Here is a 56,265-nt window from a genome sequence, read left to right on the forward strand (position 1 = left end):
GAACGTTCGCTGAAATCTGTTCGCTGAACTCTGTCACCTGTTCGCCGTCCGCCGTCCACCGCAACCCCTTCGCCGACGCCCTCCGCAGCCGTCGGCCCGCCGACCGGGCGTTCCCGGCCGGCGGTTACCGTGTCCGACATGGCCACCGATCTCCGCCGACGCCTGCTCGCCGCCCACGCCACCGCCCCGTCGTACGCCGAGGTGGGAGCCACCCGGGGCGGGCGCCTGCCGGCCGGGTACGCGCACCTGCGGCGCCGCGTGCACCTCGGGCACGGGGCGGAGGTGCTGCAGCGGGCCGGGCGCTACGTGCTCGACTGGGGCACCCAGTTGGGCACCGGCTTCGCGGTCCACCCCGGCGGCCCGGCCCGGCCCGGGGCGACGGTCCTGCTGCGGCTGAGTCTGCCCGGGCGCCGGTGGCCGCGGCTGGTGATCCCCTGCCGGGTGGTGTGGACGGTGGACGAGCCGGACCGCGTCGGGTTCGCGTACGGCACGCTCCCCGGGCACCCGGAGTGCGGCGAGGAGGCGTTCCTGGTGTCGATGGACGCCGACGGCGAGGTGTGGTTCGAGGTCACCGCGTTCTCCCGGCTCTCCGCCTGGTACGCACGCCTGGGCCGCCCGGTCGCGCTGCTCTGCCAGCACCTGGCGATCGAGCGCTACCTCACGGTCGTGGCCGCACACGTCAGCCGCTAGCCGGGAAGCCACCGGAAATCGACTCACCCGGCCACAGGCCCCAGGCCCGGCACGGCCCCGCACGGCCTCGCCTCGCCCCGGCCGGGCACGGGCCGGGACGGGCCGCCGTCAGCCCAGGAAGGACAGCCGGACGGTCCGGCGCGGATTGTCCCCGTTGGTGTCGATGAGCACCACCGACTGCCAGACGCCGAGCGCCAGTTGGCCGCCGAGCACCGGCAGGGTGGCGTGCGGGGCCACCAGTCCGGGCACCACGTGGTCCCGGCCATGCCCCGGGCTGCCGTGCCGGTGGCGCCAGCGGTCGTCGGCCGGGAGGAGCTCGCGCAGGGTGGCGAGGAAGTCGTCGTCGCTGCCGGAGCCGGTCTCCAGGACGGCGATGCCCGCGGTGGCGTGCGGCACGAAGACGTTGAGCAGGCCGTCGCGCCCGGCAGCCCGCTCGTCGAGGAACGCGGCGCAGCGGTCGGTGATGTCGAGGGCGACCTCGCGGCTGCCGGTGGTGATCTCGAAGGTGGTGGTCCGGAACCAGCCGGTCGGGGTGGAGTTGTTGTCGTGGTTGTCCGCCATGGCGCCATCCTGGCCCAGCTCAGGTGGCCGGGCGTACTGCCTCGCCGACTCGGCTTGCCAGGGAGGCAAACTCGCATAGGGTGAAAGGTTCAGACCACCTCGCGGCACGCCGGACCCCGCCACGGCCCAACGCCGAGGACCCACCACGCATCCGCCCACGCCCCTGCGCGGACCCGCCGGGACCCTGCCCCCGTGGCACACCCGTGCCCGCCACGCGCAATCCCCCCGGACATGCCGAAGACCCGATGGACCGGAGGTCCACCGGGCCTGTTCCCGCCCAGGACGGTACGACGACCGGCCGACGCCCGACGCGGCGACCGGCGACGGACCCCTAGCCGCGCCCGCCGAAGAGGCTGCGACGCAGCCGACGCAGCGGCGTCAGCAGCGAGATCCTGGTGTGGCGACGACGGGTCGTCGGGGCCTCGGCGCCGCGCGGCGTCAGCTCCCTTATCAGCCCGAGCGCCTCGGCGGTGTCCACCGCCGGGAGTGCGGGCGCGCCGAGCACGGCCAGGTGTCGCTCGATCCGGCGGCCGGTCGTGCCGACGCCGCACTGGATCGCCGGCACACGGGGCCGAGTCCGCACTTGCATGTGTTCCATCAGTTTTCCCACCCCTACGAGGCGCCAGGGCCGTGAGGCGAAGACTATCCGTGACGGACGGCCTTCGCGCAACCGTCCTTGGCGTTGTGCCACCGTATCGTGCGGCGTCAACTGACGATGCACCAGGGGCCACCTGGCCGGTCACGACTAGGCATCAATGATGGTGCACGACCCGCCGTTCGTCAGCAGGGCAAAGAGGTGCGGCCCCGCGCCCGTGTGCGCGGCACGCGCCCGGCGCACCGGGGCGCTTTGGTGACGTCCGACACAGCCGCGGTCGAGGCGCCCGCGCACACCCCCCGGGGGCCCGCAATGTGGACCCCCCATATAGGGGACAGCAGTCAGGTCGACAAAGTGATCTTCAGGACGCTGCCCGCCACCGAGCGTGACGCCCCGGCGCCACCCGCGATCACCGATCGCCACCCGTGGCGCTCCGCTGTCCACGACCTGCCGTACGCGTGATGTCATGAAGTGGCCGACTTCATGAAGTGAACACATTCGAGGGATTGACTCCCGCCGAACCTCCAAGCAATATCTGTTGCACACGTCGGTGCCCGCACCGCACCCAGGCGTGTGTTCGAGTGATGAAGAACTCCGGCTCCCGCGAGCCACTGCCCGGCCGCCTCGACGCTGCGGTGGCCAGGCTCGCGCGGTGCCCGGACCGGCGGCCGGCCGTAGAGGGTCGGCCGGGCCGCCACCTGACTGCCGGTGCCGCCCCGCGAGGGGCCCGGCACCGGCGGTCCCGGGTCCCACCCCACGGATCGTCGACAAATCCCCCGGACCCGCCCAGGCCCCAGCCCTGGCCCTCCCACCCCGCTGCCGCCGCCCTGCCGCCCCGCCGCCTGCCGCCGCCACCCCCACCAACGGGCCCGGCCCCCGGTGAGGCCGCCGGACCCCGGGGCGAGCCCCCGTACCGGACGTCCACGCAGGTCGCGCCCGGTGGATCGGTAGACTCGGCCAGCGTGTCCCTCCTCCTCAGCATCGTGCTCCCGGTCCACGGCGTGGAGCGGTACCTGCCGCGCTGCCTCGACTCGATCCTCGGCGACACCCCCGCCCTGGAATCCCGCTTCGAGGTCATCGCGGTCGACGACCTCTCCCCCGACGGCTCCGGCGCGATCCTGGACGCCTACGCGGCCCGCGACCACCGGCTGCGGGTGCTGCACCTCACCGAGAACCAGGGCCTCGGCGGTGCCCGCACCGCCGCCCTGCCGCAGGCCCGCGGCGAGTACGTCTGGTTCCTCGACAGCGACGACTGGGTGCCCGAGCGGACCGTCAGCGTGATCCTCGACGAGCTGGCGCAGGAGCGCCGCCGGGAGACCCCCGCCGACGTGCTGATCACCGACTTCACCCACGTCTACCCGGACGGCGGGACGGAGTCCAACCCCTGGCGCCACGTGCTGACCGGCTCCCCGCTGGTCGAGGGCTGCACCCTGGCCGAGCACCCGGCGCTGTTCCAGACCGTGATGTCGGTCTGGAACAAGGTGTTCCGCCGCGCGTTCCTGGACGGCCTCGGCGTCTCCTTCGGCCGCGGCTACTACGAGGACATCTCGGTCACCTACCCGGCGCTGCTCGCCGCCGAGCGGCTGCGCTACGTCGACCGCCCCTGCTACAACTACCGGCGCGGCCGGGACGGCGCGATCACCGCCACCGCCTCCCCCAAGCACGCCGACGTCTTCGCCCAGTACGACGCGATCTTCGCTTTCCTGGACCGCCCGGACCGCCCCGGCCGGCCCGTCCCGGAGTCGCTGCGCACCCTGGTCTTCGACCGCACCGTCCGCCAGGCGCTGAACGTCTACGACACCCCCGGGCTGGTCCCCGCCGGCCTGCGCAAGGAGTTCTTCCAGCGGATCGCCCGGCACTTCGACCGCCACCGCCCGGCCGGCTACCACTACCCCGGCGGGGTGCGCGGCGTGCAGTACCGGCTGGCCGCGCGCGGCGCCCGGATCGCCTACGCCGAGCTGCGCCGCACCGGCCGGCTGCCGCGCGAACTCAAGCGCGGGGCACGGGCGGTGGCGCCCGCGGTGAAGAAGGGGGTGCGCAGCGGCGCCCGGTTCACGGCGTACAACGCCTTCCGCCGGCTGCCGCTGGACGAGCACCTGGCGGTCTACGCCGCGTACTGGCACCGGGGTTACGCGTGCAGTCCGGCGGCGATCTACGAGAAGGCGAAGGAACTCGCACCGCGGATCCGGGGCGTGTGGGTGGTGGAGAACCGCCGGCAGGCCGCCACGCTGCCGCCCGGGGTGCCGTACGTGATCGTCAACACCCCCGCGTACCTCAAGACGATGGCGACCGCCAAGTACTTCGTCAACAACGTCAACTTCCCGCGCACGATGGTCAAGCGGCCGGGCTCGGTGCACGTGCAGACCCAGCACGGCACCCCGCTCAAGGCCATGGGCATGGACCTGCGCGACCGCCCGGCGGCGGCGGAGGGGATGGACTTCGACCTGCTCCAGGAGGCCGTCGACCGCTGGGACTTCCTGGTCTCCCCCAACCCGCACACCAGCGAGCACTTCGCCCGCGCCTTCCCCGGCCGGTACGAGATGCTGGACACCGGCTACCCGCGCAACGACCGGCTGGCCGGCGCCGCCCCGGACGAGGTGCGCGCGATGCGCGAGCGCCTGGGGCTGCGCCCGAGCACCCGGGCGGTGCTGTACGCGCCGACCCACCGCGGCGGCAAGGGCGGCTACGTGCCGCTGCTCGACGTGGCCGAGCTGGCCCGCCGACTGGGCCCGGACTTCACGCTGCTGGTGCGCACGCACTACTTCCACACCGGCGGGCCGGGCGACCTGACGGCCGACGGGCAGGCGGCGGAGATCGTGGACGTCTCGTCGCACCCGACCGTCGAGGACCTCTACCTCGCGGCGGACGTACTGGTGACGGACTACTCGTCGATGATGTTCGACTACGCGGTGCTGGACCGGCCGGTGGTGATCTTCGCCCCGGACTGGGCGGACTACCAGCGGGAGCGCGGCGTCTACTTCGACCTGTTCGCGGAGCCGCCGGGCGCGGTCACGGAGACCGCGGACGAGCTGGCGCGGGCGCTGCTGGCGGGCGATCCGGCGCCGGGGGCACGGGCGCGGTTCCGCGCGAAGTTCTGCGTCTGGGACGACGGCGGGGCGGCGGAGCGGGTGGTGCGCCGGGTGTTCCCGGTGAACGGCGGGCGGTAGCCGGGCGGTCGGCGGGCGGCGGGGCCCGCAGCGGGAGGCGGTGGAGCCGCGGAACGGGTCCGGGCCGACGAACGGGGCCGGGCGCCGCCGGTACGGCGCCCGGCCCCGTTCGGTGCGGGCTCAGCGCTGGCGGGCGGCCAGGAACTCCTCGAAGGTCAGGACGCCGTCGTGGTTGGTGTCCATGCTGTGGATCAGGGCCTCGGCCATCGAGAGGGTGACGTCGTGGTCGCCCATCTCGTTCGCGGCCAGCGCGTACTCGGCCGCCGTGATCTTGCCGTCGCCGTCCTTGTCGAAGCGGTCGAAAAAGGCCTTGATCGCCTCGGTGGTCTCCATCGTGCCCTCCTGGGTACTGCGGGGTGTTGCTCTGTTCGGACGGCCGTACCCTACCCGCCCGTGGTGCGCACCACGGGCGGCGGGAGTGGACGGGCGCGGGGGTGGGTGTCGTAGTCTGCGGATCTGATCGTGGCCCGGGCACCTCCCGGGCGGTAGTTCGTCCAGGGAGGGAATCGTGCTCGACCTCGTCACCAAGCTGGTGCTGAAACCGGCTTCGCGGGGAATCTGGCGGCCGGTCATCGAGGGGGTCGAGAACGTCCCGCGCAAGGGCGGGGTGATCCTGGCCAGCAACCACCTGTCGTTCATCGACAGCGTGGTGATCCCGCTGACCTCCCCGCGCCGGGTCCACTTCCTCGCCAAGGCCGAGTACTTCACCGGCGCCGGGCTCAAGGGCAGGCTCTCCAAGGGCTTCTTCGAGGCGATCGGCGCGGTGCCGGTCGAGCGCGGCACCTACCGTTCCGCTCAGGCCTCGCTGGAGTCGGCGCTGGAGATCCTGGAGGACGGCAAGGCCTTCGGCATCTACCCCGAGGGCACCCGCTCCCTGGACGGCCGCCTCTACCGGGGGAAGACGGGCGTCGCCTGGCTCGCGCTCACCGCGGGCGTCCCGGTGGTGCCGGTGGCGCTGGAGGGGCCGGAGCAGATCCTGCCGGTGGGCAAGCGGGTGCCGCGGCTGAAGAAGGTGACGGTCCGCTTCGGCGAGCCGCTGCACTTCGACGAGCTGCACGGGCAGGCCCGCTCGTTGAAGGCGCGTCGGCAGGTGACCGACGAGGTGATGGCGGCGATCCAGCGGCTCTCCGGCCAGGAGGTCGCGGAGAACTACAACGAGGTCCCGAAGGCGGCCTAGCCGACGGCGACTCGACGGGCGCCACTCCCGACGGACCGGTCCGGCCGGCGGGTTCAGGCCCGTGGGTTCAGGCCGGCGGGTTCAGCCCGACGGGATCAGGCCCGACGGAGGGCGGCCTCCGTGAGCAGCGCCTTGCCCGCCGGCGGCACCTCCCCCGACAGGACGTCCTCCACCGGACCGGACTCCACAAGACCGACCCCCTCCGGCCGGGCGGCCGCCTCCGGCGCTTCCCGGCGCAGCAGGGCCGCGTACCGGCCGTCCAGCTCCACCAGCTCCTCGTGGGTGCCGAGTTCCACCACCACCCCGTGGTCCAGGACGGCGATCTGGTCGGCGGCGCGGACGGTGGAGAGCCGGTGCGCGATGGTGATGGTGGTGCGGCCGGCCGCGAGGGTGTCCACGGCCTGCTGGACGGCGCGCTCCGTGCGGTTGTCGAGCGCGCTGGTGGCCTCGTCGAGGATGAGCACCGGCGGGTTGCGCAGGATCGTCCGGGCGAGTGCGAGGCGCTGCTTCTCGCCGCCGGAGAAGCGGTAGCCGCGCTCGCCGACCAGGGTGTCGTAGCCGTCCGGCAGGGCGGCGATGGTGTCGTGGACCTGTGCGGCCCGGGCGGCCTCGACCAGTTCGGCGTCGGTGGCGCCGGGCTTGGCGAAGCGCAGGTTGTCGGCGACCGAGGCGTGGAAGAGGTACGTCTCCTGGGAGACCACGCCGACCGCGCGGGCCAGGGTGTCGAAGGAGAGCTCGCGGACGTCGACGCCGTCCAGGGTGACCCGGCCGCCGGTGACGTCGTACAGCCGCGGGACGAGGTAGCTGAGGGTGGTCTTGCCCGAGCCGGTCTCGCCGACCACGGCCAGCGAGCTCCCGGCGGGGACCGTGAGGTCGAGGCCGGCGAGGGTCGGGCGCTCCTGCGCGGGGTCGTAGCGGAAGTCGACGCCCTCGAAGCGGACCTCGCCGCGGGGGGCGGCGAGCGTGACCGGGTCGGCCGGTTCGGCGATCTCCACCGGAAGGTCGAGGTACTCGAAGATGCGCTGGAAGAGCGCGAGCGAGGTCTGGACGTCCACGCCGGTGGACAGCAGGCTCACGGTGGGGCGGAAGAGGCCCTGCTGGAGGGTGACGAAGGCGACCAGGGTGCCGACGGAGACGATCGGCGCGCCGGCGGCGGAGGTCAGCCCGGCGGCCCAGTAGATCAGTGCGGGCATGGCGGCCATCACGATCTGGATGGTGTTCATCCGCCAGCGCCCGGCCATGCTGGCCCGGACCTCCAGGTCGGCGAGCTGGTCGGACTGCTGGGTGAACTCGCGGGCGAGCGAGTCGGAGCGGCCCATCGTGCGGCCGAGCAGGATGCCGCTGACCGAGAGCGACTCCTGGACGGCCGAGCTCATCGCGGCCAGCTGCTTCTGCCGCTCGGTGGTGATCTTCTTCCGCTCCTGGCCGACCCGGCGGCTGATCCAGACGAACAGCGGGAGCAGGAGGAGGGAGACGACGGTGAGCCGCCAGTCGAGGGCGACCATGGCCACGACGGAGGCGACCACCGCGGTGAGGTTGGAGACCAGGCTGGTCGCGGTGGACGTCACCGTGGACTGCATGCCGCCGATGTCGTTGGCGATCCGGGACTGCACCTCGCCCGTGCGGGTGCGGGTGAAGAAGGCCAGCGACTGCCGCTGCAGGTGCCCGTAGACGGCGGTGCGCAGGTCGTGCATGACGCGCTGGCCGACGGTGGTGGAGATCAGCGTCTGCAGGACGTTGAAGATGCTGTTCACCACGGCGGTGAGGATCATCCCGAGCGCGAGCAGGCTGAGCAGGCCGGTGCGGCCCTGCGGGATGGCGGTGTCCAGGACGGCCCGCAGCAGGAACGGCGAGACGACCGAGACCACCGCGGAGGCGGCGACCAGCAGCCCGACGGTGGCGAGACGGCCGCGGTAGGGGCGGAAGAGGGCGAGGATGCGCCGCCACGGGGCCGGCGGGCGGGAATCGCCCTCGGCGCGCGCGGGCGGGGTCCAGTCGATGGCGGCTTGCCTCAAGGGCGGGCCTCCCTGGGTCGGTCGGACCGGCGCCGGGACGAGCGCCCGGACGGGCGGTCGGACGCGCGGTGTGACGGGTGGACGGGATGGATATAGCGAGGATAGCTCATAGTTAGACAAGCTAATAGTGAGATTCGCTCTATTCCCGTCGGGCCCGCGCCGCACGCCGACCGACCGCCCGGGGCGCCGGCGTCAGTCGGTGCGGTACGTGCGCGCCGCCTTCGAGGAGAGGCCGCCCAGTCCGCCGGGCGGCAGCAACCGGGCGATCGCCACCGCGACCTTGTACCGCTTGCCCGGCACGGACAACGACCGGCCGCGGGCCAGGTCGCGCATCGCCTCGTCCACCACCCGCTCGGCAGAGAGCCAGGACCAGGACGGGATGTTGCCGGTGCCCATGCCCGCGCGCTCGTGGAACTCCGTCCGAGTGAAGCCCGGGCACAACGCCATCATCCGCACGCCCGTACCGCCCAGGTCACGCAGCACGCCCTGGGTGAAGCTGACCACCCACGCCTTGCTCGCCCCGTAGGTGCCGCGCGGCAGGAAGGCCGCCACCGAGGCGACGTTGACGATCGCACCGCGGCGGCGCTCGCGCATCCCGGGCAGTGCGGCCGTGGTCAGCCGCAGGATCGCCTCGATGTGCACCTTCACCATGTCCAGCTCGTCCTGCAGCGGGACGGCCCCGAAGGCGCCCTTGTTGCCGAAGCCGGCGTTGTTGACCAGGAGGTCCACCGGGCGGGCGGGGTCGGCGAGGCGGGCCTCGACGGCGCCGATGCCCTCGTCGGTCGCGAGGTCGGCGGTCAGCACCTCCGTCTCGACGCCGTACTTCCCGTGCAGGTCGGCGGCGGCGCGCTGCAGGCGCTCGGCGTCCCTCGCCACCAGGACGAGCTGGTAGCCGCTGCGGGCGAGCCGGCGGGCGAACGCGGCTCCGATGCCGGCGGTCGCGCCGGTGATCAAGGCTGTGGTCATGCCCCGACCGTACCGACTCGCCGCAGTCGAGCCCACACCGAGTGCAACGTCCCAGCTCACAGGACTGCGGATGCAGGTGCCCGATCGTGCACGTAGTGTCGGACAGGGGCACCGCCCGACCGGACGGTGAAAGCCAGACGAGGAGGCACATCTGATGCTTACTCAGTTCCGGACCGAAACCGCCTCGGCGTCACGCACCGCGACGTCGACCGAGGCCGACACCCTAGCCAGCCTGATGGTGGAGGACGAGGCCGTCGTGTCCGACGCGCCCACGTACCTGCCCGAGGCCGCTGGTGGCCTGCTGTTGCTCGGCCTGCTCCTGCTGTCCCCGAAGGGACCCAAGGAGAAGCCGACCCGGTAGCCACGCTCCGTCCGCAGGGCCCCGTCCCCACGGGGCCCCGCGCCCACGCCCGACCTCCTGAAGGAGGACCTCACCACCATGCCATTCGCCGAGACCCCTCTCCGTGACGAGTACGCCGCGGCGGTCGAGCGGGTGGCGGGCCGTACCCTCGACGCCCTCCGGGGCGGCGGGGGTACGGCCGCGCTCGCGGACCCGGACACCGTCGTCCCCCGCCCGCTGCTGGCCGCGGTCCGCGTGCTCGGCGCGGACCTCTTCGCCCCGCAGCTGCTCACCGGAGCCGAGCCCGACGGACCCACCGCCGCGCTGCTCGCCGAGGCCCGACGGGCCTTCCCAGCGCCGGTACCGGCCTCCCCCGAGGCCGCGCAGGCCATCGCGTGGCAGGACTGGGCCGCCGGCCGGGTGCTCGCCCGCACGCCGTACGCGGACACCGCGCCGGGTTCCGTGCCGGACTCCGCGTCGGATCACGTGCCGGATCGCGTGCCGGGTCATGCCCCGGGTTCCGCGTCGGATCGCGGGCCGGGTCCTGCTCCGGACCACGTGCCCGCCCCGCTGCCCGGACCGGCTGAGCTGGGCTGGCAGGCCTGGTCCGTCCGGATGGCACAACTGTCCGTGCTCGCCCTGCCCGGGCTGGACGGCCCGGTCCACGACGCCGCCCACACGGACCACCTGGCACTCGCCCGCGGCGCCGTCCGCGCCATGCTCCGGCGCGACTTCACCACCGCCGTCCGGCTCGCCCGCTGGCTCGCCTGGGCCGGCGCCGAGGACCGGCCACCGCACCTGGAGGTCGAGCCGATCCTGGACCGGATCCGCCTCGTCGGCATCGGCGCCGTCCGCACCCGGCTCGAACTCGCCATCGCCGAGCGCCTGTCGGAGGGGAACCCGCGATGACCACCGACACCGAGGTGCTCGCCACCGCCCAGCAGCTCGGCACCCGTGCGCTGTCCTGGCTGCACACCTGCTACCAGGGCGGCTGGGGCAGGCTCGCCGACAACACCATCATCGACCTCGCCGAACCGAACGACGTCTACAAGCCGCTCTGCGAGGCCGCGATGGCCTCCTCCCTGGTGCTGCGCGACGGCGTCGCCGGACCGCAGGACGCCCGCGCCGCGCGCGACATGCTCGACGGCGCCTGGGCGCAACTGCGCGAGGGCGACATGCTCTACGAGCGGCAGCTGCGGCACGTCACGGTCACCGACCCGCTGGAGACGTACGCCCACTTCGCCCGGGTCGGCTACCGGCACGCCGCACTGGAGGAGCTGCTCGAATCGATCAGCCGGCTGCGGGCCGTCCACGCGGTCGAGATCCAGGGCAGCCGACAGCTCGCGGTGGCGAACGCGCGGCGGGTCATCGGGCTCAGCCACCGGCCGGACTGGGCCGAACTCGCCGCCCGCACCTGGCTCGGCGCGCTCCCCGAACCGTGGACCATCGCCTGGTCGATCGCCTACCAGGTCACCCACACCGTCTTCCACCTCACCGACTGGGGCGCGCGGCCCGAGGACCTGCCCGAACCGATGCGCGACTACCTGCGCGCGTGGCTGCCGGTCTGGCTCGACATCTGGATGGAGATCGGCCAGTGGGACCTCGTCGGCGAGCTGCTGATCGTCGATGCGTGCATCGGCCGTCCCATGCTGGGGAGTTCCGGCTGGGAGGCCCTGGCCGCGGTGCAGCGGGCGGACGGCCTGGTCCCACGGGACACCGAACCGGTCGAAGAGGACCCCGAGTCGGCGATCCGGGCACACGAACACACCGCCGTGGTGGCGGTCGTCGCCGCGACGGTCCTGCTCTCCCGGGCGCTCGGCGGCGCCGGTGCGGCCGCCGGGTGAACGAGCTCGACACGGCCGTCCGGGCAGCGGTCCGGGCGGCCGCGCCGTACGCCACCGCCGTCACGGTGGCCGTGGCACGCGAGGATCAGGACCAGGTGCGCTGCCACGGGCACCTCGGGCACGAGCGGTCGGCCCCGTGCACGCCGGACACCGTCTTCGAACTCGGCTCGGTCAGCAAGACGTTCACCGCACTGCTGCTCGCCGAGCTGGCCGCCCACGGCGAACTCGCCCTGGACGACCCGGTGGAGCGCCTCCTGCCGCCCGACTGGCGCCCGGTGACGGTCCGTTCGCCCGAACCGATGCGGCTGCTGCACCTGGCCACCCACACCTCCGGGCTGCCCCGGCTGCCGCCCGGGCTGCTCGCGGGAGCCGTCCCGAACTGGTCCGGCAACCCGTACGCCGCGTTCGGCGAGGAGAAGTTGCGCGCCGCACTGCCGCGAACCACCGTACGGAGAAGGCCCGGTAGCCGGTACCGGTACTCCAACTACGGCGTCGGACTCCTCGGCCGGGTGCTCGCCGAGACGGGCGGACTGCCGTACGGGGACCTGCTCTCCGAACGCGTCTGCCGGCCCCTGGGCCTCACCGCCACCGGCTGCTCCCCGGACGCGCCGGACCGGGCCGTCGGATACCGGCGCGGCCGGGCGACACCGCCGTGGAGCATCCCCGGACTGCCCGGGGCCGGCGCCGTCCGGTCGAGCGGAGCCGACCTGCTGCGCTACCTCCGGGCACACCTCGACGGACCGCAACCCGGTGACGGGGGAAGCGCGTTGAAGGAGGCCCTGGGCGAGGTCCAGCGGGCCCGGCTGCGGCGGCCGCACTCCTCCGACGAGCTGTGCCTGGTGTGGAACCGCCGCCGCTCGGGCGGGCGCGAGCTGTACTTCCACACCGGCGCGACCCGGGGCTTCACGGCCTTCGTGGGCTTCTCCCGGGAGGCGGCGTGCGCGGTCGCGGTGCTGGCCAACACCGGGCCGACCCTGGACGGCCGGTTCGTGCAGGCCGCGTACGAGGTGCTGCGGACGGCGGCCGGCTGCCGGGCGGGGCGCTGACGGACCGCCGGACCTGGGCGGCGATCCGAGGACGTGGCTAGACCGCCACCGCCTTGGCGCGGTCGGCGGCGATGCGCACGGCGAGACCGGCCAGGACGGTGCCCATCACGTAGCGCTGGACCCGCAGCCAGGCCGGACGGCGGTTGAGGAAGGTGGCGATGCTGCCCGCGCTCATCGCGATCAGGCCGTTGACGGTGATCGCGATCGCGATCTGGGTCAGGCCCAGCAGCAGGCTCTGCAGGGCGACGTGACCCCGCTCCGGCGCCACGAACTGGGGCAGCAGCGAGATGTACATGATGGCGATCTTGGGATTGAGCAGGCAGGTCAGGAAGCCCATCGTGAAGAGGCGGCGCGGCGGGTCCGGCGGCAGCTGCTGCGGGGCGAAGACCGCCGTACCACCGGGCTTGACCGCCTTCCAGGCCAGCCAGAGCAGGTAGCCGGCGCCGGCCAGCTTGATCGCGGTGTAGAGGGCGGGCACCACCGAGAACACCGCGGCCACCCCCACCGTCACCGCGACGAGGTACACCAGGAAGCCGGTGCCGACCCCCAGCAGCGAGATCAGCCCGGCGCGACGGCCCTGGGCTATCGAGCGTGAGACCAGGTAGATCATGTTGGGCCCGGGCGACAGCACCATGCCCAGCGCCACTGCGGCGATCCCGAGCACGGCGTGGCCGTCCACGGCGGTAGTCAACGCGTCCATGGAGGGAGGCTAGGACGGGTGACCGGCTCGATGCAATGATGGCTTTGCGCTCGGTGCAATGTGCCCCGAGGACGGTGCGGCCCACGGGCACGGCTCACGCGTACGGCTCAGGGGCGCGGCCCGGGGGGCGCGGCGCTCGGGTGGGGCCCGGGGGCACGGCGCACCGGTACGGCACACGGAGGGCCCGCCACCGATGGACGACTACCGCCTGATCGCCGACCGGGTCGCCACCGACATCGCCGACGGGCGGCTGCGGCCGGGACAGCAGCTGCCCACCCAGCGTGCGTTCGCCCGCAGCCGGGGCATCGCCGCCTCGACGGCCGGGCGGGTCTACCGGGAACTGGCCCGGCGCGGGCTGACCGTCGGGGAGGTCGGGCGCGGGACCTTCGTCCGGGCCGGACGGGGGGCGGACGGCGCACGGATCGCTCTCGCCGAACCCGCCGCCGGGCCCCTGGACCTGGAACTCAACTACCCCGTCGTGCCCGGACAGGCCGAGCTGCTGGCGGGCGGACTGGCGCCACTGCTCCGCACGGACGCGCTCGGGGACGCCCTGCGGCCGATCGGCGCGGCCGGAACGGGCGCGGCCCGGCGGGCCCTCGCCGGCCTGCTCTCGACCGGCTCCTGGGAGGTCGACGCCGCGGACCTGCTGTTCGCGGGCAACGGGCGGCAGGCCATCGCGGGGGCGCTCTCCGCGCTGGTGCCGCCCGGGCAGCGACTGGGGGTGGAGGCGCTCACGTATCCGGTGGTCAAGGCGGTGGCCGAGCGGCTGGGCATCCGGCTGGTGCCGCTGGCCATGGACGAGGACGGGCTGGTGCCGGACGCCGTCGCAGCCGCCCACCGGGCCGCGCCGCTGCGCGCCGTGTACCTGCAGCCCCGGCTGCAGAACCCGCTCGGCACGAGCATGCCGCACGAGCGGGCGGCGGGGCTCGTGGAAGAGCTGCGGCGGCTCGGCCTGCCGGTGGTCGAGGACGCCGTCTGGTCGTTCCTGCGGCCCGACCTGACGCCGTTGGCCGCGCTGGCGCCGGAGCGCACCGTGCTGGTGGACAGCCTCTCCAAGCGGCTGGCCCCCGGGCTGACCAGCGGGTTCGCGGCCGTCCCGGCTGCGCTGCGCGAACGGGTGGCGGGCGCGCTGCGCTCGGGTGGGTGGACGCCGAGCGGGTTCGCACTGGAGGCGGCGGTGCGCTGGATCGGGGACGGCTCACTGGCCGCGGTCGAGGCGGCGAAGCGAGCCGACGCGGCGGCCCGGCAGCTGCTGGCGCGCGAGGCGCTGACGGGGCAGCGCCTGCGGGCCGACCCCTGCTCGTACTACCTGTGGTGGGAGTTGCCGGGGGCCTGGCGGGCGGAGGCCTTCGTTGCGGCGGCGGCACGCGCCGGGATCTCGGTCACGCCCGCGACGGCGTTCGCCGTGGATCCGCGGCGCTCGCCGTCCGCCGTCAGGGTCGCGCTCGCCTCGCCGCCGCTGCCGGTCCTGGCACGGGCACTGGAGACGCTGGCGCGGATCGCGACGGAGGGGGAGGGCGGACGGTGACGACGTGACGGGTTGACGGGCGACAGGCGACAGCGAACGACGAACAGCTGACAGATTTCATCATCTGTCAGCTGTCGCCTGTCATCTGTTACCCGCTACCCGTTATGAGCCGTCGGCTGCCGGCAGTCAGCTTCCCGAGCCGTTGTGGCTCCCCCGGGCCGCGGTGTCCGCCGCGCCCCCGGCGCCGACGGCGCGCAGGCGGCTGGCGGCGGTGGCGGCGAGCTGGGGGGCGAGCCGGGCGACGTCCCGGGAGCCCACCACCGCGATCAGGCTCGGCAGCAGCCAGCGGACCGGCTGCATCCCGCGGAGCCATGCCTGGGCGTAGACGTGGGCGGACCGGCGCGCGATCCCGGCGACGATCCGGTCCACCGCGGGCTCCAGCGGGTACGTCTTGTTCGCCGGCCACGGCAGCCGCGACCGCATCTGCTTCAGCACGGTGTCCTCGTCGGCCCCCCGCACCATGTCGGTGTCGGTCCAGCTCAGGTACCCGACGCCGACCTTCACCCCCTGGTAGGCGACCTCGCCGCGGAGCGAGTGGGCGAAGGCCTCCACCCCGGACTTGCTGGCGCAGTACGCGCTCATCAGCGGGGCGGGCGTCAGCGCGGCGAGCGAGGCGATCTGCAGCAGGTAGCCGTGGCTCTCGATGAGCGCCGGCAGGAACGCCCGCGCGGTGGCGACGCTGCCGAGCAGGTTCACCTCGATGACCCGGCTGAACGCCCGGTGGTCGCTGTCCGTCAGCGGTCCGCCGATGGCGATCCCGGCGTTGGCGACGACGGTGTCGATCCGCCCGTAGTGCTCCTTGATCCGGCGGGCGGTGTCGTCGAGCGCGTCGAGGTCGGTGACGTCCACGTCCCAGCTGGTCGCGTGCGGCCCGCACTGGGCGGCGACGGCCTTGAGCTCCTCCGGCTCCAGCCCCAGCAGGGCGACCTTGGCCCCGCGCCGGGCGAGCTTGCGGGCCAGCGACGCGCCGACCCCCCGGGCGGCCCCGGTCACGACGACGACCTGCGCGGACAACGGCGGGATGGCGTTCATGCGACGGCGGTCCTCTCGTCGGTGGGGTCAACAGCAGGATCAACGGTGGAGTCGGCAGTCGCGACTGCGGCGGCTGCGGCCGGAGCGGGCGCGGTGCCGGCGAGCGCCGCATCGGCCGACGCGGCGGCAGGCCCGGCGGCGGGCGCGGCGGCGGGCGCGCCGACCAGGTGCTCGGCGGCCATCCGATGGATCTCGCCGGCGATCTCTGCCGGGCGTTCCAGCGGCGACATGTGCCCGACTCCGGGCAGCAGCAACAGCCCCTGCGGGTCCTTGAGCCCGGCGATCATCCGGTGCGCGTGCACCGGCGGGGTCAGCCGGTCGTCGGTGCCGACCACCACCGCCGTGGGCGCGGTGAGCCGGGCGAGCCCGGCACGGACGTCCAGGCGGTCGAGCACGGCGGCCCAGTTGGCGCGGACCGCGGTCGGGCAGGCGTGCACGATCCGGGCGGTCGCCTCGACCTGCCCGGCGGGCGAACCCGAGCCCATGGTCGCGTACTTGAGCGCCACCCGGCTGACCGGCGAGACCGGTCCGAGCGGCATCCGGGAGCGCAGCAGCTGCCGGTGCAGGAAGCGGCGCAGGCCCGGGGAACGCACGCCCGGGGGAAGGACGGTGAGTTCGGCCACCAGCTCGCTCGGCCCGGTGGAGATCAGGACGGCGGCGGCGGTGCGCTCGGCGACCTCGGGGCGGCCGCCGGCGGCCATGATGGTCATGCCGCCCATGCTGTGCCCGGCCAGGACGGCCCGCTCCCCCGCCGGAACGGTCCGGGCCAGCACGGCGGACAGGTCCTCGGCGAGCGCCCGGGTCGAGTAGCGGGCCCGGCTCGGCGGGATCTCGCTGTGCCCGTGGCCGCGCTGGTCGTAGGCCACTACCCGGTAGCGGTCGGAGAGTTCGCGGATCACCGGGGCCCAGAAGGCGGTCGAGCAGGTCCAGCCGTGTGCCAGCACCACGGTGGGCGCGCCGGGTTGGCCGTGCACCTCGACGTGCAGCCGGATGCCGTCGGCCGAGCGGACGGTCAACTCCTCTGCAGGCCTCGGGTGTTCGTACTCGGCGGGCAGGACGGCGGCGCTCACGCGGAGACCTCCTGGACGGTGCGGGCGGCGGCCGGCGCCGCGCGCATGATCAGCTCGTACTCGCCGAGGTCCACCTTGCGGGTGGCGCGGCGGAAGGAGGCGGTGGAGCCGGGCCAGAGCACGGTGTTCCTGCCGCTCGGGTCGAGGTACCAGCTGCGGCAGCCGCCGGTGGTCCAGACGGTGCGGTCCATCCGGTGCTGCAGTTCGAGGTTCCACTGCCGCTGGGCGCGTACCGTCGGCTGCATGGCGGCGGCGCCGATCGAGCCGAGCGTCGTCAACGCGTCGATCATGTAGTTCAGTTGGGACTCGATCATGAGGATCATCGAGCTGTTGCCGAGGCCGGTGTTGGGCCCGATGACGAAGAAGAGGTTCGGGAAGCCCCGCACGGTCGAGCCGCGCAGCGCCTCCATGCCGTCCTTCCACTCCTCGGCCAGGCTGGTGCCGTCGACGCCGAACACCCGGGCCCCGATGGGCATGTCGGTGACGTGGAAGCCGGTGCCGAAGACGATGGCGTCCACCTCGTGCTCGCTGCCGTCGGCCGCGACCAGCGTGGAGCCGCGCACCTCGCGCAGGCCGGAGTCGACGACCTCGGTGTTGGCGGCGGCGAGTGCCGGGTAGTAGGTGTTGCTGAGCAGGATGCGCTTGCAGCCGATCCGGTAGTCCGGGGTGAGCTTGGCGCGCAGCGCCGGGTCCGGGACGCTCTGCGCGATGTGCCGCTCGGCGAGCTGCTGGACGATGCGCAGCAGCCCGGGGCGGCGGACGAAGGCGTCGACCTGGAGCTCACGGAGGGCGAACAGGGTGCCGCGGCGGATCTTCGCCGTGAGCGGCAGGCGGCCGTGCAGCCACTTCTCCAGCTGGGTGATCTCGCGGTCGCGGCGCGGCAGGACCCAGGCCGGGGTGCGCTGGAAGACGGTCAGCTTGCCGACCTCGGGCTGGATCGACGGGATGATCTGGGCGGCGGAGGCGCCGGTGCCGACCATGGCGACGCGCTTGCCGGCCAGGTCGAAGTCGTGGTCCCAGCGGGAGGAGTGGAACACCTTGCCGGTGAAGCCGCTCAGCCCGGGCAGGTCGGGGATCTGCGGGTCGGCGAGCGGTCCGGCGGCGGAGACGACGGCGTCGGCGGTCCACTGACCGGCCGAGGTGGTGATCCGCCAGCGGGCCCCGTCGCTCTCCCAACGCGCCTCCAGCACTTCGGCGTTGAACCTCAAGTGGGGTCGGAGCCCGAAGACGGTGGCGACCTTCTCCAGGTAGGCGCGGATGTCCGGCTGACCGGAGAAGCTGCGCGGCCAGTCGGGGTTGGGGGCGAAGGAGAAGGAGTAGAGGTGCGAGGGCACGTCGCAGGCGCAGCCGGGGTAGCTGTTGTCGCGCCAGGTGCCGCCGACGGAGTCCGCGCGCTCCAGCACCACGAAGTCGGTGATCCCGGCGCGGCGCAGCCGGACCGCGGCGCCGAGGCCGCCGAAGCCGGAGCCGATCACCGCCACCCGGACGTGCGGTACGGCCTCCTCCACCGCGTGGGCCCCGGCCTCGGACGACCCCTCGGCCGTACGGGGCGCGCCGGGCGTGCCGGGCGCGCCGTTGACGCCGGACGCACCGGACGTGCCGGAGCGGGGGCGCTTGCTGCTGGATGCCATGCGGCCTCCTCCTGAGGGTGGGGCGGTGATCGTCGCACTCTCCCGGGGCCTGCCCCGGAACCCTTCCAATCGCGCCAGTAATCACTGGCATGGTTGGCAGGGTAGCCCTTGCTGACACCGGATGGAAGAAGCGCGACGGCTCCGGTTCCGGGAGCCTTCCCCGCCGACGGACCTATGCTGATCGCCGTGGACAAGGTCAGAGCTGCTGCGGGCGACAGAAAACGCCAGTACCGGGTGGAGGAACTGGCCGAAGCCGCCGGCATCACCACCCGCACCCTGCGCTTCTACCGTGAGCGCAAACTGCTCCAGGCACCCCGCAAGGAGGGCCGGATCGCCTGGTACGGCGAGGAGCACCTGGCCCGGCTGCGGATGATCGGCGAACTGCTGGAACGCGGCCACACCCTGGGCGGCATCGCCGAACTGATCGGCGCCGGCGAGAGCGGCCGGGACGTCGCGGAGCTGATCGGCCTGGAGGCGGCGATCGTCGCGCCGTGGTCGGACGAGACCCCGGTGCGCCTCGACTGGGAGGAGCTCAAGGCCGCCTTCGGCGACCAGCTCACCGAGGAGAACACCGCCGAGTCCATCGAGCAGGGCTACATCACCGTCGAGGAGGACGGGATCACCCACGTCAGCCGTCGGCTGATGGACGCCACCACCGAGCTGGTGGCGGAGGGGGTGCCGCTCTCGGCGGTGCTGGACGCCAGCCGACGCACCCGGGAGCACGTGGACGCCATCGCCGAGATCTTCATCGAGGTGGTCACCGAGCACCTGCTCAGCGCACTGGCCGCCGACACCCCGCTGCCGCCCGGCGAGGCGGTCCGGCTCACCGAACGCATCCTGCGGGTACGACCGCTGGCCCGCACCGTGGCCGACGCCCAGTTCACCCTCGCGATGGACCGCCGGGTGCACGCCGAGTACGACGAACTCCTGCGCCAGCGACGGGAGAACGGCTCCGAGACGTGACGATCCGCTGCGACTCCGGGCCGTGACGGACCGCTGCGACTCGGGGCTGTGAGAGTCCACCGCGACCCGGGACCGTGAGGAGGCGCCGCGACTCGGGACCGTGGGGGTCCGGCGCCGCCCCGAGGCGCGCCGGCGGCGCTGCACCCCCGGGGCGTGACCGGTCCGTAGCGGTTCGAGGCGTAGGCGGGTGGCCGCGCGGGCAGGGATTCCCGCGCCCAGCCCGCCCGTTGGAGGTGCCGCAATGCCCAGACCCCTCAGCCGCCGCGCCGCGCTCGGCCTCGCCGCCGGGCTCGTCCCGGGCCTGGCGCTCACCGGCTGCGGACCGAACTCCTCGGCCCCGAAGGCCGGTTCGTCCGCCGGCGGCGGCACCCGGACCGTCCGGCACGCGCGCGGCGAGAGCACCGTCCCCGCACGGGCCGAGCGGGTGGTGGCACTGGACACGGACGCCCTGGACTCGGCGGTCACCCTCGGCCTCGCCCCGGTCGGCGCCACCACCGTGAGTGCGGGCGCGCCGTTCCCGAGCTACCTCCCCGGCGGTCGGCTGGCCGGGACGAAGGCCGTCGGCACGATCGGCCAGCCCAGCCTGGAGACGATCGCGGCACTGCGGCCGGACCTCATCCTCAGCAACCAGGTCCGCGACGACAAGCGGTACGACGAACTGTCCAAGATCGCGCCGACCGTCCTCTCCAAGACCACCGGCCCGACCTGGAAGGAGAACGTCCGCCTGCACGCGGAGGCGTTGGGCCGCCAGAGCGAGGCCGCGGCGGCGGACGCGGCCTACCAGGTGAAGCTGCGGGACCTGGTCACCGCGCTGGGCGGGCCGGCCAGGGCCGGGGCCACCCGGGTCGAGATGGCCCGCTTCCTGGCGGGCGCGCCCACCAGGCTCTACCTCAACGACACCTTCGTCGGCTCGCTGTTCAAGGACCTCGGGCTCGGCCGACCCGCCAACCAGGACAAGCCCGGCTTCTCGATGGAGATCAGCCCCGAGCAGGTGGACCAGGCGGCCGCGGACGTCGTCTTCTACTCGGTGTACGGGGACGCGGCCAAGTCCGACCAGGGGAAGATCACCGAGGGTGCGCTGTGGAAGAACCTGGACGCCGTCCGCAACGGGCGGGTGTTCCGGGTGGACGACAACCTGTGGATGCTCGGCATCGGGTACACCGGGGCCGGTCTGATCCTGGACGAGATCCGCAAGGACCTGGCGCCGACGGGTGGGTGAGGGGCGGCAGGCAACGGGTGCCAGGTAACAGCGAACAGCTGACAGCTGACAGCTGACAGCGGACAGCGGACAGATGTTGAAATCTGTCAGCTGTTCGCTGTCAGCCGTCATCCGTCACCAGCCCGCCACCCGCGGACGGCGAGTCCTCCCGGTGCACCGCGGCCGACCGGACTCGCTACCCCTCGTCGTCGTCCGCCGCGCCCGGCGCGAGGGCCGGGGACGGGAAGGCCCGGCGCGCCTCGCCGCCGGACCACCAGACGCCGATCGCGAAGACGGCCGTCGCCTCCAACAGCCCGGCCCGGTCGAGGCCCCCGCAGGGCACGGGCACGCAGTCCATCGAGGCCACCAGATCGGCGACCAGTGCGGCGGCGGCCGGGTCGTCGGCGCAGTACGGGACCCCGAGCGGCGCGCCGCCCTCGAAGGCCGGCCGCGGCAGGGTCCAGATGCTCTCGTGGCAGATCCCGAACACCTTGGCCACCCGGGCCGCCGGAGCCGCGGCGGCGAGCCGCACCGCGACGGAGTCCGCGGCGCCCGTCGTGGTCAGGCGGGGGCCGTCCGCTCCCGGGGCCATCGGCACGGTGCAGTCCAGGAGGGTCCGCCCGACCAGGTCGGCCGCCAGCGGTCCGACCACCGGCACCGCCGCATCGGCCGGCACCGCCACCAGGACAGCCTCGCCGAACCTCGCCGCCCGCGCCAGGTCGCCACCCTCCGACGCGCCCGTCTCGGCGGCCAGCCGGCGAGCCGCCCCCGGGTCGCGCCCGCCCACCACGACCTCGTGCCCGGCTCGCACCCAGGCCCCGCCGAGGGCCGCCGCCATGGCGCCCGTTCCGAGAATGCCGATCCTCATGTCCACTCCTCGCCGTCGTCGCCCGACCGGGGTCGGCGCGAACTGCTGTGCCCGGCACGCTAGGCGGGCCGATGCACACCACCCGGTAGGCATCGGCCCGGGCAGGATGGCCGTATGGACACCACCGGCCGGCGCAGCGAGGACGGCATGAACAGCAACGACGGCAACGACGGCGACCACGGCGAAAGCCGCGGCGACGGCGACGACCTGGGCGGCGCCGTCTTCGCCGCCGACTGCCGTGCCCGGCTGGCCTTCGAGGTGATCGCCAACCGCTGGGACAGCGTGGTCGTCCACGTCCTCGGCGAGCGGGGTCCGATGCGCCCGCGGGCGCTGCTCGACCGGATCGGCGGGGTCAGCCCGAAGGTGCTCAACGAGGCACTGCGGCGACTGGAGTACAACGGCCTGGTGGAGCACCGCCGTTACGCCGAGGCGCCGCCGCGGGTCGACTACGCCCTCACGGTGGCGGGCACGGCCCTGCTCGCCCCGATCCGCGCACTCGGCACCTGGGCCGCCGAACACGGCGACGCCGTCCTCGCCGCCCAGGAGTCGCACGACGCGCGCCGCAGCCGACGCAGCCGAAGCAACTGACGTAGCGTCATATCGCGCGCATGCGACGGGGGCGACGGTGGTCCGCACACCGTCGCCCCCGCCGCCTACGACCCCTCCGGCCGGCACCCACGGCCCGGCAGGGCCTCGCTCGGACGCGTCTCCGGGTCCGGGCTGGCCGGCTCGGACCCGGAGACGGCTCGCTCTCCCCGGCTCAGTTGACGTTGACCGCCGTCCAGGTGGCGGCGATCGCGTTGTACTCCGTGCCGCCCGAGCCGTACAGGTCCGCCGCCGCGCTGAGGGTGGCCGCGCGGGCGCCCGCGTAGTCGGTGGTGGAGGTGAAGTACGTGGTCAGCGCGCGGTACCAGATCTGCGCCGCCTTGTCCCGGCCGATGCCGGCGAGCGTCGAGTTGTCGTACGTCGGGCTGTTGTAGTCGAACCCGTTGATGCTCTTCGCGCCGCTGCCCTCGGCCAGCAGGTAGAAGAAGTGGTTCGCCACCCCGGACGAGAAGTGGACGTCCAGGTTGCCGACGTTGGCGTCCCAGTAGTCGGCGGACTGGCCGTCCTTGCTCGGCTGGTCCATGTAGCGCAGCGGGCTGCCGTTGCCGTTCAGGTTGATCAGTTCGCCGATCCAGTAGTTCGGCGGGTTGGAGGGCAGGTTGGCGGACCACTCGACCATCGTGCCCATGATGTCCGAGGTGGCCTCGTTGAGGCCGCCGGACTCGCCGTCGTAGTTGAGGTTGGCGGTCGCGGCGGTCACGCCGTGGGTCATCTCGTGGCCGGCCACGTCGATCTCGGTGAGCGGGGCGGCGTCGCCGCTGCCGTCGCCGTACGACATGCAGAAGCAGTCGTCGCTCCAGAACGCGTTGACGTAGTTGGAGCCGTAGTGCACCCGGCTGAGGGCGCCGACGCCGTCGTTGCGGATGCCGTTGCGGCCGAAGGCGCTCTTGTAGAAGTCCCAGGTGGTGGCGGCACCGAACTGGGCGTCCACGGCGGCGGATTCGCGGTTGCCGGCGGTGCCGTCACCGAAGCTGTTGCTGGTGTTCGCGAACAGCGAGCCGCTGCCCGAGGTGCCGTTGCTCATGTCGGTGGTGGACTGGCCGCCGCGGGTGTCGTCCTTGAGCTGGTACTGCCCGCCGCTCTGCGCGGTGGTCAGCGGGACCTGGCCGACGAAGACGCCCTTGCCGGTGCCGGCGGCGGTCTGCACCTTCTCGTGGGTGGAGAGCACCTGGCCGCCGGCGGCGTCGGTGACCAGGACCTGGCTGCTCGGGGTGCCGTCGGCGCGCACGCCCTCGACGGTGGTGCGGTAGGCGAGGCGGGGGCTGCCGTCGGTGGCCCAGACGACCAGCTGGGGCGTGCCCGTCTGGTGGACGTCGGCGAGCGGGGACTGGTCGGCGTCGAGGGTCACCCCGACGGTGGCCTTGACCGCGCCGGTGGCCTGCGCGGCGGCCTGGTCGGCCGGGACCGCCGGGGTCACGCTCGGCAGGTCGATCCGGGCGGAGACCGCCTTGGAGACCGACTTCACGGCACCGTCGGCCTTCTGATGGACGACCAGGTCGCCGCCGATCACCGGCAGGCCGGCGTAGGTGCGCTCGAAGCGCAGGTGGCGGGTGCCGTCCTTGTCCAAGACGGCGTCCTTGGCGACCAGTTGCTCCTTGGCGCCCAGGCCGAGCGCCTTGGCGAGCGGGCCGGACTGGCCGCTCGCCACCGCGAGCACGGTGGCGTGCTGCCGGGCGGCCTGGGCCGGCGACGAGTCGACGGGGGCGGCCTGGGCGGCGGTGCTCACCTGGATCACACCGGTCAGGAGGGCGGTGGCCGAGAGTACGGCGACAGCCGCGAGCTTTCGCTTCACGTACGAGTCCTTCCGGGAAACCGCGTCTGGGCGCGGTCGCACCACGTCCCGGGGGCCGGGGTCGGCACCTGTGGGGCGGAACGGGCGCTGACGTGCTGAGATCCCGTGCAGTCGGGCGGCTCGCCACCAAGGGGTGGGGGTGGGGCTGCCGCCGGGGGATGAACAGAAGCATGACAATCCATCAGAAGAAATGACAGGTCCGCTTCAGGAGTTGGCCAGGTCCCGCCATGCGGTGAAGAGTGTGGAGTCGACGGCCGGACCGGGACGATTCACCGCAACCCGTGTGCCGTTCCCGTCCGAACCATGTCCGACCGCCAGCGCCGACGACCGCCCGCCCGCCCGAGCAGTGGCCGGCGGGCGGATCCGGTCGACCGGCAATCGACTTTTACATCTGTGTAGAAGATTCCACACGCCCCTCGGCTCCGGACTGGCGAGGTTCCGCCATTCCCTCGCCCTTGCCCGGATCACCGGGGGCTGCTATCGATCCTCGAACAGTCGCCGCTACTGGAGACGCCACTCCTGCGCGGTGTTGCCGGGGGTGCAGGCCACCATGGTGATCGCGTTGCCCACGCCGTTGTCGGTCATGCAGACCGAGTTCATGTAGTCGGCCAGCGTGTACGAGCCCGGGGTGGAGCCGTTGCGGACGGTCCAGTTGGTGAGGAAGCTGAACCCGTTGCTCAACACGACCCTCCCGTCCGTGGTCTGGACGAGCTGCGGGCCGCCGTTGTTGCAGGCGTTGAACAGGATCCACGAACCGGGGTTGGTCGAGCGCACCCAGCCGTACTGCGCGGCGCCGCCGAGCACGAGCGGGTTGTCGCCGTTCAGGTTGTCGTTGCGCATCCCGATCGGCCGCTCGTGCTTCACGCTGACGATGGTGCTCCAGCTGTTGCCGCCGCAGGACGCAGGGCGGCTCGGGCTCTGCGGCGGCGCCGCGGTGGTGCCGCCGCCCGAGGTCTGGGCCGGCGGCTGCGGGTTCTGATTGGCGGGCGGGGCGGGCGGGTTGCCGCCTGCGGCACCGCCCGGCTGGTTCGCCTGGCCGCCGGCGGCCCCTGACCCCGACCCGGAGCCGGACCCTGCCCCGGACCCGGACCCGCCCGAGGACGCGCCGCCGCCGGCGGACGCACCCGCACCGCCGGTCCGGCTACCGCCCGACGCACCACCGCCACCGGCCTGACCCGGAGCCGGAACGGGGGCCTGCTGCTGGTCGGCGGTACCGGGGGCCGGCTGGTCCGGGTTCGGGGCGGCCGTCGGGGTGTCGGTCGGCGGCGGGGTGGCGGGCGCGGTGCCGGTCGCCGCGGCCGGGGTGCCGGTGACCGGGTTCGCGGGGACGGTGACCACGACGGTGGGCTGGGCGGCGGGCGGCACGGTGGCGTCGGAGCCGCCGGGACTGCGGTCGATCAGCAGGGCGGTGGCGGTGCCCGCCGAGATGATGACGGGGATGATCACGGGCACCAGCAGGGTCCGGCGGGACCTTCGCCGGCCGGGCTCGGTCTGCGCCTCGGGCTGCGGCTGCGGCTGCACCTTCGCGACCTCGGCAGGCACGGGGGTGTCACCGGCGGCGGGAACCACCACGGCCCCGGGCTCGGCCTCGCCCGCCTCGGATCCGCCTGCCGCGGGTCCGCCCGGCCCGGATCCGCCCGCAGCGGGTTCCGTTGACCCGGCCTCAGCCTTCGCCGTCGGACCCGCGCCGGGCCGGAGGGCGATCGTCCGGCTGTCGGCCGACGCAGGCCCCTTCCCGGCCGCACCGCCCGCCGCTCCTGCCGCCCCGACCCCGGCGACCCCGGCGCCCGCGCCGTCCTCGGCACCGTCGCCGCCGAGTGCCGCGCGCACCGCCGCCGCCATCTCGGCGGCGTCCGCGAACCGCTCCTCGGGCTTCTTGGCCAGCGCCCTGGCGACCAGCGCCCGGACCGCCGCCGGGAAGGCCTCCGGCAGCTCCGGCACCGGTTGGTTGACGTGCTTGAGCGCGATCTGCAGCGGCCCGTCCCCGGAGTACGGCGGCGCGCCGACCAGCAGTTCGTAGCAGACCACGCCGATCGAGTAGAGGTCGGTGGCCGGCCCCAGGGACGATCCCTCGGCCTGCTCCGGGGACATGTAGAGCGCGGTGCCGATGATCGCGAACGGGGCGGTGAGCTTGGTGCTGGCGATCGCCCGGGCGATGCCGAAGTCGGTGATGGCGACCCGGCCGTCGGTGCGCAGCATGAGGTTGGACGGCTTGATGTCCCGGTGCACGATGTCCCGCTGGTGCGCGGCGTGCAGCGCGTCCAGGGCGCCGGCCACCAGGTCGAGCGCGCGCTCGACGGTCATCGGGCCGGTGTCCGCCAGCACCCGGTCCAGCGGGCGGCCGTCGATCAGCTCCATGACGATGTAGGCGCAGCGTTCGTCACCGTCCGCGCCGCTCTCGCCGTAGTCGTGGACGTCGACGACGCCCGGGTGGTCGATCGCGGCGACCAGCTGGGCCTCCCGGCGGAAGCGCTGGGTGGCGGTGCTGTCCTCGAACAGCTCCGAGCGCAGGATCTTGACCGCCACCCGTCGCGCCAGCACGGTGTCCTCGGCCCGCCAGACCGAGCCCATCGCGCCGCCGCCGATCCGCTCGACCAGCCTGTACCGCCCGCCGAGCACGGTGCCCACCCCGCTCATGCCGCTGTCCCCCCGTGTGTCGTGACCCGCCCCGCCGGGTCGCCGGCACACAGTGTGCCAGAGCGTGTCGTGTCCTCAGCAGAGCGGATGCGGGAAGGAATTGAGCACGGCTGTCGCCCGTCCGTCAGGCCTTCCGGATGTACCGGGCGTGATCGGACACCTCCAGGACGGCGGCGATGACCGCCCTGGGCCGGTCGGCGTGGACGGCGTGGCCGGACTCGCGCACCACGATGTGCGTTCCCCTGGTGGCGCGGGACGCGATCTGCGACTGCACGGCGGTCCACCGGGCGCGCATCCTCCCCGGCAGCCCCGCGGTCGCGCTCAACACGGCCACCGGCACCTCGGGCAGTCGCGCGGTGGCACGGCGCCGCCGGATCTCCGGGACGACGACGGTGGTCAGCCGGTTCTCGGCGAGGACGGTCCACCGCTGGTGGTGGTGCGCGACCACGGCCGCCTCGGCCCGGGCGAGCGGATCCGCCGGTCCGTGCGACGAGTTCACCGGTGCCGCACCCGCCAGTGCCGCACGGAGCATCCCCAGCCGGTTCAGCGCGGTTTCGGCGACGCGGACGGCCGGCGGCTGGAACTCCTCGTGCGCCGGATCCACCAGCACCAGCCCGGACACCAGCTCCGGCTGCTGCCAGGACAGGAGTTGGGCCAGTTGGCCGCCCCAGCTGTGGCCGACCAGGACCACTGGACCGGCGTCCAGGTGTCGCACCAGCGCTGCGAGGTCCGCAAGTTGACCGTCCAGCGTCGGTGTCACGACCCCGGCCCGGCCGGTGCTGCGGCAGGGGTCGCTGGCGCCGATCCCGGCCCGGTCGTACGCCACCACCCGCCCGTGCCGGGCGAGTTCGGGCAGGACGGGCGCCCAGGTGAGCGACGAGGTGCCGCAGCCCGCGATCAGGACCACCGGGACACCGGCCCCCTGCCCGGCCTCCACCCAGCGCAACGCCCGTCCGTCGCGGTCGAGTTCGCCGGGCCGCACCCCGCCGGGCGTGCATGCGGCGAATGCCCGCACGATGGCTTCCTGGACGCCGCGCAGGCCCGTCCCCCCGGCTCGCGCCCCCCGCTTGCCTTGCATGCTGTGCACGTACGGCCCCCCTGGATCCGTCACTCGGCCCCGTTCCCCCCGATGCCCGCGTTCGCTCCCCCGACACCCCGGGCGACCCGGCCCGACTTATCGTCAGGTACCCGACGTTGTCCGGCCGGTGACTCCGGTGTCCGAACTCCGTCCGTCCGGACCATGAACCGCAAACCAACAGATCGGGCGCGGACCGCGCCGCCGAACCACGCCCGCAGGCGGGGGCGGACCGGCCAGGCAGCCGGGCGGGGGCGGCCCGGAGGCCGGATGGCCGGTGGCCCGGCCTCAGGCCGGCAGGACGCGCTTCAGCAGGCCGAGCAGCGCCTCCCAGTGCCGCTCGTCGGCGACCGCGTCGTAGCGGGTGGTGTCGGCCTGGGTGTAGCCGTGCGGGGCGCCGGTGTAGACCTCGGCCCGGTAGCGGACACCGGCGGCGGTGAGGGCCTCGGCGAGTCGGTCGATCTGCTCCGGCGGCAGTGCCTCGTCCTGGTCCGCGTGGCCGAAGTACAGCTCGGCGGTGATCCGTTCGGCGCCCAGGTGCGGGCTGTCGGGGCGCTCGGTGGCGAGGTTGCCGCCGTGGAAGCCGGCCGCGAGGGCGATCCGGTCGGGGTGGCCGGCGGCGGTGCGCAGGGCGAGGAGGGCGCCTCGGCAGTAGCCGGTGAGGCCGACCGGGCCGTCCTGGACCAGCGGCGACTCGGCGAGCCAGCGTAGGTAGGCGTCCGCGTCGCGCTCGGTCACGTCGGGGGTGAGGGTGGCGAGCAACGGGCCGAGCCGGTCGAAGACCGGGTCGTCGCTCTCCACGTCGATGAGTTCCGGCAGTTCGACGACCGGGGCGCGGCCGTTCCGGTAGTAGGCGTTGGGGACGAGCACGGTGTACCCGGCCGCGGCGAGGCGGTCGGCCATGCGCTTCAGGTGCGGCCGGAGCCCGAAGGCGTCCATGTAGAGGATGACGCCCGGGTGGGCCCGGCCGTCATCGGGGTGGGCGAGGTAGGCGTCGGCGGTGCCGTCCGCCGTCCGGATGTCCACGAGGGTTCCGCGCACGGTCATGGTGAGGGCGCTCCTTCCGTTGGTGTGGCAGCGTATCCGGCGGGCGCGGCCCCGGCCCGAACGGGCGTCCGGGGAACGCCCCCACCCCGGTCCGGCGTTGAGCGGGCATGGGGCTGATCGTGGGTGTGGTGGCGACGGTGGCGGCGTTACTGGGGCTGGCCGCACTGGCGGTGTGGCAGATCCGGGACGAGGCGTCGCCGCGCCCGCGGCAGCGCGGGCCCGGGGTCGCGGGGTTGGGCGCCGGCGGGCTGGACGAGTTGCACGCGCTGTTCAGCCCGGGGAAGCGGATCCAGGTCGAGCAGAAGAAGGAGCGGCTCGCTCTGCGGGACGACGCGCAGGCCGGATCGCCGCCGCACTTCGGCGTGGACCTGGACCGGGGCGTGGCGGTGCTGCGCGGCGGGGCCGGAGAGGCCCTGCTCGGCCCCGTACCGCGCGGCGGGGCCGGGGAGTCCGCCCCCGGCCAGGCGCCGCGCGACGGGAGCGGAACGGGCCCGGCCGGTCAGGCCCCCCAGGTGCGGGAGCAGAGCACCAGCCGGTAGCCGTCCGGGTCGGCCACCGTCACTCCGAACTCCTCCCAGTACGGGTTGTGGGCCTCGACCCGGGTGCCGCCGGCCGCCTCCAGCCGGGCGACCAAGGCCTCGTCCACCGGCGCGCCGAGGTAGACGACGAACAGGTCGTCCACCGTCGGGGTGGGCTCCAGCGGCCGCTCCGGGTCGTGGGTCAGCTCGAAGTGCCAGGCGCCACCGGGCGGGCCGACCATCAGCAGGTCGTGCTCGCCGGAGACCCGCTCGGTGGTGCGCCACAGCACGTCGAGCCCGAGGCCGCCGACGTAGAAGCGTTCGGCTGCCGCGAGGTCGCGCGAGGGGCGGGCGATCCGGACCCGCACGGTGGAATCGATCATGCGGGTGACCATAGCCGACAGCACTGACAACGAAGCACGTTTCCCCGCACCGCTGTGGACGGTCCGTCAGCGTTCCGGCGGCCCGGCTCGCGGCCGTTCGCGGTCGGGGTCGCTGCCGTTCGCGGCCGGGGTCGCTGCCGTTCGCGGTCGGGGTCGCTGCGGCCGTTCGCGGTCAGAGCCGCCGCAGCCGCTCCTCGTCGGAGGTGCGCGGGCAGGTCAGGCAGGCGACGGCCTCGGGCCCGACCGCGTAGTAGAGGCAGCAGCCGAGCCGGGTGCGGGTGTGGTGGGTGCGCCCGTCGGGGGTGTGCAGGTGGCGGAAGTCGGCGGCGCCCGGCAGCGGCTGGGTGCCGCCGGGCAGGACGGCCCCGGCGGCGGTGACGGCGGCGTCCTCGTCGCCGAGTATCCGGCCCAGGTACCAGACGGCGGAGGCGAGGTCGTCCGTCACCATGCCCCAGAGCGCCCGGTCGTGACGCCGGGTGGGCCCGGCGAAGGCCGCGAGCAGCGGCTCGACGTGCGCGACCACGGCGGCCCGCAGTTCGGCGCGGAGCTCGTCGTCACCGGGGAGGGTGACGTGGCCGCGCGGGCGCAGCGCGAGCGCACCGGTGGGAGCGTGCAGCCAGAGGTCGGCGGGGTCGACGACCGGCACCCTCCGGGCGAGGTGCCAGGGGCCGGCGACGATCAGGCAGACCGACCAGACGTAGTGGTGCAGCAGCCGGGAAGCGGTCACGTGCGGCCGCGGGGCGCGGCCGTGCTCGGCCGCGATGCGGGACTCCTCGCCGGCCAGGACGGCGGCCAGCGCCCGTTCGTCGGTGGCGATCCGGGCTCCGGAGTACCAGCCGTCGGCGGCGCGCGGAGCCGGTTCGACGGAGTCGAGCAGCCGCAGGTCCAGCACCGGACACAGCTCCAGCAGCCGCCGGTAGTCACCGACGAGCGCGGCGGACGCGGTGGACCCACCAGCCGCGACGGGCGCGGCAGATGCAGTGGACGCGGTGGACCCGCCGGACAGGACGGACGCGCCGGACGGCAGGGCGCCGCGAGGCGCGACGGGCAGGGGTGTTCCGGGAACCATCGGCACTCCCGAGATCGATTCCGTATGATCGATTAAGGTGAGGCTCACCTTACAATGCCTCATGCCGCCCGGCGACCAGGGGCGATCGCGGGCCGGTCGACACATCGGGCCAGTCGAGGGCGAATCACCCAAACCCTTGACGAACTTAGGTAAACCTAACCTAAGATATCGCTTCGTGCTGAGAACCGATCCGCCCGCCTCCACAGTCCCGCCGACGCCTCGCGCCTCGGCGGCCCGGCAGCTCCTGGTGCTGCTCGCCGGCGTGTGCGCGCTCGTGCTGTGTGCGGCCCTGAGCCTTGCGCTGGGCTCCCGATCCATCCCGCTGTCGACCGTCGTCGACGCCCTCACCGGCGCCGCCCACGGCGGTGACGCCGATGTGGTGACGGGCCTTCGGGTCCCGCGCACGCTCATCGGACTGGCCGTCGGGGCGGCGCTCGGTGTCGCCGGGGCGGTCGCCCAGGGCGTCACCCGCAACCCGCTGGCCTCGCCGGTCACCCTCGGCATCAACGCGGGCGCGAGCCTCGCCGTCGTCGCCGCGATCTACACGCTGGGCCTCTCCCGCCCGGTCGAGTACCTCTGGTTCGCCTTCGCCGGAGCGGCCGTCGCCGCCGTCGCCGCGTACGCGATGTCCCGGCGCGGCGGGGACCTCGACCCGGTCCGGCTCGCGCTCGGCGGCACCGTGCTCACGGTGGTGCTCACCTCCTGGACCTCGGCGCTGATGCTGGCCAGTCACCGCACGCTGGACGAGGCCCGGTTCTGGCTGGCCGGATCGATCGCCGGACGGCACCTGGACACCCTCACCCCCGTCCTGCCCTTCCTCGCACTCGGCCTGATCGGCTCCCTCGCCATCTCCCCCGCGCTCAACGCGCTGGCCCTCGGCGACGAGACCGCGCAGTCGCTGGGCGTGCCGGTGGCCCGGATCCGGGTGGCCGGCGGGCTCGCCGTCGTCCTGCTCGCGGGCAGTGCGGTGGCGGTCGCCGGACCGGTGGCGTTCATCGGACTGGCCGCCCCGCACCTGGTCCGCCCGCTGCTCGGCAACGACCACCGCCGGCTGCTGCCCGGCTGCCTGATCGCCGGTCCGCTGCTGCTGCTCACCGCCGACGTGCTCGGTCGGCTGGTGGTCCGCCCGTCCGAGATCGAGGTCGGCATCGTGACCGCGTTCCTCGGCGCGCCGCTGCTCGCGGTGCTGGCCCGGAAGGTGGCCCGGTGACCGCGCTCGCCCTCCCCGCCCGGGCCCTCGCCTGCCGCCGGACCCGTACCGCCGTCTGGTCGCTGGTCGCCGCCGCGCTGCTGGTGCTGCTGACCGGGATCGCGCTCGGCACCGGGCAGCTCGACATCCCCGTCTGGGACGCCCTGCGCGCGCTCGTCGGCCAGGGCGAGCCCGGCAACGTCCTGGTGGTGCAGCAGTTCCGCGCGCCCCGCGTCGTCTCCGCCCTGATCGCGGGCGCCGGGCTGGCGATGGCCGGCTCGATGCTGCAGCGGCTGTTCCGCAACCCGCTGGCCGCCCCCGACACCATCGGCATCACCGGCGGCGCCTCCTTCGGCGCCGTCCTGATGCTGGCCACCGGCGCCTCCCAGCAGCTGATCCCGCTGGCCGCGGTCGGCGGCGGGGTGCTCGCGGCGCTGCTGCTCGGCGGCTTCGCCTGGCGCTCGAAGATGGCCGTCACCCGCCTGGTGCTGGTCGGCCTGGCGGTGCAGCAGGGCCTCGCCGCCGCCGTGAACCTGATGATCGTACGGTTCCCGGCCGAGCTGGCCTCCTCGGCACTGCAGTGGACCACCGGCTCGCTCTACGGCCGCAACTGGACCGAGGTGTGGATCGGCGGCTCCGCCATCGGGCTGACCGCGGTCGGCGTCCTGCTCAGCCAGCGGCGGGTCGCCGTGCTCGACCTCGGCGACGACTCGGCCGGCGGCCTCGGCCTCACCCCGGCCCGCGACCGGCTCGGGCTGCTGCTGCTCACCATCACCCTCGCCTCGCTGGCCGCCGCCCTCACCGGACCGGTCGCCTTCGTCGCGCTCGCCGTCCCGCACCTGGTCCGCCTGCTCGCCGGACCGCCCACCCTCGGCACCCTCGGTCTCACCGCGCTCACCGGCGCCGTGCTGCTGCTCTCCGCCGACCTCCTGGTGCTCCACGTGATCCCCGTCCACGGCCTGCCGGTCGGTGCCGTCACCGCCACCCTCGGCGCGCCCTGGCTCCTGGTGCTGATGATCCGCCAGAGCCGGCTTCCCCAGAGGAGCAGCTGATGACCTCCGCCGAGACCGCGACCGCGGTTGCCACCGCGACCGCCATCACCCCTGCCGCAGCTGCCGGCCGGACCCCTCCGGCAGCCCCCGGCGCAACCGCGAACCGGCTCGCCGCCCGGGGCCTCGGGCTGCGCTACGGCGACCGGACCATCGTCGAGGGGCTCGACCTCGAACTGCCCGGCGACGCCGTCACCGCGATCGTCGGACCGAACGCCTGCGGCAAGTCGACGCTGCTGCGCGGGCTCGTCCGGCTGCTCGACCCGGCCGCCGGCACCGTCACCCTGGACGGCGCCGACATCCACCGGATGCCCGCCCGGGCGCTCGCCAAGCGGATGGGCCTGCTGCCGCAGCAGCCGGTCACCCCGGAGGCGGTCACCGTCGAGGCGCTGGTCCGGCTCGGACGGTACCCGCACCAGCGGATGCTCAGCCCGTGGTCCAAGGCCGACCAGGCCGCCGTCGAGGACGCGCTGGAACGCACCGGCACCGCCGAGCTCCGCGACCGGCAGGTCGACCGGCTCTCCGGCGGGCAACGCCAGCGGGTCTGGATCGCGCTCGCGCTCGCCCAGGAGACCGACCTGCTGCTGCTCGACGAGCCGACCACCTTCCTGGACCTGCGCCACCAGCTCGACGTGCTCGACCTGGTCGCCGACCTGCACGCCGAGGCCGGACGCACCGTCGTGATGGTGCTGCACGACCTCGGACAGGCCGCCCGGTACGCCGACCACCTGGTGGTGCTCAAGGACGGACGGCTCGCGGCGGCCGGTCCGCCGTCGGAGGTGCTGACCGCCGAGCTGGTGGAGGCCGTCTTCCAGGTGCCCTGCCGGGTCGTGCCCGATCCGGAGACCGGCACGCCGCTGGTCGTGCCGCGGGCGCGGGTGCGCGGCTCCGTTGCCGGTGCCGCTGCCGGTGCGGGTGCCAGTGCCGCTGCCGATGCCGATGCCGTCGGTTGTACGGCTGCCACCGCCGTCTGAACTTCCCACCCCCGTCCCCCCGTTCGACCCGATCCAAGGAACCCTGATGAACCGCCGCCTCCCCGTCGCCGTCCTCGCCGTCACCCTCTCGACCACCCTGCTCGCCGCCTGCGGCAGCAGCGGGAACGGTGCCAAGTCGGGCGGCGACTCCGCGTCCGCCGCCTCGGCCGGCACCGCCGCCGGCTTCCCGCGCAGCGTCAAGCACGCGGCGGGCACGGCCGAGCTCAAGAGCCAGCCGAAGCGCGTCGTCGTCCTCGACAGCGGCGAGCTGGACGACGTCACGCTGCTCGGCATCACGCCGGTCGGCGCGGTGTCCCCGCACATGAAGACCGAGGGCGGGTTCCCGAACTACCTCAAGGACAAGATCAAGGACACCAAGGACGTCGGCCCGATGAACGAGCCGAACCTGGAGCTGATCGCCTCCCTCAAGCCCGACCTGATCCTCTCCTCCAAGGTCCGGCACGCCAAGGTGTACTCCCAGCTGAACGCGATCGCCCCGACCGTCCTGGCCGAGACCACCGGGTTCCCGTGGAAGGAGAACCTGGCGCTGTACGCCCAGGCGCTCGGCAAGGAGGACGAGGCGAAGAAGGCGCTCGCCGACTACGAGGCGCGGGCGAAGAAGCTCGGCGAGGAGATCCGGACCAAGTTCAACGGAACCATGCCGACCGCGTCGGTGGTCCGCTTCGTGGCCGGCCCGACCCGCCTGTACGCCAAGTCCTCCTACAGCGGTGTGGTGCTCAAGGACGTCGGCCTGACCCGCCCGGCCGCGCAGGACGTGGACCAGAACATCATCGAGGTCAGCGCCGAGCAGATCAACCAGGCGGACGCCGACCTGGTGTTCGTCACCACCGCCGACGACCCGACCAAGACCAAGGAGAGCGAGGTCCAGCAGACCCCGGTCTGGCAGGGCCTGAACGCCGTCAAGAACAACAAGGTGTTCAACGTCCCGGACGAGACCTGGATGTCCGGCATCGGTGTCCAGGCCGCCGACGCGATGCTCGTCGACATCGCCAAGGCCGCGGGCGTGGACGCGCCCAAGTAGCCGTCCCGGTCGTCATCCCGTTCGCCGTCGCGGCCGTCGTCCGGCGAATGTCGGCCCGCGCCCCGGCCCCATGTCGGCGAACGGATGACAACCGACGACTGACAGCCGACAGCTGACAACTGACAGATTTCGAAAGTTGTCGGCTGTCAGCTGTCCGCCCACCTGCCTCCGCCATCCCCTGAGGACCCCCATGCGGCTCTACCTGCTCGCCCTGAACCCCACCGACTCGGTCACCACCGGCTTCCTGCCCGCCGCCGCCCGGCTCGGGCTCGACGTCACCGTCCTCACCGACTGCGCCGACCCCCACCGGCAGGCCTACGCCGCGCTCCCCTTCTCCGCACCGGAGATCCTGGAGTGCGACGTGCGCGACTTCCGCGCCGTGGTCAGCCTGATCTCCCGCCTCGCCCTGTCCTCCCCGGGCCACGCACCCGACGCGGTCTTCAGCAACAGCGACCACCTGCAGACCCAGACCGCCCTGGCCGCCGAGTACTTCGGCCTCCCCGCCAAGGACTGGAAGGCCGCGCTGCGCGCCAAGGACAAGGGCCAGCTGCGCCGCCACCTCGCACTGACCGGCCAGGACACCGTCTGGTCCGCCGAGTTGGCGCCCGGGCAGGACCCGGCCGAGCTGGACCCGCCGTTCCCCTGCGTGGTCAAGCCCCGGGAGGGCGTGGCCAGCGAGGACGTCACCCTGGTCACCGACACCGCGGAACTCCTCGCCCGCTGCAAGGAGATCCAGCACCGCAGGGCCGGCGCCACCCTGGTGGTCGAGGAGTTCCTGGACGGGCAGCTGTACACCCTGGAGACCCTCGGCGACGGCCACCGTCGCCACGTCCTCGGCGGTTTCCGCACCCGGATCTCCCCGCCGCCGGACTTCATCGAGGAGCTGCTCACCTTCGTCCCGGCCCACCCGCAGCCCGTGGTCGACCAGGTGCTCGCCCAACTCGACGCGCTCGGTGTCGGGTTCGGTGTCTGCCACACCGAGTTCGTGCTGCAGCCGGACGGCCGCGCCCGTCTCATCGAGGTCAACTACCGTGCCATCGGCGACCAGTGCGACCTGATGCTCGCCGAGATCCTCGACATACCGCTGTTCGAGCTCGTCCTCGGCGTCCACCTCGGCCACGAGCTGCCCGCCGACCTGACGGAGAGGTGCGCCGCCACCCTCCGCCGGGCCCGCAACGAGCTGGTCTGCGCCGACCGCGCCGGTGTCCTCACCGCCGCCCCCGGCCCGTACGACGAGGAGCGCGACGGCGTCCGGCTCGCCTACCGACCGCTGCGCCCGCTCGGCGAACGTCACGAGCTCTACCGCACCAACCGCGACTACCTGGGCGTCATCTGGGCCGTCGGCACCGACCAGGGTGCCGTGGACACCGCAGTCGCCCGCTTCCTCGCCGCCAACCGCTGGGAAATCACCCCATGACCCCCGGAGACCGGCCGACAGCCGAGACCCGCCCCGCAGCCACCACTGCCACCAACACGGCCGCCGCGGCCACCGCCACCGCCACCGCCACCGCCACCGCCACCGCCACCGCCACCGAGCAGCTCACCCTGCGGGTGCTGTCCGCCCTGCTGCGCGAGGACGTCCTCGGCCTGCGCAGCCGAGGCACCGTCGAGACCCGTCCGGACGGCCCCTGGCTGACCGTCCCCGAAGCACGGCTCGCCCTGCCGGTGGCCCCGGAGGGCTTCCAGTGCGAGTACGCCGCCCGGCTGCCGCTGCTGGAGCTCGACGGACGTCGGATCACCGGCCCGGACACCGTCGTGGCGGCGCTCGCCGAACTGGCCGAGGCCGAGGACCGGCCCGGCTGGGCGGCCTTCGCCGAGGAGTGCCGCCAGACCCTCGCCACCATGGAACTGCACGAGCGGGTCCGCGCCGAGGTACACGACCGGCTGACCGATCTGTACGGCCCCGACCCGGCCGACTGGACCGGCCCCGCCGCCGCCCTCGGCCACGACACCCTGGCCGCTCACATCGACCATCCGGTCTACCCGACGGCACGCGGCCGCTCCGGGCTCACCGAGCCCCAACTGCGCGCCCACGCACCCGAGTTCCACCCGGCCTTCGAACTGCGCTGGCTGGCCGTGCCGACCGACGCGCTGACCGTCCACGGCGAACGTCCCCTGCCCAGCTGGTGGCCCACGCCGGCCTGGCTCGGCCTCGCCGACCGGTGCCCCGGCGACGGCTGGGCCACCCTGCCGGTCCACCCGCTCACCGTCGGCGCGCCGCTGGACGAGGCGCTGGCGGCCACCGGCCTGACCGACCGCGCGGTGCTCGCCGACCGGCCGTACCTGACCGTCGTCCCGACCCTGTCCATGCGCACCGTCGCCGTCGCCGACGACCCCGGGTGCCACCTCAAGCTCCCGCTCGCCACCGCCACCCTGGGCCGGCTCAACCGCCGCACCATCAAGCCCGGGACACTGCTCGACGGCGCGGCCGGCCAGCGGCTGGTCGAGGCCGTGCTGGAGCGCGAGCCGCGGTTCGCCGGCCGGATCCTGCACGCCGACGAGCAGACCTGGGCGCACGCCGGTCACGAGCTGCTGGCCGTCCTGGTGCGCCGCTACCCGGCGGGGCTGGAGCGGGCCACCACCGTCCCGCTGGCCGCTCTGCTGGCCCCCGCGCCCGACGGCCGCCTGGTCATCGACCACCTCGCCGACCGCTACCACGATGGCTCCGTCCTGGCCTGCTACGACGCCCTGCTGGAGCTGCTGCTGGACTGGCAGACCACGCTGTTCGGCTACGGCATCGCCCTGGAGTCGCACCAGCAGAACACCTCGCTGGTGCTCGACGGGGACGGTCTGCGGCTGCTCTACAAGGACGACGACGGCCCGCGCGTGCACACCGCCCGGATGACCGCCGCCCTCGGCGAACTCGCCCCCTCCGTGGACGAGTTCGACGATGCGCGGATCTTCTGCGAGGACGACCGGGCCCTGGTCGACCTCTTCGCCACCATCACCGGCCACCTGTGCACCGGCTCCGTCGCCTTCGGTCTCGCCGACCACGGCCGGGCCGAACTCACGGACGTCCTCACGCTGTTGCGCAAGCGCACGGCGGAAGCCGTGGAGCGGCTGGGGCCGGTGGGCGAGCCGCTGCGGACGGCCCTGCTGGACGCCGAGCGCCTTCCGGTCAAGGCCATGGTCACCGCCGGGACACTGCTCAGCAAGCAGCGCTCGGGCGCCGCCGACATCAACAAGCACTACACCACCGGCCCGAACTACCTGCGCGACGCCGCACGCGGCCCCGCGCACAGTCCCGCACTCGGTCCAGCGCACAGCTCCGCACACAGCCCCGCACCCGAGCCAGGACACGGCACCGCGCACGGCGACGGGACCGCCCGATGACCGTGGAGGCGCTCCCGCAGCACTCGCAGCCCTCGGCCGCGCACCCCGAAGGGCTCGGTCGGCGCCAGGTGCACGCCGTCGCGGCCTGCTACTTCGTCGCCTCCTTCGCCGCGCTCGGCCTGCCGCCGTACCTCACTGCGATCCTGCCCGGTCTCGGCGACCCGCAGGCCCGCTGGGCGGGCGTCCTGTACATCGTGCCGACGGTGTTCAGCGGGCTCGGTGCGCCGCTGTGGGGCCGACTGGCCGACCGCTTCGGCCGCAAGCGGCTGCTGCTGCGCGCCCAACTCGGGCTGACCGTCTCCTTCCTGCTCGCCGGTGCCGCCGACAGCCTGCCCGCCTTCACCCTCGCACTGGTCCTCCAGGGCTTCCTCGGCGGCACCTTCGCGGCCACCAACGGCTACCTGGCAGCCGCACTCGACGGCAGTCGGCTCTCCCGTGCGCTCACCCTGATGCAGGGCAGCGCACGGGCGGCCCTGGTGGCCGCGCCGATCCTGGTCGGGGCGCTCTCCCCGTGGATCGACCCGCACCGCCAGTACCTGGTGATGGCCGTACTCCCGCTCACCGCAGCGGTGTTCCTCTCGCTGCTGCCCGAGCCGACGCTCCCCGAGGCCCCCGAAGCCGCCACGGGCCGGGCGTCCGCGAAGACCGTCTCGGCGCCGCTCCTGACGCTCTACGCCTTCGAGTTCGTCTTCGTCTTCGCGACGGTCATCTCCTTCCCCTACCTCATCGCCCTCGCCGAGCAGCGCCTGCCCGGCGTGGACGGCACCACCACCGGCGTGCTCTTCGCCCTGCCGCACCTGTGCTACCTGGTGTTCGCCTCCCGCACCCACCGGGCGTTCGACTCCCGTCCGCACACCGGCATCGCGCTCGGCTTCGGCTTCGTCGCGCTCGGCCTGGCCGGGCACACCGTCGCGTACTCGCTGCCCGTGTTCATCGCCGTCCGGCTGCTGCTCGGGGCCGGGCTCACCCTGGGCCTCGTCTGCCTCGCCGTGCTCGCCGCCGGCGCCGCCAAGGGTCGCCCGCCCGGCCGGATGTTCGGCACCCTCGAACTCGTCTCGAAGGGTGGCGCCGTCGCCGCCGGCGCCGTCGCCGCGCTGGCCAACGGGCGGTTCGGTGCCGCCGCCCCCGTGGTGGCCGGAACCGCCGCCGCCCTGCTGGCCGCCGTCGCGGCCACCGCCCTCACCCTCCCGTCCCTCCGCCAGCGCTGGAGTCGCCGATGACCGCCGAGCAGATGACCACCGCGCAGCCGACCAGCGCGCAGCCGACCACCGGGCAGACGACCATCGGACAGACGACCACGAGGCAGACGACGGACGCGCAGACCACTGCCGAACGGACCACTGCCGTACGGACGTCCGCCGGCCAGCCGGCCCGCGAGCCCAACCCGCGCGAGCCCGTGAACCACGAACTGCCCACCTCCGACGAGGTGGTGGCCCACACCCTGCTGAACTGCCTGCTGCGCGAGGTCTCCGGCCCCGAGCACCAGACCGCCGCCGACGGCGGCCGCCTGCTGCTGCGCCTGCCCCGCCGCGGCGCCCTGCTGCGGGTCGCCCTGCGCCGCACCTCGCTGCTCGGCGCGCACCGCTTCACCGGGCCCGTCGAGGTCCAACGGGACGGCGAATGGGCCGTGTTGGGCTGGCCGGAGCTGGCCGAGTACGTCCGGGACGAACTGGAGCTGCGCACCGGCACGGTCAACGAGGAGTTCCTCGCCCAGGTGGCGTCCAGCCACGACGGCGTCCGCCAGGGCCTGGAGCGCCGCCCGGCCGCCGGAGCCGACCGCTACCTGGAGTCCGAGCAGGCCCTGCTGTTCGGCCACCGCTTCCACCCGGCCCCCAAGTCCCGTTCCGCCGCCCGCGGCGACTGGCGCCGCTACGCCCCGGAGTCCCGCGCCGACTTCCGGCTGCGCCACCTCGCGGTCCGTGCCGAGCTGCTGGCCGAGGAGTCGCTGGACGGGAGCGCCACCGCCCTGCTCGACGGTCTCGGCGAGGTGCCGGACGGCTACCGGCTGCTGCCCACCCACCCCTGGCAGTACCAACTCATCGGCGACCAACCGATGTTGCGCAACGCCATGGCCACGGGAGACGTCCTCGACCTCGGCCCGCGCGGCGAGCGCTTCACCGCCACCGCCTCGGTGCGCACCCTGCACGGCGCCGGCGCCTTCCTGAAGTTCAGCCTCAACGTGCGCATCACCAACTGCCTGCGCAAGAACGCCGCTTACGAACTCACCGGCGCCGTCGCGCTCACCCGGCTGCTCGCACCGGCGCTCGCCGACCTCGCCCGGCGCTTCCCCGACACGGCGATGCTCCGCGAACCGGCCTTCCGCACCCTCGCCCTGCCCGGCGCCGACGGCCACCCCGACCGGGCGCTGTACGAGGGCTTCGGCCTGATCGTCCGCGAGGGCTTCGCCGGCGTGCTGCGCCCCGGCACCACCCCGCTGCTCGCGGCCGCCGTCGCCGACGAACACCCGACCAGCTCCGCGCACATCTCCCGCCTGCTGGAAGCCGGTTCGGGCGGCGGCGCGGACGGCGCGGCGGCGCTCGACTGGTGGCGCGCCTACCTGCGGCTGCTCGTCCCGCCGGTCCTGGCCGCCTACTTCGACCACGGCGTGGTGCTGGAGCCCCACCTGCAGAACGTGCTCGTCGGCGTGGACGCCACCGGGCACCCCGTCCAGGTGCTCTTCCGCGACCTGGAGGGCACCAAGCTCGTCCCCGAGCACAACGCCGACATCCTCGCCGCCCTCCCGCCCGAGGTGGCCGGCCCGATGACGTACGACGCCGAGCGCGGCTGGGACCGCGTGGTCTACTGCCTGCTGGTCAACCACGTCTCCGAGCTGCTCGCCGCCCTCGCGGACCGCCACCCGGAGCTGGAGTGCGCGTTGTGGCAGGCCGTCCGGGACACCCTGGAGGAGTACGCCGCCGCCCACGGCTGCCCGCCCCGGCTGCGCGCCCTGCTCGCCGGTGTCCCGCTGCCCGCCAAGGCCAACCTGCTGACCCGCTGGGAGCGCAAGGCCGACCGCGAGGCCGGCTACGTCCGGCTGCCCTCCCCGCTGGCCGGCTCCGTCCTCGCCGAGGCCGCCCGCATGCCCGTCCGCCTTCACGCCGGGAGCACCGCCCGATGACCGAGACCGTCCGCAGCCATGTCGCCGCCCTCGCGTCCGACGAACTGCCCGCCTACGTCTACGACCTGGCCGCGCTGCGCGAGCACGCCGCCGCCGTCCGGGCCGCGCTGCCCGAGCGGGTCGAGCTGTACTACGCCGCCAAGGCCAACCCGGAGACGCCGCTGCTCACCGCGCTGCGCGACGCGGTCGACGGCTACGAGGTCTCCAGCGGCGGCGAGTTGGCGCACGTTCGGGCCGCCGTGCCGGACGCGCCGCTGGCCTTCGGCGGGCCGGGCAAGACCCCGGCCGAGATCGCCGCCGCGGTGACGGCCGGGGTGCACCGCTGGCACGTGGAGAGCGAGCAGGAGCTGCACCGGCTCGCCGCCGTGCTCGCGGAGCAGCCGGGGGCGGTCGTGGACGTGCTGCTGCGGGTCAACCTGGCGGTCACCACGGACGCGCTCGACGCGGTGCCGCTCGCGATGGGCGGACGGCCCACGCCGTTCGGCTTGGACCCGGAGCAGGCCGAGGAGTGCGTCCGCCTGCTCACCGGCGACGGCCCGCTGGGGCGGCAGCTGCGCCTGCGCGGCGTGCACGCCCACCTGGCGAGCGGCCTCGACGCGGCGGAGCAGCTGTCGGTCGCTGCGCAGATCGTCGCCTGGTCGGCCGCGCTCGCCGAACGGCACGGCTTCCCGCTCGACGAGGTCAACATCGGCGGCGGGATGGCCGTGGACTACGAGGACCCGGCCGCGCGATTCGACTGGAAGGCCTTCGGCGAGGGGCTGGCCGGACTGCTCGACGCCCACCCCGCGCTCACCCTGCGGATCGAACCGGGCCGGGCGCTGACCGCCCACTGCGGCTGGTACGCGACCGAGGTGCTGGACGTGAAGCGGAGCCACGGCGAGGACTTCGCGGTGGTCCGTGGCGGCACCCACCACCTGCGCACCCCGGTGACCCGGGGGCACTCCCAGCCCTTCGCGGTGCTCCCGGTGGACCTGTGGCCGCACCCGTGGCCGCGCCCCGCCGTGACCACCGGCCGCGCCACCCTGGCCGGGCAGCTCTGCACCCCGAAGGACGTCCTCGCCCGCGCGGCCGACGGCGCGGCGGGGCTGCGGGCGGCGGACCGCGTGCTGTTCGCCATGGCGGGCGCGTACGCCTGGAACATCTCGCACCACGAGTTCCTGATGCACCCTCGCCCGGGCTTCCACTACCTGGGCGGGTGACCAAGGACAACGAACAGATGACAGATGACAGCTGACAGATTTCGAAATCTGTCAGCTGTCATCTGTCGGTTGTCATCTGTCGGCCGTCAGCCGCTCCGCGCCCCCGTCCGCCGCCGCCCTCTTCCCGCTCTCGTGGGAGAGTGGTACTCAGCGAAGGGAGCGCGAACGTGCTGATGGACAAGGTGGCGGAGATACTCGCCGAGGCATCGGCCGAGGCGGTGGAGCCGCGCTTCCGGGCGCTGGCCGCCGGCGAGGTGATGGAGAAGGCGCCCGGCGAGGTCGTGACGATCGCCGACCGCGAGGCCGAGGCCATCATCGCCCGCCGCCTGCACGAGCTGCTGCCGGTCCCCGTGGTCGGCGAGGAGGCCGTCGCCGCCGACCCCTCACTCGCCCGGGCACTCCACGACGAACCCGCCGCCTGGCTGGTCGACCCGGTCGACGGCACCGCCAACTTCGTCGCCGGCCGCCCCGAGTACGCCGTGATGTGCTCCCTCGTCCGCAGCGGCCGCACCGTGGCCTCCTGGATCTGGCAGCCCGCCACCGCCACCGCCTACCGCGCCGAACTGGGCGCCGGCGCCTGGCGCGACGGCGAGCGCCTCACCCGCCCGCCGGCACCGCGGGACGCCGCCGAGCTGCGCGGTTCGGTGAAGAGCCGCTTCCTGGACCCCGAGCACCGCCGCCACCTGATGGCCAACGCCACGGCCTTCGGCGAGGTCTCCCCCGGCCGGCACGCCGCCGGAATCGAGTACCCCGACGTGATCGAGGGCCGCTTCGACTTCCTCCTCTACTGGCGCACCCTCCCCTGGGACCACGCCCCCGGCTCGCTCCTCGTCACCGAGGCCGGCGGCGTCTCCGCCCGCCTGGACGGCACCCCGTACCGCCCCGAGGCCCCCGGCTGCGAGGACGGCCTCCTGGTCGCAGCCGACCCCCACACCTGGGAGCTCGCCCACAAGGTCCTCCTGGGCCTCTGACCCGCCCGGCGCGCCCGACCACCGCCGTACGGGCCCGCGCGACGCCCGCACGCGCCCGCGCGGCGCTTCCGTACGGCGCCCCGGGGGCGCCGCGCTAGCCCGCCCGCTCCCCCGCCACCTTGCGGCCCGCCCCCACCACCTCGCGCAGCAGCGTTCCGACCTCCCCCACCGTCGTGTGCGGGTTCAGCAGCGTCAGCTTCAGCCGCACCCGCCCCGGCCCGTCCCCCGGCAACTCGGTACGCCCGACCACCGCCCGGCCGCTGCGCAGCAGCAGCCGCCGCAGCCGACCGTTCATCTCGTCCAGCGCCGCCCCGTCCGTCACGCCCGGCGGACGGTAGCGGAAGAGGACGGTGGTGAGCACGGGGTCGGCGTGCAGTTCCAGGGAGGGGTCGGCACGGACGGCGTCGGCGGCGGCGCGGGCGAGGTCGTGACAGGCGTCGACGAGGCGGCCGAGGCCGTCGCGACCGAGGGTGCGCAGGGTGACGGCGAGTTTGAAGGCGTCGGCCCGGCGGGTGGTGCGCAGGGAGCGGCCGAGCAGGCTCGGGTAGCCGGCCTGCTCGTCGTCGACCGGGTTGAGGTACTCGGCGCGGCGGGCGAGCGAGACGTACGTCTCGGCGCGACGCACCAGGAACACCCCGGCGGCGGCCGGCTGCCAGCCGAGCTTGTGCCAGTCGAGGGAGACCGAGTCGGCGCGGGCGATGCCGTCGAGCAGCGGGGCCAGCCGGTCGGAGAGCAGCGCCCCGCCGCCGTACGCGGCGTCGACGTGCAGCCAGGCACCGTAGCGGCGGGCGAGGTCGGCAGCGGCGGCCAGCGGGTCGACGGCTCCGGTGTCGGTGGTTCCGGCGGTGGCGACGACGGCGATCGGGGTCCGCCCGGCCCAGCTGGCCTCCGCCAGGGACCGCTCCAACTCCTCCTCCCGCATCCGGAGTTGCCGGTCGACGGGCACGGTGAGGACGGCCCGCTCGCCGAGCCCGAGGAGTGCGGCGGCGCGCTGGACGGAGAAGTGCGCGGCCTCGGAGGCGAGGATGCACGGCCGGACGCCCTCCGGGATCCCGTCCAGCTCCACGATGCCGTCGAGCTTCTGGTCGCGCGCCAGCATGAGCCCCATCAGGTTGGACTCGGTGCCGCCGGAGGTGAGGACCCCGGCGGAGCGCTGCGGGTCGTAGCCGACCAGCCCGGCGAGTTCGGCGAGCAGCGCGGTCTCCAGTGCCGTGGCGGCGGGGGCCTGGTCCCAGGAGTCCTGCGACGGGTTGAGGGCGCTCACCGCGAGGTCGGCCGCGGCGGCGACGGCGAGCGGCGGGCAGTGCAGGTGGGCGGCGCAGGCCGGGTCGGCGGGGTCGGCGGCTCCGTAGGCGAGGAGTTCGGTGAGCCGGGCGAGCGCGCCGCGGCCGCCGGTGGCGGCCAGGGCGTCGGCGACCAGTGCGGCGATCTCGGCGGGACTGCCGGCCGGCAGCGGTCCGGAGCGCATGGCGATGCCCGTGTCGAGCGCGTCGAGGACGGTGGCCAGCAGTGGCCCGAGCGCCCCGGGCCCGGCTGCGCCGCCGGCCAGGGCGTCCGACGCGACCTCGCCCCCCGGCATGCCGATCGGACCGGGCCCGGGGCCGCTCACCGCTCCGCCCGCCACGCACCGCCCGCAGCCGGCCCCGCAGCCGACGCTGACGGCGGGGCAGCGGACCCGGACACGGACCCGGGCTCGGCCCCGGCCCCGCGCTCGGACCCGGACACGAACGCGATCGCGTCGGCGAGCCGCTCCAGCACGGCCGCCACCTGCTCGTCCGTGACGGTGAGCGGCGGGAGCAGCCGCAGCACCGCGTCGTGGCGCCCGCCGAGTTCGACGATCAGACCGCGCGCCAGGCACGCCTCCCGCACCCGTACGGCGAGCGCCGGATCGGCCGGCCGGGCCCCGCAGGCGTCGGGCTCGGCCGTCGGGTCGACCAGTTCGACGCCGAGCATCAGCCCCCGGCCGCGCACGTCGCCGATCACCGGCAGCTCGCCCGCGAGGTCGCGCAGCCGGGCCGCCATCCGGTCGCCGACGACGGCCGCCCGCTCGGCCAGCCCGTGCGCCGCGACGTAGCGGAGGGTCGCCGCCCCGGCGGCCATGGCGAGCGTGTTGCCACGGAAGGTGCCGGTGTGGGCGCCGGGACGCCAGCCGTCGTAGTCCTCGCGGTAGACGACGACGGCGAGCGGCAGGCTGCCACCGATGGCCTTGGAGAGCACCATCGCGTCCGGGACGATGCCGCTGTGCTCGATCGCCCACATCGCGCCGGTGCGGCCGACCCCGGTCTGCACCTCGTCCACGATCAGCGGGATGCCGCGTTCGGCGGTGATCCGGCGCATCGCGCGCAGCCAGCCGTCGGGCGCGGGCACGACGCCGCCCTCGCCCTGGACGGCCTCCAGGACCATCGCGGCGGGGGGCACCACGCCGCCCGACGGGTCGTCCAGCAATCGCTCGACGTAGGTGGCGGCGAGATCGACACCCGCGTCGCCGCCGACCCCGAACGGGCAGCGGTAGCCGTACGGGTAGGGCAGCCGGACGACCTCGCCGCCGCTCGGCAGCGGCTCCTTGACGGCGACGTTGCCGGTGAGCGCGAGGGCGCCGGCGGTCATGCCGTGGTACCCGCCGGTGAAGGCGAGCGCGCCGGTGCGGCCGGTCGCGGTCTGCATCAGTTTGAGCGCGGCCTCGATGGCGTCCGTGCCGGCCGGACCGCAGAAGTGCACCCGGGCGCGGCTCGCGAACCCGGCCGGGAGGCTGTCGAACAGCGCGCTGGTGAAGTCGTCCTTCTCCGCGGTGGCGAGGTCGAGCAGGTGCAGCGGGGCGCCGCTGTCGAGGGTGCGGCGGATGGCCTCCAGCACCACCGGGTGGTTGTGGCCGAGGGCGAGCGTGCCGGCGCCGGAGAGGCAGTCCAGGTAGCGCCGCCCGTCGGCGCCCTCGACGGTCATGCCGTTGGCACGGACCGGGACGATCGGGAAGGAGCGGGCGTACGTTCTGGCGGCGGACTCGCGGACGCGCTGGCGACGCAGGATGGCCTCACCGGCGGCCGGGGCCGGGGTTCCGGAGGCGGCCTGGGCAGGTACGGCAGCGAGCGACACGACAGACCCCCAGGAGAAGTTAGGTAAGCCTAACTTTATCGCTCCCGACCTGGCGGAATGCCCGCAGGGCACCGAGAACCACCCGAGCGGGTGAACTTCCGCCCGATACCGCTCCACATCCTCCGCGGAGCCCCCGGTCCCTCCAACGAGCGTCGTGCCGAAAGGTCACGCGCCCCGTTCCGGGAATCGCCGTCGCCCGTCGCCCGTCTCCCGTCGCGCGTCTCCCGTCTCCCGTCTCCCGCCACCGCCACCGCCACCGCCACCGCCGTCACGGCTTCGCCTTCCAGCGGTAGCACAGCTCCGGCCGCCCGACGTTGCCGTACTGCGGCTCCCGCACCGCCCGCCCGGTGTCCACCAGGTGCTCCAGGTAGCGCCGCGCGGTGATCCGCGAGACCCCGGCGGCGGTTCCGGCGGCCGCCGCCGACAGCCCGGTCGCGGCCTCCCTGAGCACCGAGGCGACGGTGTCCAGGGTGGGCGCGCTCAGCCCCTTCGGCAGGGCGCTGCGCTCGGGGGTCCGGAGCAGGGCGAGCGCCTGGTCGACCTCGTCCTGCCCGGTGGCCTCGCCGGTCCGCCCGAGGCTGTCCCGGTACCGGGCGTAGCGCTCCAGCCGGTCGTGCAGGGCGGCGGCGCTGAACGGTTTCAGCAGGTACTGCACGACCCCGGCCGAGACCGCCTGCCGGACCATCGCGAGGTCGCGCGCCGAGGTCACCGCGATGACGTCGGTGGTGTGGCCGGCGGCGCGCAGCGTGCGGCACAGCTGCAGCCCGTGGCCGTCCGGCAGATAGAGGTCGAGGAGGGTGAGGTCGACGGGGGTCCCGGCGGCGCGGGCCCGGTCCAGGAAGCGCAGCGCGTCGGCGCAGCTGTGGACGGTGCCGACGGCGCGGAAGCCGGGTTCGCGCTCGACGTACAGGGTGTGCGCGGCGGCCGCCACCGGGTCGTCCTCGACGACCAGCACGGAGATCCCCGCGGGATCCGCTCCACGGTACCGGGTCATGCCAGGGCCTCCTCGGGCTCGCGGCCTCCCGGCTCCCGCCGCTCTCCGCGTTCCACCGGCTCCCGCGGTTCCACGCGTTCCCCCGGCTCCCGCCGGTCCTGCGGCCGACCTGCCAGCGGCAGCCGGACCGTCAGCACCGCACCGCGCTCGCGCCCGACCTCGACGGTGCCGCCGTTGCGCCGGGCGGCCTGGGCCACCAGCGCCAGGCCGAGGCCGTGCCCGCGGCCGTCCTGCTTGGTGCTCCACCCGCGCCGGAACACGTCCTCGACGGCCGAGGGGTCGATGCCCGCGCCGGTGTCGGCGACCCGCAGCAGCAGGCAGTCGCCCTCCCCGCTCACGCCGGAACCCGTACCCATGCCGGAGCCTGCGCCCGCTCCCACGCCGGAGCCCGCGCCCGCACGGGAAGCCGCAGAAACCGCACCGGCGCCGGCGCCCGGGGCTCCGCCGCGCTCGATCCGCGCCGTGACGGTCACCTCCGGCGGGGCGATGCTCTGCGCGGCCCCGGCGATGGCGGCGTCCACGGCGTTGTCGACCAGGTTGCCGAGCACGGTGATCAGGTCCCGGGCGGAGAGCCCGGGCGGGAGCACCCCGTCGTCGATCCTGCTGTCCTCGGTGAGGGTCAACTCCACGCCCCGCTCGGCGGCTTGGGCGGCCTTGCCGAGCAGCAGCGCGGCCAGTACCGGCTCGCTCACCGCCGCGACCACCCGGTCGGTGAGCTGCTGGGCCAGTTCGAGTTCGGCGGTGGCGAACTCCACCGCCTGTTCGTGGCGGCCGAGTTCGATCAGCGAGACGACCGCGTGCAGCCGGTTGGCAGCCTCGTGCGCCTGGGCGCCGAGCGCCTCGGTGAAGCCACGCACGGAGTCCAACTCGCCACTGAGCGACTGAAGTTCGGTGTGATCCCGGAGGGTGACCACCCGGCCGAGGCCGGTGCCGATGATGGAGGTGTTGAGCACCACGACCCGTTCGGCGGTCAGGTGCACCTCGTCCCGGGCCGGCTCCTCGCCCAGGACGGCCGCCACCAGCGCCTCCGGCAGGTCCAGCTCCGCCATCGGCCGTCCGTCCAAGTCACCGGTCAGGCCCAGCAGTTCGCGGGCGGCGTCGTTGCACAGCACGACCCGGTGCGAGCGGTCGAGCAGGACCAGCCCCTCGCGCACCGAGTGCAGCGTGGCCTGGTGGTACTCGTACAGGTGGCTGAGCTCGTCCGGCCCCATGCCGTGAGTGTGCCGCCGCAGCCTGGAGTTGGCGAGGTAGGTGCCGGCGCCGCCGAGCGCGAGCGCGGCCACCGCGACCCCGACCAGGGCCATCAGCGGACCGCTGAGCTGCGCGGAGATCGACTCGACGGTGCGGCCCGCGCTGACCAGTGCGACCACCCGGTGCCGGTCGTCCCACACCGGTGTGACCACCCGGACCGACGGTCCGAGCGTGCCGGTGTACGTCTCGCTGCGGGTCTGCCCGGCGAGCGCCCAGTCGATGTGCCCGAGGTAGCGCTTGCCGATCTGCTCGGGCAGCGGGTGGGTCCAGCGCACGCCGTCGGTGTCCATGACGGTGATGAAGGAGACCCCGGTGTCCGTCCGCACCTGCTCGACGTACGGCTGGAGCACCGCGGTCGGGTCCGGGCCGGTGACGGCGGACCGGACGGACGGCGAGTCGGCGACGGCGTGGGCGACCGCGGTCACCTCGCGGCGGGCCGCGTCCTCGTTCCGGTCGGCGGTGAAGAGGTACGCGAGCACCGCGCCGCCCGCGACCACGGCGGCGACGATCACCACCTGGACGACGAACAGCTGCCCGGCCAGACTGCGGACCAGCCACCGGGGCAGGCGGCGGGGCAGCCGCCGAGGCAGTCGGCGGGCGGGGCCGGACGGCCGGAGCGGACCGAGCACGGGGAACCGGGGGAGCCGACGGCGCGAGGTCGTGGGGGCGGTGCGCTCGGACATGCCAGCCAGTGTGCACCACGGGCGGCGCGGGCGACCCGGGTGCGTCGACCGTGAACTCTATGAACGCAAACGTGACCCCCGTCACGCTCCGGCCCATAGTCGGAGCGGCCCACCACCCGGGGCCGCCAGGACTGCAGGGCGAAGGAGCCGCAGATGTCGATCGCTGGAGCCGCAACGGCGGGGGGACCCAGACGCAAGGACCGGACCCACTACCTCTACCTCGCCGTGATCGCCGCGGTGATCGCGGGCGTGGTGGTCGGGCTGGCCGCCCCCGGCTTCGCCGTGGAGCTCAAGCCGGTCGGCACCGGCTTCGTCAACCTGATCAAGATGATGATCAGCCCGGTGATCTTCTGCACCATCGTGCTGGGCATCGGCTCGGTGACCAAGGCGGCGAAGGTCGGCAAGGTCGGCGGCCTGGCGCTCGGCTACTTCCTCGCCATGTCGACCGTCGCGCTGGCCATCGGCCTGGTCGTCGGCAACCTGCTGGAGCCCGGCGGCGGCCTGCACCTGACCGCCGCGCTCGCCAAGTCCGGCCACGCCCAGGCGGCGGCCGGCGGCGCCCAGTCGACCACCGACTTCCTGCTCGGGATGATCCCCGACACCATGTTCTCCGCCCTCACCCAGGGCAAGGTGCTGCAGACCCTGCTGGTCGCCCTGCTCGCCGGCTTCGCCCTGCAGGCGATGGGACCGGCCGGCGCCCCGGTGCTGCGCGGGATCGAGCACGTGCAGCGGCTGGTCTTCCGGGTCATGGCGATGATCATGTGGGTCGCGCCGATCGGCGCCTTCGGGGCGATGGCGGCCGTGGTGGGGGCCACCGGCACGGCCGCGCTGAAGAGCCTCGCCGTCATCATGATCGGCTTCTACCTGACCTGCGCGCTGTTCGTCGTGGTGGTGCTGGGCACGCTGCTGCGCCTGGTCGCCGGGGTCAACGTGTTCGCGCTGCTGAAGTACCTCGGCCGCGAGTTCCTGCTCATCCTCTCCACCTCCTCCTCCGAGAGCGCCCTGCCCCGCCTGATCGCCAAGATGGAGCACCTCGGCGTCAGCCGCCCCGTCGTCGGCATCACCGTGCCGACCGGCTACAGCTTCAACCTCGACGGCACCGCGATCTACCTGACCATGGCCTCGATCTTCATCTCCGAGGCGATGGACAAGCCGATGTCGATCGGCGAGCAGCTCTCGCTGCTGGTGTTCATGGTGATCGCGAGCAAGGGCGCGGCCGGCGTCACCGGTGCGGGCCTGGCCACCCTCGCGGGCGGCCTGCAGTCGCACAAGCCCGCGCTGGTGGACGGGGTCGGCCTGATCGTCGGCATCGACCGCTTCATGTCCGAGGCCCGGGCACTCACCAACTTCGCGGGCAACGCCGTCGCGACCGTCCTCATCGGCCACTGGACCGGCGAGCTCGACGCCGAGCGCGCCCGCCGGGTACTGGCCGGCGAGGTGCCGTTCGACGAACTGACCCTGGTCGACGGCCACGGCGCCGGGAGCCCGGCGACCGAGGGCGAACCCGCGAACGCCCCAGAGACCGTCCCCGCCCGGGGAGCCGAACCCGCCGCCGTCTGACAGCGGCAGCCCCACTCCCCCGGTCCGGCGCCACCCACCAACCCCCGGAAACGGCGCCGGGCCGGGGGCCTTCCGCTCCGTGCGGCTCGGCCCCGATGCGGCCGGAACGCGGCTCCCACGGGCCCGACCGCCCTCACAGCTCCTGCGAGCCGCCGATCCCCCAGGCCACCCCGCTCGCCGGATCCTCCAGCGCGACGTGCAGGTGGTGCAGCCCGGCCGACGGCTCCTGCCAGGTGAAGCAGCGCATCCGGGCCACCAGCGCGTTCACCTCACCCGACTCCGGCCCGTCCGCCCCGGCCATCGCGGCCAGTGCCCGCCACAGCCCCAGCCGACCGTGCGCACAGCCCTGCGTCCGGCCGACGGCCGCGGCCCGCACCAGCGCCGGGTAGACCAGCGCGAACGGCAGGTACCCGCCGACCACCCGTCGCCCCCGGGCCAGCTGGGCCGCCGCCAGCGGGGCCTGGCCGCGGACACAGACCGCCTCCGCCCACGGCGCCAGTGCGCCCAGCTCGGCGAGTGCCCGGGTGACCCGCCGACCGGTGGGCCGGCCGTCCGCCCGCGTCCCCGGCGCCGGGAGCTCCACCGCACCGAGGCCCTCCCGACTGGGCGGCAGGGTCAGCAGCGCGCTCCGCGCACCTCCGCCGGGCAGGTACTCCCGCACCCGCGCCGACTCCTCCCACCCCGAGGCCTCCCAGGGCTCCAGCCGCATCGGCACGCCCTCCGGATCGGGCTCGGCCCCGTACGAGAGGTCCTCGCCGAGCAGCACCCGGGTGTGCGCGACCAGCCGGCGCACCGGGGGCGGGCCGAGGAGCGGGGCCAGCCGCAGCCAGGAGTGCCGGGTCGCCAGCACCTCCCAGAGCGGACCGGCGTCGTGGTCGGCCACCCCGGCGACCGTCCCCGCGCCGCCGTCCCGGTCGAACAGCCGGACGGCCAGCTCGGGCGGCGCCGCGTAGGCGATCAGGTGGCCGAGCGGCGCCGTCAGGGCCGCCGCGGTCTCCTCCCCGGCTTCGACCACGGCGGCCGCCCGGCCCTGCCGGTAGGCGGCGAGCAGCTCGTGCCAGCGGCCGTCCTCGGCCAGGGCGCGCAGGCGGTGGTCCTCGTACGTGATCACGATTTTCAGCGTACGGGCCGGGGCGGCGCATCAGCTGACTTGCCGTCAGTTCGGTGCGTCGGGCCACCGCACGGCGGGCGGGAGCGGCGGACAGGAAGGCGGCGGACGGCGATGGCGGGCAAGAGCGGCGAGTGGCGGTGGCGGGCGACTGTGGCAGGGCCGCTTCATCCGCACCCCCGCTCGCGCTCCCGTTCGACCACGGCACGCAGCCGTCCGTGCGCGCGACGGCGGGTGACGGCCAGGGTGCTGCGGTGCAGCCCGAGCAGCTCGGCGGCCTCGTCGACGCTGTAGCCGTCGAGGTCGACCAGCGCCACCGCGCGGGCCTGCTTGGCGGTCAGGAAGCCCAGCAGCCGGACCACCTCCCAGCGCGCCTGCAACTCGGCCATTCCGCCGACCCGGGGACCGGACGCCGCGCGATCCCGCTCGGCGGCGTCACCCGGCTCCGGCACCTCGGGCACCGGGACCCTCCGCCGCTCCCGGCGCCACTGGTCGCGCAGAATGTTCACCATCGTGGTGAACGCGTAGGCGTACGGCTGCGGATGACCGAGGAAGCGCTCCGGGCGGCGGGCGATCCGCAGGTACGCGTCGTGGACGACGTCCCCGGCGGCGAGCGGACTTCCGGTGAGCGACACGGCCGCCTGCTGGAGCCGGGGCAGCAGATCGGTGAACACCCGGTTGAACTCCGCCGATTGCCCGCCGCTCCCGCACGGACCGAAGCCCTTCGCCGGCCCGCCGCCGACCCGTCGACCGCTGCAATCCGCCATGCCGCCCTCCCCGGACACCGGCACCCCGAACGCCCGATCGGGCCTGGCCACAGCCCGATCCGACCGCTTGTGACACAGATCACATCATAGTTCGTCGTCTCACTGTTCGCAGTCATTCGTGTGCAACACGTCACCAGCCTTACGGGGAACGGGACTTCACCTCCACCCGGACATCCCGGACGGCCGGGGCGCTCCGCCCGACGAGAACCGTTCAGCAAGGAGAACCACCGTGCGAGGTTGCATCGCCAGGAAGATCGCCACGTTCGGGATGGCCACCGCGGCCGCCCTCGGCACGCTCGGAATCGCCGCCCCGCCGGCCGCGGCGGCGCCCGCCCCGGACCAGAGCATCACGCCGGGCTCCGTCCCGGCGTCGAACACCATCGCCGCCGCGCCCTACCACTGCGTCATCACCGCGAACTACGGCTGGCGCTGGGAGGGCTACTGCCACGTCTACTCCGGCCAGCTGCGCACCATCACCTACTGCGCCAACGGCACGCACACCACCGGTCTGTGGATCGGCGCGCGGCCGGAGGCGTGGGCCGTCTGGGGCAACTGCCCGGGGTCCAGCTGGACGAAGATCGTCTTCCAGTGGCGCAGCTGATCGGCGCACCCCGGCACGGGCGACCGCCCGCGGAGTGAGGGCGGCGGACGGCGGGTGACAGCGGACGGGTGACGGATGACGGATGACAACTTTCAACATCTGTTCGCTGTCATCTGTCATCTGTCATCTGTCCGCCGCCGGCTGTCGGCTGTCGGCTGCCACCCGCCGTCCGCACGCCCGCCTCACCCGAACCCCACCGGCGCCGCGTCCGCGATGAGCCGGGCCGCGCGCAGGCGGCCCGCGTGCTCGACCAGGTTGATCAGCACCTCCTTCCCCGACGACCGGCGGCGCGCGTCGCAGAGCAGCACGGGCGTACCGGCGTCCAGGTCCAGCGCGCGGGCGACCTCGGCCGGACCGAACTCCCGGGCTCCGGCGAAACGATTCACCGCGACCACGAACGGGATGCCCCGGTGCTCGAAGAAGTCGACGGCCGGGAAGCAGTCCGTCAGGCGGCGGGTGTCGGCGAGCACCACCGCACCCAGGGCCCCCTGAGCCAGTTCGTCCCAGAGGAACCAGAACCGGTCCTGCCCCGGGGTGCCGAAGAGGTAGACCGCCAGACCCTCCCGGATGGTGATCCGCCCGAAGTCCATCGCCACCGTCGTGGTGCTCTTGCGCTCCACGCCGTCGAGGTCGTCCACCCCGCGCCCGGCCTCGGTCAGCCGCTCCTCGGTGCGCAGCGGCCGGATCTCGCTGACGGAACCGACCAGTGTCGTCTTGCCGACCCCGAAGCCGCCCGCCACCAGGATCTTGAGCGCGAGCACGGTGTCGTCCGGGTCCCCCGCCGCGCACGGCCCGATCCGGCGGGACGGGTGAGACGGGCGGTGCGGGCCGGACGGGCCGGACGGGCGGGACCGTTCGGTCCGGTGGTCAGAGTGCGCGGAGTCCATGGATGACCTCCTGGAGGATGCGCTCGTCGGGGAGCAGGGCGGGCGGGACGGGACGCTTGACCCGGATGAGCCCGGCCGCCAGCAGGTCGCCGAGCAGTACCCGCACAACACCCACCGGCAGGTCGAGTTCGGCGGCGAGTTCGGCCACGGACAGCGGGGTGCCCCGGCACAGCGCGAGGATGCGTGCCTGTTCGGGGCCGGCCGGCGGCTCGGGCGCGTCCGGGGCGAGCGCCGGATCGGGCAGGTCGCTGACGACCACGGCGATCAGGTCGAGCTGCTGCTGGCCGGCCCCGGTGCGCCCCCGGGTCATGGTGTACGGACGGACCAACGGGCCGGCCTCGTCGTCGTACCAGCGGGCCTGGTGGGCGGCGGCGAGCGGGTTGCGGGGGTGCGGGCCGGGGTCGGCCCGCGGGTGTTCGGCACGTAGCCCGGCCGGCGGCCCCTCGGGGGACGGTCGGGGCACCCGGCTCACCAGCCGTCCGCCGCGCGCGGCGGGGTGCTCAGGTGCTCGCCGACCCGGCGGACCAGTCTGGACATCTCGAAGGCGATCAGCCCGAGGTTGGCCCGGGCGGTGGCGAAGACGGCCAGGCAGGTGCCCTCCCCGGCCGCCGCGACCAGCAGGTAGCCGCCCTCCAACTCGACCATGGTCTGGCGGACTTCGCCCGCGTCGAAGTGCCGACCGGCGCCCTTGGCCAGGCTGTGGAAGCCGGAGGCGACGGCGGCCAGGTGCTCGCCGTCCTCGCGCGGCAGTCCGGCCGAGGTGCCCATGGCCAGTCCGTCGGCGGAGAGCATCACGGCGAAGCGGACCTCGGGCGCTCGCTTGACCAACTCGTCCAGGAGCCAGTTCAGTTCTCCTGCGCGGTGGGTGGTGCCGATCACGGTCGCTCTCCTTCGGGTCGGGGTGGGGACAGGGGGCCGCGCGGGTCCGGTGGCGGGGGGAGGTCGGCGGGCTGCCGGGCGGCGGGTCGGTCGGTGGACGGGTCGTGCGGTCCGCCGCCGGCGTGCAGGCCGCGCGCCCACCCGTTCCGGAAGGCCGCCATCGTCGCCCGCGCCGCCTCGGGGCTACGGCCCGCACGGCCACGGCCCTCGGAACTGCCGGCTGCGGGGCCCGCCCCCGGTGCCGGGGCAGGATCTGCGATGCCGGCGGAGGCCCTGCGACGGGTGCGCGGTCCCGGTCCCGGTCCCGCCGGGGCCTCGCGCAGCTGCGGTGCGAGGCTCGCCTGGCGGGTCCGGCGCGGCAACTCCTCGGGCCCCGGGTCGAGTCGGCGATCGCCGGAGCCCTGAGCTGATCCCGAACCCGAACCCGAACCCGAGCCCGGATCCGACCCCGGCACCGTCACCGAACGCGAACCCGGGACCGGCGCCGACCCCGGAGCCGGGCGGTACGACTGCGGCGGCCCGGGCTGCGGACGGACGGCGGCACCCGGGCCCTCGTCCGCAGCCGGGCCGACCGTCCGGGCACTCGATGCCCGGAAGGGGGTGCGACGCACCGGCCCGGGGTCGTTCCCCCGGACGCCGAACGGCAGCAGCGCCCCACCCTCCGGCGGCGGCCCACCCACCGCCGGAAGTCCTTCGTCGCCCGCGTCGCGCGGGCGGCACCCGTCCGCCGACCCGGGCTCCCGCGTCGGACCGGACCGCCCCGCCGGCCCGAACTCCCGAGCCGACCCGAACTCCTCTGCAGTCCGGCCGGGTTGTTCCGGCCCTCCCGGAGCGTTCCCGTCGGCATCGAGCAGCACGACGTCCGACTCGGGCACCGGATCGTACGGTCGCGACAGCCCGTCCGCGGCCCCGTCGGCCAGCAGCACGGTGGGCAGCAGGACCACCGCGGTGGTGCCGCCGTACGCGGAGGTCACCAGCGAGACCTTGACGTCCTGCCGCCCGGCGAGCCGGCTGACCACGAACAGTCCGAGCCGGTCGCTGTCGAAGAGGTC

At 74.3% G+C, this 56,265-nt stretch carries 50 protein-coding genes (1 of these 50 only partly in view); 24 read left to right on the forward strand and 26 right to left on the reverse strand.

Features of this window, described 5'->3' with window-relative positions:
• Positions 1–138 precede the first annotated feature (138 nt).
• On the forward strand, positions 139–690 hold the full coding sequence (locus ACIRST_RS10915; protein WP_350526206.1) for a DUF1990 domain-containing protein: 552 nt from the start codon (positions 139–141) through the stop codon (positions 688–690).
• A 108-nt stretch (positions 691–798) separates the two neighbouring features.
• Here ACIRST_RS10915 and ACIRST_RS10920 read toward each other — a convergent pair whose 3' ends face one another.
• Together ACIRST_RS10920 and ACIRST_RS10925 are read right to left on the reverse strand one after the other, a co-directional pair.
• Positions 799–1,251: a YjbQ family protein gene (locus ACIRST_RS10920; protein ID WP_402801668.1), complete on the reverse strand. Its 453-nt coding sequence runs from the start codon at positions 1,249–1,251 to the stop codon at positions 799–801.
• A gap of 331 nt (positions 1,252–1,582) precedes the next feature.
• Entirely contained in the window at positions 1,583–1,849 is a 267-nt protein-coding gene (locus ACIRST_RS10925; protein WP_350526204.1) for a hypothetical protein, read from the reverse strand.
• A 959-nt stretch (positions 1,850–2,808) separates the two neighbouring features.
• Between ACIRST_RS10925 and ACIRST_RS10930 the strand changes: the two genes are divergently transcribed.
• The gene (locus ACIRST_RS10930) at positions 2,809–5,013 is read left to right on the forward strand and encodes a CDP-glycerol glycerophosphotransferase family protein (protein WP_402801671.1); all 2,205 of its coding nucleotides are present in this window, start codon (positions 2,809–2,811) and stop codon (positions 5,011–5,013) included.
• A gap of 120 nt (positions 5,014–5,133) precedes the next feature.
• Here ACIRST_RS10930 and ACIRST_RS10935 read toward each other — a convergent pair whose 3' ends face one another.
• Positions 5,134–5,346, reverse strand: a complete 213-nt coding sequence (locus tag ACIRST_RS10935; protein WP_224282188.1) for an EF-hand domain-containing protein — start codon at positions 5,344–5,346, stop codon at positions 5,134–5,136.
• A 175-nt stretch (positions 5,347–5,521) separates the two neighbouring features.
• Between ACIRST_RS10935 and ACIRST_RS10940 the strand changes: the two genes are divergently transcribed.
• Positions 5,522–6,190, forward strand: a complete 669-nt coding sequence (locus tag ACIRST_RS10940) for a lysophospholipid acyltransferase family protein (protein ID WP_350518962.1) — start codon at positions 5,522–5,524, stop codon at positions 6,188–6,190.
• 95 nt (positions 6,191–6,285) lie between these two features.
• On the opposite strand, the gene ACIRST_RS10945 is transcribed toward ACIRST_RS10940, so the two are convergent.
• Entirely contained in the window at positions 6,286–8,205 is a 1,920-nt protein-coding gene (locus ACIRST_RS10945; protein WP_402801676.1) for an ABC transporter ATP-binding protein, read from the reverse strand.
• Between the two features lie 192 nt (positions 8,206–8,397).
• Positions 8,398–9,171: an SDR family oxidoreductase gene (locus tag ACIRST_RS10950; protein WP_350518964.1), complete on the reverse strand. Its 774-nt coding sequence runs from the start codon at positions 9,169–9,171 to the stop codon at positions 8,398–8,400.
• Positions 9,172–9,325: 154 nt separating this feature from the next.
• Between ACIRST_RS10950 and ACIRST_RS10955 the strand changes: the two genes are divergently transcribed.
• The 4 genes from ACIRST_RS10955 (at position 9,326) to ACIRST_RS10970 (ending at position 12,401) form a co-directional block, all read left to right on the forward strand.
• The gene (locus ACIRST_RS10955) at positions 9,326–9,532 is read left to right on the forward strand and encodes a hypothetical protein (RefSeq protein ID WP_350518965.1); all 207 of its coding nucleotides are present in this window, start codon (positions 9,326–9,328) and stop codon (positions 9,530–9,532) included.
• Positions 9,533–9,610: 78 nt separating this feature from the next.
• Positions 9,611–10,420, forward strand: coding sequence for a hypothetical protein (locus ACIRST_RS10960; RefSeq protein ID WP_402801680.1), 810 nt, complete (start codon positions 9,611–9,613; stop codon positions 10,418–10,420).
• Positions 10,417–11,355 (forward strand): DUF6895 family protein, encoded by a 939-nt coding sequence (locus tag ACIRST_RS10965; protein WP_402801682.1) that lies wholly within the window; start codon positions 10,417–10,419, stop codon positions 11,353–11,355. The genes ACIRST_RS10960 and ACIRST_RS10965 overlap by 4 nt, the downstream gene beginning before the upstream one ends.
• The gene (locus ACIRST_RS10970; protein WP_402801685.1) at positions 11,352–12,401 is read left to right on the forward strand and encodes a serine hydrolase domain-containing protein; all 1,050 of its coding nucleotides are present in this window, start codon (positions 11,352–11,354) and stop codon (positions 12,399–12,401) included. Before ACIRST_RS10965 ends, ACIRST_RS10970 begins: the two co-directional genes overlap by 4 nt.
• 37 nt (positions 12,402–12,438) lie before the next feature.
• Here the strand turns inward: ACIRST_RS10970 and ACIRST_RS10975 are convergent, their stop codons facing one another.
• Positions 12,439–13,101: a LysE family translocator gene (locus ACIRST_RS10975; RefSeq protein ID WP_402801688.1), complete on the reverse strand. Its 663-nt coding sequence runs from the start codon at positions 13,099–13,101 to the stop codon at positions 12,439–12,441.
• A gap of 193 nt (positions 13,102–13,294) precedes the next feature.
• Here ACIRST_RS10975 and ACIRST_RS10980 point away from each other — a divergent pair, with 193 nt between their 5' ends.
• On the forward strand, positions 13,295–14,629 hold the full coding sequence (locus tag ACIRST_RS10980) for a PLP-dependent aminotransferase family protein (RefSeq protein WP_402801690.1): 1,335 nt from the start codon (positions 13,295–13,297) through the stop codon (positions 14,627–14,629).
• A 126-nt stretch (positions 14,630–14,755) separates the two neighbouring features.
• Here ACIRST_RS10980 and ACIRST_RS10985 read toward each other — a convergent pair whose 3' ends face one another.
• The 3 genes from ACIRST_RS10985 to ACIRST_RS10995 are packed head-to-tail and all read right to left on the reverse strand — an operon-like array spanning position 14,756 to position 18,362.
• Complete coding sequence (locus ACIRST_RS10985) at positions 14,756–15,661, reverse strand: SDR family oxidoreductase (RefSeq protein ID WP_402801692.1); 906 nt, start codon at positions 15,659–15,661, stop codon at positions 14,756–14,758.
• Positions 15,658–16,731 (reverse strand): alpha/beta fold hydrolase, encoded by a 1,074-nt coding sequence (locus tag ACIRST_RS10990; protein ID WP_402801694.1) that lies wholly within the window; start codon positions 16,729–16,731, stop codon positions 15,658–15,660. The genes ACIRST_RS10985 and ACIRST_RS10990 overlap by 4 nt, the downstream gene beginning before the upstream one ends.
• Positions 16,728–18,362, reverse strand: a complete 1,635-nt coding sequence (locus ACIRST_RS10995) for a flavin-containing monooxygenase (protein WP_402801696.1) — start codon at positions 18,360–18,362, stop codon at positions 16,728–16,730. Before ACIRST_RS10995 ends, ACIRST_RS10990 begins: the two co-directional genes overlap by 4 nt.
• Positions 18,363–18,536: 174 nt before the next feature.
• Between ACIRST_RS10995 and ACIRST_RS11000 the strand changes: the two genes are divergently transcribed.
• A complete protein-coding gene (locus ACIRST_RS11000; protein WP_402801698.1) occupies positions 18,537–19,325 on the forward strand; it encodes a MerR family transcriptional regulator in 789 nt (262 codons plus the stop codon).
• 241 nt (positions 19,326–19,566) lie between these two features.
• The gene (locus tag ACIRST_RS11005) at positions 19,567–20,544 is read left to right on the forward strand and encodes an ABC transporter substrate-binding protein (protein ID WP_402801700.1); all 978 of its coding nucleotides are present in this window, start codon (positions 19,567–19,569) and stop codon (positions 20,542–20,544) included.
• A 175-nt stretch (positions 20,545–20,719) separates the two neighbouring features.
• Here ACIRST_RS11005 and ACIRST_RS11010 read toward each other — a convergent pair whose 3' ends face one another.
• Complete coding sequence (locus tag ACIRST_RS11010; protein ID WP_402801702.1) at positions 20,720–21,391, reverse strand: NAD(P)-binding domain-containing protein; 672 nt, start codon at positions 21,389–21,391, stop codon at positions 20,720–20,722.
• Between the two features lie 114 nt (positions 21,392–21,505).
• On the opposite strand from ACIRST_RS11010, the gene ACIRST_RS11015 reads away from it, so the two are divergent.
• The gene (locus ACIRST_RS11015; RefSeq protein WP_402801704.1) at positions 21,506–21,979 is read left to right on the forward strand and encodes a winged helix-turn-helix transcriptional regulator; all 474 of its coding nucleotides are present in this window, start codon (positions 21,506–21,508) and stop codon (positions 21,977–21,979) included.
• A gap of 172 nt (positions 21,980–22,151) precedes the next feature.
• Here ACIRST_RS11015 and ACIRST_RS11020 read toward each other — a convergent pair whose 3' ends face one another.
• The 4 genes from ACIRST_RS11020 to ACIRST_RS11035 form a co-directional block, all read right to left on the reverse strand.
• Positions 22,152–23,789 carry a M4 family metallopeptidase gene (locus tag ACIRST_RS11020; RefSeq protein ID WP_402801706.1) on the reverse strand — a complete coding sequence of 546 codons (1,638 nt, stop codon included), beginning with the start codon at positions 23,787–23,789 and terminating at the stop codon, positions 22,152–22,154.
• 501 nt (positions 23,790–24,290) lie between these two features.
• The gene (locus tag ACIRST_RS11025; protein ID WP_402801708.1) at positions 24,291–26,426 is read right to left on the reverse strand and encodes a protein kinase; all 2,136 of its coding nucleotides are present in this window, start codon (positions 26,424–26,426) and stop codon (positions 24,291–24,293) included.
• A gap of 124 nt (positions 26,427–26,550) precedes the next feature.
• Positions 26,551–27,441 (reverse strand): alpha/beta fold hydrolase, encoded by an 891-nt coding sequence (locus tag ACIRST_RS11030; protein WP_402801710.1) that lies wholly within the window; start codon positions 27,439–27,441, stop codon positions 26,551–26,553.
• 348 nt (positions 27,442–27,789) lie between these two features.
• Positions 27,790–28,548, reverse strand: coding sequence for a dienelactone hydrolase family protein (locus ACIRST_RS11035; RefSeq protein ID WP_402801712.1), 759 nt, complete (start codon positions 28,546–28,548; stop codon positions 27,790–27,792).
• A gap of 107 nt (positions 28,549–28,655) precedes the next feature.
• On the opposite strand from ACIRST_RS11035, the gene ACIRST_RS11040 reads away from it, so the two are divergent.
• Positions 28,656–29,087, forward strand: a complete 432-nt coding sequence (locus ACIRST_RS11040; RefSeq protein ID WP_402801715.1) for a DUF6191 domain-containing protein — start codon at positions 28,656–28,658, stop codon at positions 29,085–29,087.
• On the opposite strand, the gene ACIRST_RS11045 is transcribed toward ACIRST_RS11040, so the two are convergent.
• Positions 29,048–29,449, reverse strand: a complete 402-nt coding sequence (locus ACIRST_RS11045; protein ID WP_396547825.1) for a VOC family protein — start codon at positions 29,447–29,449, stop codon at positions 29,048–29,050. The two genes, ACIRST_RS11040 and ACIRST_RS11045, sit on opposite strands and share 40 nt — an antisense overlap.
• Positions 29,450–29,621: 172 nt before the next feature.
• Positions 29,622–30,518, reverse strand: a complete 897-nt coding sequence (locus ACIRST_RS11050; protein WP_402801718.1) for a (2Fe-2S)-binding protein — start codon at positions 30,516–30,518, stop codon at positions 29,622–29,624.
• Between the two features lie 244 nt (positions 30,519–30,762).
• Here ACIRST_RS11050 and ACIRST_RS11055 point away from each other — a divergent pair, with 244 nt between their 5' ends.
• The 10 genes from ACIRST_RS11055 (at position 30,763) to ACIRST_RS11100 (ending at position 43,393) form a co-directional block, all read left to right on the forward strand.
• On the forward strand, positions 30,763–31,728 hold the full coding sequence (locus ACIRST_RS11055) for a FecCD family ABC transporter permease (protein ID WP_402802162.1): 966 nt from the start codon (positions 30,763–30,765) through the stop codon (positions 31,726–31,728).
• On the forward strand, positions 31,725–32,759 hold the full coding sequence (locus ACIRST_RS11060; protein WP_402801721.1) for a FecCD family ABC transporter permease: 1,035 nt from the start codon (positions 31,725–31,727) through the stop codon (positions 32,757–32,759). Before ACIRST_RS11055 ends, ACIRST_RS11060 begins: the two co-directional genes overlap by 4 nt.
• Positions 32,759–33,730 (forward strand): ABC transporter ATP-binding protein, encoded by a 972-nt coding sequence (locus ACIRST_RS11065; protein ID WP_402801723.1) that lies wholly within the window; start codon positions 32,759–32,761, stop codon positions 33,728–33,730. Before ACIRST_RS11060 ends, ACIRST_RS11065 begins: the two co-directional genes overlap by 1 nt.
• A 46-nt stretch (positions 33,731–33,776) precedes the next feature.
• Entirely contained in the window at positions 33,777–34,772 is a 996-nt protein-coding gene (locus tag ACIRST_RS11070) for an ABC transporter substrate-binding protein (RefSeq protein ID WP_402801725.1), read from the forward strand.
• Between the two features lie 190 nt (positions 34,773–34,962).
• Positions 34,963–36,189, forward strand: a complete 1,227-nt coding sequence (locus tag ACIRST_RS11075) for an acetyl-CoA carboxylase biotin carboxylase subunit family protein (RefSeq protein WP_402801727.1) — start codon at positions 34,963–34,965, stop codon at positions 36,187–36,189.
• Positions 36,186–38,105, forward strand: coding sequence for an IucA/IucC family protein (locus ACIRST_RS11080; protein ID WP_402801730.1), 1,920 nt, complete (start codon positions 36,186–36,188; stop codon positions 38,103–38,105). Before ACIRST_RS11075 ends, ACIRST_RS11080 begins: the two co-directional genes overlap by 4 nt.
• Positions 38,102–39,325, forward strand: coding sequence for an MFS transporter (locus ACIRST_RS11085; protein WP_402801732.1), 1,224 nt, complete (start codon positions 38,102–38,104; stop codon positions 39,323–39,325). The genes ACIRST_RS11080 and ACIRST_RS11085 overlap by 4 nt, the downstream gene beginning before the upstream one ends.
• On the forward strand, positions 39,322–41,223 hold the full coding sequence (locus ACIRST_RS11090; protein ID WP_402801734.1) for an IucA/IucC family protein: 1,902 nt from the start codon (positions 39,322–39,324) through the stop codon (positions 41,221–41,223). The genes ACIRST_RS11085 and ACIRST_RS11090 overlap by 4 nt, the downstream gene beginning before the upstream one ends.
• Positions 41,220–42,422 (forward strand): type III PLP-dependent enzyme, encoded by a 1,203-nt coding sequence (locus ACIRST_RS11095; protein WP_402801737.1) that lies wholly within the window; start codon positions 41,220–41,222, stop codon positions 42,420–42,422. The genes ACIRST_RS11090 and ACIRST_RS11095 overlap by 4 nt, the downstream gene beginning before the upstream one ends.
• A 173-nt stretch (positions 42,423–42,595) precedes the next feature.
• Positions 42,596–43,393 (forward strand): inositol monophosphatase family protein, encoded by a 798-nt coding sequence (locus tag ACIRST_RS11100; RefSeq protein WP_350519265.1) that lies wholly within the window; start codon positions 42,596–42,598, stop codon positions 43,391–43,393.
• A 94-nt stretch (positions 43,394–43,487) separates the two neighbouring features.
• On the opposite strand, the gene ACIRST_RS11105 is transcribed toward ACIRST_RS11100, so the two are convergent.
• The 4 genes from ACIRST_RS11105 to ACIRST_RS11120 form a co-directional block, all read right to left on the reverse strand.
• Positions 43,488–44,972 (reverse strand): pyridoxal phosphate-dependent decarboxylase family protein, encoded by a 1,485-nt coding sequence (locus tag ACIRST_RS11105; RefSeq protein WP_402802164.1) that lies wholly within the window; start codon positions 44,970–44,972, stop codon positions 43,488–43,490.
• A gap of 26 nt (positions 44,973–44,998) precedes the next feature.
• Positions 44,999–46,483, reverse strand: a complete 1,485-nt coding sequence (locus ACIRST_RS11110; RefSeq protein WP_402801739.1) for a diaminobutyrate--2-oxoglutarate transaminase family protein — start codon at positions 46,481–46,483, stop codon at positions 44,999–45,001.
• Between the two features lie 268 nt (positions 46,484–46,751).
• Complete coding sequence (locus ACIRST_RS11115; protein ID WP_350518992.1) at positions 46,752–47,477, reverse strand: response regulator; 726 nt, start codon at positions 47,475–47,477, stop codon at positions 46,752–46,754.
• Positions 47,474–49,411 (reverse strand): ATP-binding protein, encoded by a 1,938-nt coding sequence (locus ACIRST_RS11120; protein ID WP_402801742.1) that lies wholly within the window; start codon positions 49,409–49,411, stop codon positions 47,474–47,476. Before ACIRST_RS11120 ends, ACIRST_RS11115 begins: the two co-directional genes overlap by 4 nt.
• A gap of 153 nt (positions 49,412–49,564) precedes the next feature.
• Between ACIRST_RS11120 and ACIRST_RS11125 the strand changes: the two genes are divergently transcribed.
• Positions 49,565–50,971, forward strand: coding sequence for a cation:dicarboxylate symporter family transporter (locus ACIRST_RS11125; protein ID WP_402801744.1), 1,407 nt, complete (start codon positions 49,565–49,567; stop codon positions 50,969–50,971).
• A gap of 133 nt (positions 50,972–51,104) precedes the next feature.
• Here the strand turns inward: ACIRST_RS11125 and ACIRST_RS11130 are convergent, their stop codons facing one another.
• Both ACIRST_RS11130 and ACIRST_RS11135 read right to left on the reverse strand, forming a co-directional pair.
• Positions 51,105–52,082 (reverse strand): hypothetical protein, encoded by a 978-nt coding sequence (locus ACIRST_RS11130; RefSeq protein WP_350518995.1) that lies wholly within the window; start codon positions 52,080–52,082, stop codon positions 51,105–51,107.
• Positions 52,083–52,246: 164 nt separating this feature from the next.
• The gene (locus tag ACIRST_RS11135) at positions 52,247–52,753 is read right to left on the reverse strand and encodes an RNA polymerase sigma factor (protein ID WP_402801746.1); all 507 of its coding nucleotides are present in this window, start codon (positions 52,751–52,753) and stop codon (positions 52,247–52,249) included.
• Between the two features lie 322 nt (positions 52,754–53,075).
• Between ACIRST_RS11135 and ACIRST_RS11140 the strand changes: the two genes are divergently transcribed.
• Complete coding sequence (locus ACIRST_RS11140; protein ID WP_402801748.1) at positions 53,076–53,447, forward strand: hypothetical protein; 372 nt, start codon at positions 53,076–53,078, stop codon at positions 53,445–53,447.
• Positions 53,448–53,629: 182 nt separating this feature from the next.
• On the opposite strand, the gene ACIRST_RS11145 is transcribed toward ACIRST_RS11140, so the two are convergent.
• The 4 genes in view from ACIRST_RS11145 to ACIRST_RS11160 are tightly spaced (at most 5 nt apart) and all read right to left on the reverse strand, a layout consistent with a single transcriptional unit that may run on beyond the window.
• Positions 53,630–54,334 (reverse strand): GTP-binding protein, encoded by a 705-nt coding sequence (locus tag ACIRST_RS11145; protein ID WP_402801750.1) that lies wholly within the window; start codon positions 54,332–54,334, stop codon positions 53,630–53,632.
• On the reverse strand, positions 54,315–54,797 hold the full coding sequence (locus ACIRST_RS11150; protein WP_402801752.1) for a DUF742 domain-containing protein: 483 nt from the start codon (positions 54,795–54,797) through the stop codon (positions 54,315–54,317). The genes ACIRST_RS11145 and ACIRST_RS11150 overlap by 20 nt, the downstream gene beginning before the upstream one ends.
• A gap of 5 nt (positions 54,798–54,802) precedes the next feature.
• On the reverse strand, positions 54,803–55,213 hold the full coding sequence (locus ACIRST_RS11155; RefSeq protein WP_350518999.1) for a roadblock/LC7 domain-containing protein: 411 nt from the start codon (positions 55,211–55,213) through the stop codon (positions 54,803–54,805).
• Positions 55,210–56,265 carry the end of a nitrate- and nitrite sensing domain-containing protein gene (locus tag ACIRST_RS11160; RefSeq protein WP_402801755.1) on the reverse strand. Its footprint extends 1,869 nt past the window's final position, so only the last 1,056 of its 2,925 coding nucleotides appear in the window; the start codon falls outside the window, past its right edge — the gene reads right to left on this strand; the stop codon is at positions 55,210–55,212. Before ACIRST_RS11160 ends, ACIRST_RS11155 begins: the two co-directional genes overlap by 4 nt.

Origin of the sequence: Kitasatospora sp. NPDC101447 (assembly GCF_044767225.1) — a bacterium.
Classification (GTDB): Bacteria; Actinomycetota; Actinomycetes; order Streptomycetales; family Streptomycetaceae; genus Kitasatospora.

Coding starts and splice junctions, on each gene's coding strand:
- ACIRST_RS10915 (WP_350526206.1), top strand. CDS start 139: ATGGCCACCGATCTCCGCCGACGCCTGCTCGCCGCCCACGCCACCGCC.
- ACIRST_RS10920 (WP_402801668.1), bottom strand. CDS start 1,251: ATGGCGGACAACCACGACAACAACTCCACCCCGACCGGCTGGTTCCGG.
- ACIRST_RS10925 (WP_350526204.1), bottom strand. CDS start 1,849: ATGGAACACATGCAAGTGCGGACTCGGCCCCGTGTGCCGGCGATCCAG.
- ACIRST_RS10935 (WP_224282188.1), bottom strand. CDS start 5,346: ATGGAGACCACCGAGGCGATCAAGGCCTTTTTCGACCGCTTCGACAAG.
- ACIRST_RS10950 (WP_350518964.1), bottom strand. CDS start 9,171: ATGACCACAGCCTTGATCACCGGCGCGACCGCCGGCATCGGAGCCGCG.
- ACIRST_RS10955 (WP_350518965.1), top strand. CDS start 9,326: ATGCTTACTCAGTTCCGGACCGAAACCGCCTCGGCGTCACGCACCGCG.
- ACIRST_RS10960 (WP_402801680.1), top strand. CDS start 9,611: ATGCCATTCGCCGAGACCCCTCTCCGTGACGAGTACGCCGCGGCGGTC.
- ACIRST_RS10965 (WP_402801682.1), top strand. CDS start 10,417: ATGACCACCGACACCGAGGTGCTCGCCACCGCCCAGCAGCTCGGCACC.
- ACIRST_RS10975 (WP_402801688.1), bottom strand. CDS start 13,101: ATGGACGCGTTGACTACCGCCGTGGACGGCCACGCCGTGCTCGGGATC.
- ACIRST_RS10980 (WP_402801690.1), top strand. CDS start 13,295: ATGGACGACTACCGCCTGATCGCCGACCGGGTCGCCACCGACATCGCC.
- ACIRST_RS10985 (WP_402801692.1), bottom strand. CDS start 15,661: ATGAACGCCATCCCGCCGTTGTCCGCGCAGGTCGTCGTCGTGACCGGG.
- ACIRST_RS10995 (WP_402801696.1), bottom strand. CDS start 18,362: ATGGCATCCAGCAGCAAGCGCCCCCGCTCCGGCACGTCCGGTGCGTCC.
- ACIRST_RS11000 (WP_402801698.1), top strand. CDS start 18,537: ATGCTGATCGCCGTGGACAAGGTCAGAGCTGCTGCGGGCGACAGAAAA.
- ACIRST_RS11005 (WP_402801700.1), top strand. CDS start 19,567: ATGCCCAGACCCCTCAGCCGCCGCGCCGCGCTCGGCCTCGCCGCCGGG.
- ACIRST_RS11010 (WP_402801702.1), bottom strand. CDS start 21,391: ATGAGGATCGGCATTCTCGGAACGGGCGCCATGGCGGCGGCCCTCGGC.
- ACIRST_RS11015 (WP_402801704.1), top strand. CDS start 21,506: ATGGACACCACCGGCCGGCGCAGCGAGGACGGCATGAACAGCAACGAC.
- ACIRST_RS11025 (WP_402801708.1), bottom strand. CDS start 26,426: ATGAGCGGGGTGGGCACCGTGCTCGGCGGGCGGTACAGGCTGGTCGAG.
- ACIRST_RS11035 (WP_402801712.1), bottom strand. CDS start 28,548: ATGACCGTGCGCGGAACCCTCGTGGACATCCGGACGGCGGACGGCACC.
- ACIRST_RS11040 (WP_402801715.1), top strand. CDS start 28,656: ATGGGGCTGATCGTGGGTGTGGTGGCGACGGTGGCGGCGTTACTGGGG.
- ACIRST_RS11045 (WP_396547825.1), bottom strand. CDS start 29,449: ATGATCGATTCCACCGTGCGGGTCCGGATCGCCCGCCCCTCGCGCGAC.
- ACIRST_RS11050 (WP_402801718.1), bottom strand. CDS start 30,518: ATGGTTCCCGGAACACCCCTGCCCGTCGCGCCTCGCGGCGCCCTGCCG.
- ACIRST_RS11065 (WP_402801723.1), top strand. CDS start 32,759: ATGACCTCCGCCGAGACCGCGACCGCGGTTGCCACCGCGACCGCCATC.
- ACIRST_RS11070 (WP_402801725.1), top strand. CDS start 33,777: ATGAACCGCCGCCTCCCCGTCGCCGTCCTCGCCGTCACCCTCTCGACC.
- ACIRST_RS11075 (WP_402801727.1), top strand. CDS start 34,963: ATGCGGCTCTACCTGCTCGCCCTGAACCCCACCGACTCGGTCACCACC.
- ACIRST_RS11080 (WP_402801730.1), top strand. CDS start 36,186: ATGACCCCCGGAGACCGGCCGACAGCCGAGACCCGCCCCGCAGCCACC.
- ACIRST_RS11085 (WP_402801732.1), top strand. CDS start 38,102: ATGACCGTGGAGGCGCTCCCGCAGCACTCGCAGCCCTCGGCCGCGCAC.
- ACIRST_RS11090 (WP_402801734.1), top strand. CDS start 39,322: ATGACCGCCGAGCAGATGACCACCGCGCAGCCGACCAGCGCGCAGCCG.
- ACIRST_RS11095 (WP_402801737.1), top strand. CDS start 41,220: ATGACCGAGACCGTCCGCAGCCATGTCGCCGCCCTCGCGTCCGACGAA.
- ACIRST_RS11100 (WP_350519265.1), top strand. CDS start 42,596: ATGGACAAGGTGGCGGAGATACTCGCCGAGGCATCGGCCGAGGCGGTG.
- ACIRST_RS11105 (WP_402802164.1), bottom strand. CDS start 44,972: ATGCCGGGGGGCGAGGTCGCGTCGGACGCCCTGGCCGGCGGCGCAGCC.
- ACIRST_RS11115 (WP_350518992.1), bottom strand. CDS start 47,477: ATGACCCGGTACCGTGGAGCGGATCCCGCGGGGATCTCCGTGCTGGTC.
- ACIRST_RS11120 (WP_402801742.1), bottom strand. CDS start 49,411: ATGTCCGAGCGCACCGCCCCCACGACCTCGCGCCGTCGGCTCCCCCGG.
- ACIRST_RS11125 (WP_402801744.1), top strand. CDS start 49,565: ATGTCGATCGCTGGAGCCGCAACGGCGGGGGGACCCAGACGCAAGGAC.
- ACIRST_RS11145 (WP_402801750.1), bottom strand. CDS start 54,334: ATGGACTCCGCGCACTCTGACCACCGGACCGAACGGTCCCGCCCGTCC.